We start from the raw sequence: 57,671 nt of genomic DNA, 5'->3' as shown, positions 1-57,671 counted from the left end.
AAGCATCAAATACTTAACATTTATGAGCTGGCTAAACGCCATGTTGCCGGAGTTAGCGGAGTTCAGCTGGGAGTTAGCTAAAAAGGCAACAGCAAAGTAAGGAAAGGGAAACATAGTTCCCTTTCCACCTTACTCAGTGATTAGTTTCGATTGCGTTGTGTTAGCGTAAATCTGCCGGTGTGGGGTAATCCGGGTGTTCAACATTTCGATGCGACCAGACAGCGGGGATGGGTGATTCGCGCTTCTCTTCAATCATAGTGACCAAAGTTGGCAAGTCATGCTCTGGTTCACCATAATACTCCAGCCAGCCTACTGGCACGTCCTGAGGATCTGCAGCCTTGATCACATGGGCCATCCATTGTTTTCTGAGTTCGGCCCATTGCGCTGTTTGCATAGCACTTTCGGCTATACCCTCAACTGGCCGCAGTTCAATGTAAATTGTGCGACGCGGGCCTTCACTTCTTTTTGGCTCAGAGCTGTGCAGTATCATCATATCCTGCACCAAAATATCACCCGCTTTGGCTGGTTGCTGCACAACACCCGGAATATCCCAGCCGTACTGGCTGGACAGCTCATAAATATCTAAAACCTCATGCTGAGTATCAGGCACATACCTTAGGCAGCCGTCATCCAGATCGGCGTCGTCCAGGTACACACCAACATTTAAATAGGGGTAGTTACGCGGGTGTGGCGCACCATGATGCCAGGCAATATGAGGGTGTGGATGCGGATACTTGTAAACCAAATCAAGCTGCATAGGTACGCACCCCAACCCTACCATCTGTTCGCAAATGGCCATCATGGTCGGGCTGGCCAGCAGTGCCAATACCAGCTCAGGGTCGTCAAACAGCAAATCATTGTAGCGAAACAGCTTTGGTTCTTCCGACTCCGTAGACAAAAAATACTGATTACGCAGCGCACCGTTTGCCAGATCCGCCTTTGCCGAGTCTTCTAACCTGACCGATAAGTCTCTCAGGCGCGCTAACAAATCTTGCGACAATGCCTGTTCAAAGCGCACAAACCCATTTTGCTCGTAAAAGCTCAGCTTTTCCTTTCCTATTGATACCATAACCAAACTCTTTCTTCATTAATAACCAATAAGTTAGATTGGCTCAATATGAAGAAAATAGCAATTACGTGTTGTTACGTGACAGAGCTAGCATAGCTACTCTAACGACGCTTCCAGAGCAGATTGTACGTGGATACGAGTCGTATCATAAACCGGTATGTCCGTATCTGAGTCACGAATGAGTAATGCTATTTCGGTGCACCCCAGAATCACTGCCTCGGCCCCAGACTCCTGCAATGAAGCAATGATCCGTAAATAATCTTCACGAGATTTATCCAGTATTTTACCCAGACATAATTCCTGATAAATCACGTCATGCACCTTTTGCTGATCAGACTCGTTGGGTATGCACACTTCAAGACCAAACTTTTCCTCCAGGCGGGTTCGGTAAAAGGCTTCCTGCATCGTAAATCGTGTCCCGAGCAACCCCACTTTTTTAACCTTATCCCGCACCAGCACCTGACCGGTCGCATCTGCAATGTGCAAAAGTGGAATACTGATGGCCTGTTGTACTTCATCTGCCACTTTATGCATGGTGTTAGTGCAGATCAGCGCAAACTCCGCGCCCGCCGCTTCAACAGATTGCGCTGCACTTGCCAGCAAGTCGGCGGCAGCTTGCCATTCGCCTCTGTGCTGCTGCGCCTCAACCTCAGCAAAATCAACACTAACCAAAACGATTTTCGCAGAGTGCAATCCTCCCAGCTGAGCTTTGACTCCTTCATTCAATAAGGAGTAATAGCTAACTGTTGACTCCCAACTCATCCCACCTATCAGGCCGATTGTCTTCATTTTGTCTGTCCTGTTGTTTTCATACTTGTTACCTCAGACTCTCACAAGTAGCGGATAAATTGCAGCTTTTTTATTACCTTAATCAGCATATTCAGACAGACGACAACAACCAACAGACGGTGTCATCATTTCGTTATTGTACCCGTTTAGATTAGTCCTCGCAGTTTTCATGCTTAATCAGCCAGAACCCGCTGCCCTTACTTTGCGTGCTCTGGCCACAATAATTAGAAAGGATCAAACAATGAAATGTGGTACAAAAAGTCTGCTGGCATTATCTGTGATATTCGCTCTGACAGCCTGTGATGGCGATGACGGGAAAGACGGCCAGGCGGGAACCAATGGCACAGATGGTCTAAACGGCAGCGCCGGACAAACAGGTAGCAAAGGATCGGATGGTGCTAATGGGCTGACCAGCCTGGTGAACCAGGCAAGCTTATCTATGGGCAATGAACACTGCTATTTTGGCGGCGTTGCGCTGCAATCAGGTATCGATAAGGACAACAATGGCGCGCTGAACGAGTCTGAGATCAGCCAAACCAACTATGTATGTCAACCGTCTCCTGTGACGAATCAAGGGTCGCCACTGCCCTATACGGCAATGCGCGGCGACCTGCAAAATGGTGATATTGCAGGCAGCACTTTTGAAGTACGCAACGGCGGCTATGGCTCTGACATGGTTGCTCACCCTACCAATAATACGCAATTCTATGCACTCACAGATCGTGGTCCTAATGCCACCTACACAGGCGACTACGGCAAAGGTAAAAAGTTTCCGACTCCGGACTACACGCCCCGTATCGGCTTGTTTGAACTACAAAATAATGGCCAGATAGTTAAACTAAAAGAGATCCTGCTAAAACGTCCTGATGGCACGCCAATCACAGGCCTGCCGAACAGCTCAGATCTGGGCGGTACGGGTGAAACCCCGTACGATGCAGACGGCGCTCCCATTTTGGTTGATAACACAAAACCTTATGATGCACAGAGCAACCCGCTCAAACTCGATGACTATGGCCTGGATGGCGAAGGTCTGGTTGCGTTAAAGGATGGCAGTTTCTGGATCAGTGATGAATATGGCCCACATATCGTCCATTACGATGCTAACGGTGTTGAACTATCCCGTATTAATGCATTCGCAAACGATGACCGCGTAGCGCTGCATCTGCCTGCTGAGTTTGCTAATCGCCGTGCAAACCGGGGGATGGAAGGCCTGGCCATTACACCGGACGAAAAAACTCTGGTCGGTGTGATGCAATCGACTTTATATAACCCGTCAAAAGCCGTGAAAGACCTGGATATTGTTCGTATTGTGACGGTTAATCTGGAAACCAAAGCAGTAGGACAATATTTATATAAACAGGAAAAGAATCAGAACTCAAATTCAGGGATCGTCGCCCTGTCAGCGTCAGAGTTTCTGGTCATTGAACGCGATGGTGCATTTTATAACACGACGCCAGACGCGATGAAGCGCATTTATAAAATCAACCTGAGCGATGCCACTAACCTGGAAGAAATCGCCTCCTCACCACAGATAATGCAGGATGAACAGCTCGGGTTAGTGATGAACGGCAAGACCCTGGAAGAGGTCGTCATGGAACAAGGCTGGGACGCCTTAAACGATGCAGGGATCGTACCTGTAAGCAAATCTCTGGTGCTCGATCTGGTTGAGCAGGTTAGCTATCCGCACGACAAGCTTGAAGGTATGTGGTTAATTGATAACTCCAGACTGGGTGTGCTGAATGATGACGACTTTGCCACCTGGTCCACCAATGGCATGCTTGAGCAAAAATACCTGGATGCTGGTAAGACACAAGTGGATGGAAATCGCCTGTACTTATTTGAAGGCCTCTCGCTCTCAAAATAGGCTTAAACTAGCCTTATAGCAAAGCCAGGATAAAACCTGGCTTTGCTTATTTTCCAAATGTCGAAGTCACCCAGACAGTTAGAAATCGTAAGTCGGACACCCCTTTTGCACGTCGGTTAGCTCTGGCAAGCACTGAATCGCATTCTGCGTATACCACCAGCCGCCGGCAACCTTATGCGTCATAGCTCCTGGTAACGCCTTGGTATCTGCAGTCAGGCCTTTGAGTTTTCTTTTGCTTAATTTCAGTTTCATAACAATGTTCCTTATATAGAAAAAACTCAATTATGAACACAGCAAACCTGATCATGTCAACAAATTGAAACAAATATATGTAATACGTTAATGGTTACTGTGCTTTAAGCGCGTTAATCAGCGTATCGATATCTGAGCGGCTGACCCCCAGGTGAGTGACCAGTCTCATCCCCTGATAGCCAGGTGTGATCTGGATCCCCTGCTCGAGCAAATTCTTAGCCACCAGCTGAATATCAACCTCACTGCCGACATCCACATACACCAGGTTAGTTTGAACCGGGTAAGCAGACGCATCAAATCCGTTCACTTCATTAAGACGCTGCGCCAGATAGCGCGCATTGTCATGATCTTCACGCAAGCGCTCGACATTGTTCTCCAGTGCATACTGGCCAGCAGCCGCCAGTATCCCTGCCTGACGCATGCCGCCACCGAGCATTTTTCTCAGCCGTCTTGCCTTGTTAATCAGTGCCTTGCTGCCCAAAAGCAAAGAACCAATGGGGGCGCCCAAGCCTTTGGATAAGCAAATTGTCATAGAATCAAAATGCGCTGCAATAGCCCGAATGTCGACTTCCAGTGCGACTGCCGCGTTATATACCCGGGCACCATCAAGGTGCAGCTGCAAACTATGCTGATCGCAAAATGCGCGTGCCTGAGCTAAATAGTCCAGACTTAACACTTTGCCACCAATGGTGTTTTCCAGGCTCAACAACCGGGTGCGGGCAAAGTGAAAGTCATCGGGCTTGATATAAGTGGCCAGCTTTTGCAAATCCAGACTGCCGTCGGGCTCATTCTCCACAGGCTGCGGCTGAACCGAGCCCAGCACTGCCGCGCCACCAGCTTCATACCGATAGTTATGCGCATTTTGCCCACATAAGTACTCATCTCCCCGCTCGCAATGCGCCAGTATTGCCAGTAAATTAGCTTGTGTGCCTGAGCTGACAAACACCGCCGCCTCAAACCCATGGCGCTGCGCCGCAAACTGCTCCAAATGGTTCACTGTCGGGTCATCTCCGTAGACATCATCGCCTACTTCTGCCTCAACCATAGCCTGAAGCATGGATTTACACGGTTTGGTAACGGTATCGGATCTGAAATCTATCATTGTTGTTCTTCCTGTTTACGGCGATATTCAACCGCCAGTAAAAAACATTTTTTGCTTTTACACAAGCAAGATACGGCGACTTGTGTTACTCACCCGTATAACGCTTTTCAACTCGCCAGGGCGGGTTAAGGCGATTTTCACCGGCCCAGTATAACTTGATTTTGTTACCGGACGGATCAGCCACTATGGCCTCTCGCCACAGGTAAGGCTCGTCAGTTGGCGCTTGTAATAAACGGATACCGCGCGATTCTATCATCGCAATCCAATCCTCCAGCGCTTCATGCTCAAAATAAATCGTAGTGTTGTGAAGAATATCCTCCTCACACAGAGACAGTGAGAAAGTCGCCTCTCCTTCGGGGCAAACAAATCGCGCATAGTGAGGCGTATCAACAATCTGAGTAAAGCCCAGCTTGAGATAAAACTCGACGGCCTGCTGCATATTATGGACGCTCAACGTTACCTGATTTAAATTCATGTTCTCTCCTTTTTGGTCGTCACAACGCGATATCGCGCTGAAAGAAAGCCAAGGGTAGAACCTCAACATAACTTTAGGTCAATACCTTAATATAAACTTTTGAATGAGGGCATGACCTGACCAGCGCCATGCGCAAAGATGAGCTTCGTTTCACCCAGGCCACAGGTCCCGTATCGAATACTGAAAGGCGGAGGTAGAGAGGTACCTGTATTAAAGGTATGAAATGAAAAGATGGCTGATAGATTCTGTCTATCAGCCATCTAAAGGAGTTCAATTGCCATGCCCCCCAAACCATAGCTTCAGGGTCGTCTGGTTGGTCTAAGCCTTAGCTTGCAACTCATTCAGATGATGTTGTGCCGCCAAACCTCTGTCTTCGAGGATCACATACAGACACGGCAAGATAAACAACACCAGAAAAGACGACGCAGCAATACCAAACAACAAACTCACCACCAGAGGCTGTAAGATCTGTGCCTGTAAGCTGGTTTCAAGCAGCAGTGGCAACATACCCGCAACGGTCGTCGCTGTGGTAATAAACACCGCCCGAAAACGCTCCCGCGCCGCCTGCACCGCAGCCTGGTGCGCATCCAGTCCTCGTTTTTGGTGCTCCTTGATATAAGTCACTAACAAGATAGAATCATTTACTACAATCCCGGCCAGCGAGACAAACCCCATCATACTTGGAATGGTAAAGTCATATCCCAGCAGTACATGTCCCCAAAGTGCCCCGATCAACGCCAGTGGGATCGCCAGCATAACCATCACAGGCTCCATGTAACTTCTGAACTGAAAACTCAGAATAATAAAAACCCCCACCAGCCCCATCAGAAACTTTTTACCAATTGACGACCCCGTGCTGCCACCCTCTTTCACTTCGCCTTCATAACTCACAGATAGCGAAGGGTACTCAATCAGCAAAGGGGCAACCACAGCTTTGTCGACTGCCGCAATGATCTCTCCGGTATTGGCAATCGCAGCATCCACATCACCAATAATGGTGACTGACCGCTGACCATCTACCCGATTAATGCGGGCATAGCCTCGCGCCGGAATAAGCTCCGCGACCGCTGATAATGGCAGTTGTCTGCCATCAGCGAGGGTGATGGGGTAATTCTGTAATTGCCACCAGGATGATTTATCTTCTTTTCTGAGTCTTACGTCCAGTTCTATGGTTTCATCACCGCGCTGAAACTCATCTGCTTTTTGACCAAAAAAAGCAGTTCTTAGCTGATTGGCTATGGTTGCGCCATCGACACCCAGCGACATTGCGCCAGGCAGCAGGCGTACCAGCCATTCCTCTTTACCCGGACGCAGGTCATCCATCAGGTTTTGCACACCGTCATATTCGGCCAGAGCCTGCTGAATAGCGAACGACGCGCTCGATAACATAGCAAGATCGTCACCATATAATCGGATTTCTATCGCGCGCCCGGCTGGGCCCACAGCTGGCTGCTTAAATGCCAGTGCCAACGCGCCGGGGATCTCACCAACCGCATCGCGCCAGCGGTCCTGCAACTCAAGCAGGCTGGTATTTCGGGTTTCGGCCGTAAGCAAATCAGCTCGCACGGTGGCAACATGTGTTCCCTCTTCACCGGCATCCTGGTTGCTGTTGTACTCAACAATGACGTTTTGTACCAGTGCCTGCTGTTGTGGCTGCGCAGGTGTATACTCCTGGTTTAAATCGTTCAGTTCATTCACTGCACGGGCCACCAGTTGTTCAGTTTCATACAATGGAGTACCCTGGGGCATCAGCAGTCGCATTTCAAGAATATCGCCCTCCAACTCTGGAAATGCTTTAAACTTCAAAAAACCACCAGCCATCAAAGAAATACTCAGGAAGAACACTGCCAGCACCGCACCGACTGCGGCATAGCGATAAGTGACGGCACGCTCAACCCACTCGACCAGCACCTCAGTGCGAAAACGTTCAAACCTTTGGTTAAAGCGCATTTTGAAGCCAGAGGCCGTTTCGTCCTGCTTGTTGTGCAGAGAATGTAACAGATGATTAGGTAGAATAAGGAAAGCCTCAACCAGGCTCACAACCAATACAGCCAGTAACATCTGTGGGAACACTTTCATGATCTGGCCAATATCACCCGCAATAAATGCCAGGCCGACGAACACCGAAGCCGTAGTTAAAAAGGAAGACAAAACACCCGGCGCGACCTGCTTAACACCTTTAATAACACCCTCATCAATGTCTTCCCCTCGTTCAACATGACTGGCAATACTCTCAGCAATTACAATCGCATCGTCCATCAGTATCCCGATGGCCATCAACATACCAACCATAGAGATCATATTGATGCTGACACCGAGCACTGTCATCAGCCAAAATGCACCAAGAAAAGAGATTGGCAGCCCCATCGACACCCAGAATGAATAACGCCAGGTAAAGAACAGCCACATTACGGCGAACACCAGCAAAAAGCCCTGCCATGAGTTGGTGCTGAGCATAGCCAAACGGTCAGAAACGATTTTGGCCTGATCTGAGGTCAGTGCCATCTCGATCCCGGCCGGAATTTGCTGCCGTTCCCGCTCAACAAACTGGTAAACCTGCTCCACCAAATCGAGAGCATCCTGCGCTTTGGTTTTCTTGATTTTAAGCAATGCTGCGGGTTTGCCATTGAACTCAACTTTCGCCTCGTCCAGTTCAAAGCGCTCTATGACTTGCCCGAGATCTTTAAGCTTAAGCTGACCGCCTGACTGAGTACTGGCGATCACCAACTCGCCGAGCTCTTTGGCGGTCACGCCTTGCTGATCAAAGCGAATTTGCAGCGTTTTGCCTTTGGTCTCTAAATTACCAGCGGGCAGTTTAATGTTTTGTCTTTCAATATGATTAACCACATCGTTTATCGACAACCCATACTGGCGCAGCAGCGACAAAGACAGTTCAACTCTCAGCTGACGGTCTGAAAAGCCATGGATCTCAACCAAAGAAATATCGGGCAATCGCTGTAGTTTACGTTTTACCGACTCAGCGTAATCTTTTAGCTCCGCTGCCGGCAGGTCTGCACTGATGGCTAAGGTAATGAGCGACTCAGTCCGGCCAAGCTCTTTGATAACCGGGCTCTCAGCCTTGTCCGGAAAGGTATCTATGGCATCGACCTCGGTTTTTACATCCGACATCAGCCGGGTGATATCACCGCCTTCTTGCATCTCGACAACCATTTTGGCCATGCTTTCGCGCGCTTCACAGCTGATCTGTTCTATATCGCTAAGTCCATCCATGGCCTCTTCCAGCGGCACACACAACGCGAGCTCGGACTCTTCCGGGTTAGCACCCGGGTACGGCACGCTGACCTGAATCTGGCTGGGCGCTATTTCGGGAAAGGTTTCTCGCTTTAGTTGAGGGAGTGCACTCAGCCCAAGCACAATGATGGCCAGCATCAGCAGATTGGCCGCGGTCGGATGACGGGCAAAATAAGCAATCATAACGCCGTCTCCTGAGCCGACTGAGCTTGGGTACGCAGCGCACGGCCAGGCACTGCAGGGATCACATCACTCAGCACCACCACATCACCTTCACTGACACCGCTTCTGATCACGGTGCGACCATTGGATTCAAATGCCACTTCAACTTGGCGGATCACTAGTTTGTCGTTTTCCAGCAGATAGAGCCTGCTACCGTGCAGCGCATCAGATGGCACAGATAGTAAAGGTCGTTCAGCACCTTTTACTTTTACTTGTACATACATGTCGCTGATCAAAGGCGGCCGTTTACCCGGCTCAAACGCTTTGTAGTCAAACGCCACATCAACAATCAGAGTGACCGTATTTCCCTGCGGGTCGATACTTTCACCGACGCTGGTGAGCTTGCCCTGCCAGTTAAACTGCTTGCTACCAATATATAAGCTGGCCTCAGCGTTCAGGTCCCAGGTTTGTACATCCGGGAATTCTCCCTCAATTAACTGAGGAGACAGATATTGACCAAAATGACGCATGTCACTCAGTGCAACCTGAACGGGGATCTCCATCAGATCGGTACGATGCGCTGTCACCAGGCTCTCGCGCTCGGCCACCACCTGCTGCATCTCCACTGTTTCTTCGGCGATGCGTGCATCAAAGGGTAAGATAATGGTGGTTTTTGCGAGTTTACGCTCAGCCTCACTCAATCTGGCCTGTGCCAGCTTCACTTTGGCCTCTGCTACCGCCATGTTGTCTGGATGCTGATCAACAGCATTGCGAACATCCAGCACTTTTTGTTCCTGAGCCCAGACATTCGCCTGCTCGGCATCAACCGTAGAAACAGACACTGACCCTGACTTAAGCAGACCTTGTTTACGCTTGAGCTCTTTTTGTAACACGCTCAGGCGCTGCTCCTCCAGGCGCAATGATAAAACGAGCTTTTCGTCATTGAGCTGAGTACGGGACAATTCGGCCCTGGCTGAGTTTAAGTCGGAGCGGGCCTGTGCCAATTTAAGCTCATAGTCTATCGGGTCAATTTTGAGCAATACAGTGCCGGCTTTTAGCGCCTTGCCCTTCTCAAGCTTAGGATGTCGATAAATAACCCGGCCACTGACCTCCGACAGCGCCTGCCAACGCTCTTTAGGACGCACGCGCCCAAACCCCGTCACATAAGGTTCAATCAGAGTACTTTTAACCTCTGCGGTCTCGACCAATAAAGCGTCTGTGCCATTGTTATGTTTTTGAGGTGATTTTTTGCTCGATGCCAGGGCGATTAGAATCAAAATTCCCAGAGCTGGTAATATCAGCAACCAGCGCCTTTGTTGCCAGTTAATCTTCATGTTTTTCTCGCTCTTTAAAACAGCCATACTTGAACATATTGGCGTTATGGGTTGCCATTTTTGCCAGCTGTTCATCGTTAAACTCTATGCCCATGGCTTTGGCCATGCCTTCACGCATATACCAGGGGAAAATCAACAGACCCATGAGGTTTAAAATGAGCAGCCTGTCGTCAAGCTCTTCTTTTATCAGTCCCTGCTGCTTAAACTGAGCCAGCATGCTAAAGAAAAACGGCTTGCGACTGTTTTGCAATGTGTCTATCAGATACTCGCGGCAAATTCCCTGCTCCAGCACGATTTCTTTGAACATCAAAATCGGAAATGAAGGAGACTGTTTAATCACGTCATAAAAGATGTGAAAGACATCTTCCACATCGAATGCTCTGTCCTGGTCAATGGCCTGCTCAATACCGGCAATCACCTCGCCGGTGACCTCCATAAACATCGCCTTGTACAGGCCTTCTTTATTTTCGAAGTAATAGCGGATCAGCGCCGCATCCACACCTGCCTCTTGTGCCAGCATACGCGTGGTTACCTGCGAATAAGGTGCTGTGGTAAAACAGCGCCTGGCAGCCAGCACCAGACGTGCTCTGCCATCTTCATCGTTTTTATCGGGACGACCTCGGGTTTTCATATTGCTCCTGTCTGCGCCTGCTCATATCCTGAAAACGAACATGAAGGAGGCGATTAATTCAACACCTGATGAATAAACCAATTCTAGGGCACTGATAATTTTTGACCACAGAAACAATTCTCCAAATCACACTGCTTTGATGAATAGCAAACGAAGTGAGATACGCGTTTTTTACTCCGGCCTCTTCAACACTGTGGTTTTTACAATCAAACAAGGCTGACCCTCGTAATTCGTTCGTTTTATGTTTCAGCAAAACCAACCGCCCCGCTGTCATCCCGGCCTCCGAGCCGGGAACTACTCAAACACAATTCAGCTGCCTAAGCTGTAGCGCTAAAGACAAACCGTATAAAACGAAACACCGATACCGTAGGTGAGTAGATCCCGTGTCGAACACGGGATGACGGAGAAAATGATAGGAATCGCAGATTACGAAGGAGCATGCATAGCCAGCCACAGAAATGAGAGGTTTGAGTACAAACTAAATACTCCAAAAATGGTCTTTCATGCACCTCGAGGGTAACCTATTTCATCGAAACCACTCGCCCCGCCGTCATCCCGGCCTCCGAGCCGGGAACTACTCAAACACGATTCAGCTGCCTAAGCTGCAGAGCTACAAACAAACCGTATAAAACGAAACACCGATACCGTAGTTGAGTAGATCCCGTGTCGAGCACGGGATGACGGATAAAAGGTCTAGATTAATAAATTAGAACGAGCCCGAGTTATAAACACACAGCTAAAACTGAGCGGGATAAAGCAGATAGAGCCCCATCGGCTTCATACAAAAATGAAAAACCAAAAAGCATACCTCTCATTACAACTAGATAGACGCGTACAAATCTCGCCAGTCCCGGTTGGTTCTTTCTATCAGGTCTACTTTCCAGCTCCTGCGCCAACGTTTGAGCAACTTTTCACGTCTAATTGCAGAGGACATGCTCTCGCAAGTTTCAAAATACACCAAATTGAAGATCTTATACCTGGCCGTGAAACACCCTTGATCAACCCTATTCTTGTGCTGCCAAACTCGTTGTTTCAAATGTGCAGTTACACCAACGTATAAAGTGCCATAAGGCGCTGAAGCCATAATATATACAACAGCTTGCATAAAGAATTCCTTTCCTTCGTCTGTCTGTAAAACTCTAGCATAGTAAAAAACACTGCCGCTTTTATTGAGCGCCCAAATGCCAAGTTAAGACCACAAACGCACTCTTTGATAACGCTGCTCTACTGACCAGAAATCCGCCAAGAGAAAATAAACAATTTGATAACCTGAATGACGCACTTCGCTACCCAGCCCAAATGGGTAGTAATTTTACCGTTAATTAAGTTAAAAATAATGAACACATTAATATTTAACTGCGCTATTATTTAACATGATAACAACAGGTGCATGCACTTACCTGAATGAAGGTAAGGCCAAAGGAAACTGCAGCTTGTAGAGATAACTTATTGAATAATAATACTTGAAGGAGCCAAGGCATGTTTGAACAGTTTAAGTCGTGGGCTACGTCTGCTCATAAATCTGGCACGGATATGTTTACTTCAAACTTAGTCCCACTGAGCGATGTAACAATTAAAACCGTGTTTAATCAGGGTGTTCATGATATTGCCAAGTACTCTCGCAATGGTCGCTCAGTATATATCAAGCATGTTTATCTCAATCGCCTTAACGAAACGGTAAAGCCAAACATCAGCGCCAGTGATATCGACTTTTTTCGCTCATTAGACCAAATATTTCAATATTGCTATGTGCTGGTTTATGTCAAATGCAGTCGTTCCAGTAAATACGATAGTGCCTTTTTTCTGGATGATTACGAGGCCATTAAAGGGATCAGCAAAAGTGAAGCCATGCAGCGCCAGACCGACCTGACCTCCATCGCCCGGATAATTAGAAGTGAATTGCTCTGACCTGCAGCCTGAGTGTGACAAGGTTACAAGCTTCAAGCGCTAACACAGTTCTAAACGCCGTTGTCTTGCTTAAATAACAACTGGTGTGCTTGTTCACATCATTAATCTGGCCCTTACCATGGACTCCAGAGTATCTCTCTAACCTGCCCCTGACTCTCAACATCACGATACGTGATGAAGTGTTTTTGAAACAATAAATATTCAATAGCACAAAATTCCCTCACCACACACTCTTTAAAGCTACGGTATTAAAAGCGATGTGCAGTTAACTTTTGCTGTATTACCTGAGCATAGCTGTTATCAAACTGGCGTTTGCGGGTTTCAAAGATAAACTGGATCTGAGTAAAACTAACCAGATCGCAAGGGTTTTCCTGCTCAAGATGCATATAATGTTTGAGCTGTGAGCGACCGCGCTGTGAACTCATAAGATAATAAACAAACGCCCAGCTGCTTCTGTACATTCTGCTCTGCGCTTTACCTCGCCATGAACCAGCAGCTTCAAACAGGCTATTCGGATGAAGCAGCTCGCCCGCCAAATAATCATTGCGCACCCAGGCTCCATTGGGTTTTAACTGGCTAAGATTCATAGAAGTTTCGATATATTCAAAATATTCAGCGGTGCCTTCGTTAAACCAGCGCGGTGTGTTGCCAAGCACAGCCTGATTAATAGCATGAACCGCTTCATGAATGGCTGTGCGCATGGCTTGTGCTTCACTACGAAATTCAACCACAGCAATGTTATGGGCGGTTTTGTATATTCCCTGATTCCCTGCCGCACTGGAGCCCAGAACATCCAACATTTTTTTATAGGCGCGGCGATTATTGGCAATCACAATACGCAGCTTCACCTTGCGCATTGCTCCCAGGCCAATGATCCCAGTGTAAGTGCGAAAGACAGCATTCAGCCTGGCTTCCAGGCGGTTCCGAAACGCCAGCCCCAGGACACCATAATCCAATTCCAGGTCAAAATAATCCAGTGCATGGTTCGATTTAAACTGGTATTCACTTGCCCCTTGTTGCGCAGGCCTGTCACTAAAGTGCGTAATACCCCTGTCATCCTGCCAGGTATAAATGCCGTCTGCACTTTGTGTTTTCACTGTCCCCAGCGACGCGCTATTGCAACGATACTGTGTTGGCGCACCATGGGTGCTGTGTTCAACTTCAAGGTTAACGGCCTGCTCGGAGGTGGAGCCTGCGCTTTGTAACCTGGCCGTGTCGCGTTGCTCCTGCTCAGTGGCATCCGCTACAATGTATCCTTCGAGCCCCAATCGGTCAGCAATCGTTTCCCGATTCAGATAAAGAGCCAGTAACACAAGCGCGGTAAGTATCAGGTTCGATGTCCAGTCTCTCATTGTCCGTCTCCTTGGCGACTGAAGTATCTAGATAGAGGGTTGATATCATAGCAGTCATGACGGCCAAATCCGTGTTATTTGTTTTTCTGTGTGGTCGCCCAGTGGTCTCTGATTTTCTGATAGCGGCCAGTCTGAACCAGTTGTTTCAGGCTGGTATTGAATTCGTCTCTGAGTTGTTTGTCTGTAAACGCAACATAGAACCAAAGCGGGTTATTCTCGAAGGGTAACAACACTTTACCCCACTGTTTATTGATGTGCACCGAAGATGACTGATTGAGTTCAGACAAATGCCAGCGCAGTAAAGTATCATCAATGAGGATCACGTCACACTTGCCATTCAACCATTCAATCACTTGCTCTCGTTGCTTTGAAAATTCCAGATAGTCTTCTTTACCCGCCACAATCTCGGTGAGCTCAAGGTGTTCTGACGCATTTTGCCACGCGCAGATACTGTGCCTGGCGAGCTCCTGCATTGAGGTCAGAGTGAAACCTGGATCGCGGCTGTGGATAGCATAGTTGCTATAAGAGATGAATGGCACGGAATAATACAAGCCAGGCTGAGCACGAGACATTTCAACCGCGACATCTATGTCACCGCGTTCGAGTAGACGCTGCATTCGTTTAATAGATACAAACAAGGTTTTGTATTGCCAGCCTAAAGGCGCCGCCGCCTGTTTAAATAGCTCAACACTGATACCAGAGCCACTGCGTTCATCCACATAAGGTGGACGACTCAGGCCAAACCCCACTACTAACTCTTTAGAAAATGCAGTATGACTAACCAGTAACAGATATGAAATGATGGCTATACCAGTCAGAGACTTACAGCGCTCCAGCATACAACAATCGAACCTTTTCAATAACTCAACTCAAATTTGAGTCTAGCATAAATTTATACATCTCCCTTTCAACCCAAATATTCTGATTATCGGGTAGAGCGATTAAAGCCCGTTCTGCCGCCAAATTAACGCCACCAATAACACCGCCCACGGTCACCCTCTACCCCGACACGTCGTCATCCCGTGCCTAGACACGGGAACTGTTTACAAACAAAACAGCAGCTGAGTGTATCGAGATTGTTCAGGCACAGATGTTTATCAGAAGGTGATGTGAAATATTATCAATTGGGCAAAGCTGACAAATAAACCGGGTCGCTGAAGTCATGAGTGATTGGGCAGCCAGCGTTCGCACTCAAGCCTGGATTCGGCGCTGTTTGTACATGCCCTATGGTCAGGGTACCCGCTTCATGCAGTGTGAGTATGGTATCGCCTTTTTCTAATGGCCCTTTTACACAGGGAGCGCTAAGTAACTCTGTGTGCACCTCAGGTTCAAAAGGCTGCTCTACCCAACGCTTCGGCTTAAACACATTGACCAGTGAAGTAATCAAAGGAGAGAACATCAGGCCACTTAATATCTATCGACTACTTCTGTCGCAGCCAGAATAAGCTTCCCTCTACACTCAGCCAGGCTTTTTTACCGCCCGCCTCAAGGTAATAATCGACTTCTTCTTCACTACCCGGCGTATAAGTATCAAGGCAAGGTTTTGCCTTTTTCTGCCCCGTAGCTATCTTCTGAAAATGACTGTTACGATCCTTAAGGGCTTTTTTGGCTTCGCGGCTATGGGATGTATCTCCCTCTGTGGCATACAGCATCAGAGCGTGTGCTGCCTGAGTAAATGTTGAGTACTCGCTAAACTGACCCAAACAATCTCTCAGCTGCGCCCAGTCCTGCATAACAATAAAACAATTCAGCAATAAATACCGGTTGCCCTGATTATCATTGGGGTTCAACTTAAGCAGATCCTGCAGCTCTTCAGCAGCTTTATCAGCGTTGCCATAGCACAGGTTTAAATGTGCCCGCTTAGCACGCAGCATCATATAAGGCCGTGTCTCATGCATTTTCCAGAAAACCCCCATGTTTTCAGTTCTAAAATCAGGGGTGATCATGTTCTCTTCGAACCGTTTAACCAGACTGTCGAACTCTGCTATCGCAGCCTCATCATCGCGGTCTAAAACTTCTTCCAGCATGTCGTTAAAAACTTCGTGGGCTTGCTCAAGCATTTCTTCATCGGTAATGCCGTACTCGCCCAGCACTTCAACCATATCATCGGCAAAGCGCATGGCGTAAGCCGTATTGGCGACATACGTTGGGATCATGCGGCGCTGTTTTAACAGCACTTTAGTAAAGTCCCCGCAGTCGTCTTCAAACTCTTTTTTGGCCTGCTCATAACTGGTAAAGCCACGCAGAATTTCTTTCAGCCACTGTAACTGCTGACGCTGCTCTGCATTGATATGCTCTGTATTTATCCAGGTGAGCGCACGCAACATCCCCATACAATACAGAGGTAAAGGTTTGCCAGCGCTCAGACTGTCTTGTGGATCTGTTTTAGATACCACGCATTGCTTAGGTAAGGTATTTTCATCTCTAACCATCCTGCGAAAGCACAAGGTATAGAAATCCATCACTGCTTCTAATTGCTTAGCATGTTCAAGTGTGTAGTGACCAAATAAGTGCTCAAGCCATTCACTTGGCAAAGGGGGCTGCAACGCAACACCCAGCCCCATTAAATATCCTTCAATGTAAAGAATATCTGGCTGGAGCTCACTATTTGCCGAAAAGGCTTTTACAGCTTTTTTAATCAACTGAATAGACATAGAAAATTGTTTTTGCATGAGTTTAGTGTGTTATACCGCCCAGCAGCGCGAAGGTAAAGGCATTAACCATTAAATAACAGCTGTTATACAAAAAAACCGGTTGTTCGCTCATTAAGTATGCACTTATGGAGCGTTAAAGATGGCTAGCCTTGTATAACCACGACAAAGTACGACATAAAAAAAGCAATGCCACACAGGGAGCCTGGCATTGCTATAAAGGCCATCTGAATATCCAGATGGTTCACATGAGACCGGAATCAACAAACACCCGATTTGTCAAAAATACCTATGGCGCAGATCGCATAAGCGGCGAGCATATACGCTCAGCTTTGTGTAACTCACAACCACAAAGACATCGCTATCATTTACATTTAGCCAATTAATGAGTGCGTAGTAATCCAGGTTCGCAAAACCAGACCTGTAATCTGCTTATCACCATTACATTCAATTGGGTACCACGCTATTGGCAGGTACTACAGTCGCACAGCATCTACAGCAAAAGCAATTACAGACGATTACAATGTAACCACATAAAAGGTACAAGCAAAAGCCTGACGGCATTAGATTTTGGTCGTATAGTGAACACTATTCATGTCAGCCAGGCGGCCTGTATTCAAAGTGCTTTGCGATACCAGGCGCACCTATTTGAAGGGAGTCAAAGGAGTACCTGCCGCGACAAGGAAAGTAGGGAAATAGAAAAGTAAAAAAGGCCGCTTACGCAGCCAAAAGCTCAATTAAAATAGTCACTTAAATTCAATCAGCGGACAATACCGCCAATAAGCTGTTATTAATTATCTGTACAAGTAACCGTTTCAATTAGCTCATAACAGCGATTTTTTGAGCCGCTGTCTTTTTGAACCCACTTTGTGCCACCGGCATAGCGAGCAAAAGTTGACTCATCTTCACCACACTTAGTGGTAAAACGAACCGCATCATCAAACCCGTTGATATGGCAATAGCCATACGCATTGTAGGCAGTCGCCCATACATCCAACTTTACTGAGCTGTTGGCATAAACACCCACGTTATGTAACACCACTTCTCTGGCCGCAGAAGAGAACGCACACGTGCTAAGCGCAACAGCAATAATCAGTTTTTTCATTTCTTAGTCCTTTCACTTATTTTTAGAGTTTCATTAACGGGTAATTTGTTACCCAACCTGATGATAAAATGTACTGATTGATTTTTTGCTTCATAATTGTGAATAAAGAGTTACCAGCATTTAGATTGAATTGTATTCAATGCTTTAATGATCTTCACAAAGGATTTAAACTAAAGGCGTTTCAAGCACATAAAAACAATAAGGATATCCCGTGCAGCAGTTTGGCATCTATGAACAACTAATCACACAGGTAGTAGAGCAACAACTTGATCGAGAGCGCTTTTATGTTGGCGAGCGTCAGCTAGAAAGTGATGAAGCAGCCATTTGGCTATCACGTTTTATGTCAAAGCTCATGCAACTCGCTATCGACAGCATACCAGCAGGCGAAAAAAACCGTTTGGAACAACAGATCCTGCTCGCTAACAAGTTTGTTTTTTGGCTTAAAGATCAGCTTAGTGACACGCATAGCATCGAAGAGAACTTAGTCAATACACAGGGTAAAATACTCACAGCCTTGTTCGACAAGCGTAACCCGTTGGCAGCTGACCTGGCACAATATAGTAATACCATCTTTCCTCAAACCGGGCTTACTCAAAGCGAGTTGTTCTCTGGTGCTAATGCGGGTTTATCTTTGGAAAGCGAGCTAAAGCGAGAAATACAGTCCTCAGATACAATATATTGGCTGGTCTCATTTATCCGGTGGACAGGGATCCGCATATTCAAAGAGGTGCTGCAAGAGTTTACCCAAAGCGGCAAAAAACTAAAGGTCATTACTACCTCATACATGGGGGCTACAGATCAACGCGCAATTGACTTTTTGGCAGATTTACCGAACACCGAAGTAAAAATCAGCTACAACACCCGCAGTGAAAGGCTTCATGCTAAGTCTTATTTATTCATGCGTAACAACGGGTTTCATACAGGCTATATTGGCTCTTCCAACCTCTCTTACTCTGCGCTGTCAAACGGGCTGGAGTGGAACTTAAAAATCACCAGCCAAGAAATCCCCCATATTATCAAAAAGTCGCTCAGTACTTTTGAAACCTATTGGGAGTCAGATGAATTTAAGTTATACACTGGTCAGGAAACCTGTAAGCAGAAACTCAAAGCAGCCTTATCAAACGATAAAGATCAGGTCTCAGATGTCAGCCACTATTATTTTGATTTAGCCCCTAAACCTCATCAACGCACCATACTTGATAAACTCAGTGCAGAACGAACACTCCACAATCGCACTAAAAACCTGGTAGTCGCTGCAACCGGTACCGGTAAAACACTTATTTCCGCTTTCGACTTCCAGCAATTTATCAAAGATAAGCCAGAAACCAAATTGCTCTTTGTTGCGCATCGTGAAGAAATATTAAAACAAGCCAGAGGCGCTTTTAGAACCGTTTTAAAAGATAACCAATTTGGGGAACTGTGGGTTGGTAATCATAAGCCAGACCATTATCGTCAGCTTTTTGCATCGGTGCAAACACTCAACAACCAGTTAGACTCACTAAACCTGACAGCCGATTACTTTGACTACATAGTGATAGACGAAGTACATCATATAGCAGCGCGTAGTTATCGAGATATCTTAAAGCTCTTTACTCCTCAAATACTACTGGGCCTAACTGCTACACCTGAAAGGCAAGATGGCGGAAATATCCTAAACGACTTTGATGGGGTCATTGCTGCAGAATTACGATTGCCAGAAGCGATCAACCAAAGGCACTTATGTCCATTCCATTACTTTGCAATTGATGATGAGACCGACTTACGCACGATTCCATGGAAACAAGGACGCTACGAGATAGCTGCGCTTACCCGGCTGTACACGCATAATGACCAAAGAGCGCGAAGAATTATCGCCAGTATGCAGGATATTCTCGTCAACGTGCATCACATCAAAGCGCTAGCGTTTTGTGTAAGTAAAGTTCACGCCGATTTTATGGCGAAGCAATTCAATTTAAATGGCATAAATGCAAATGTTTTAACCAGCGATAACACTCAAGAAAGACACAAAATGCAAACCGCTTTACGAAACGGCGATATCAATATTTTGTGTGTGGTCGATATTTTTAATGAGGGTGTCGATATTCCAGAAGTTGATACGCTTTTGTTCTTACGTCCAACCGAAAGCCTGACGCTGTTCTTACAACAACTAGGTCGGGGACTACGCCTGAGCAATCATGAAAAAGAGTGCTGTACTGTGCTCGATTTTGTCGGCAATGCCAGGCCCGAATACGATTTCGCCACCAAATTCAGAGCCCTGATTGGCAAAACAAATACCGCCATCGACAATGAAATTAAAGACGGTTTTCCACATTTGCCGCTGGGCTGTCGCATTGAGCTGCAAAAACAAAGCAAAGAAGTTATTCTCAATAATATTCGTAAGGCGGAGAATAACTTAAACAGGTTAAGAGCCCTAATTAACCGCTTTGCGCAAGATACCAAGCTGCCATTGACCCTGGCCAACTTTCTACAGGTTAACGCCAGTGTCACGCTTGAAGATGCCTATAAGGCCGCGCAATCTGGAATAAGTCGGTGGCATATTCTAACTCAACCTAAATTGGTTGAGCGCGAACTATTACTCATTAAAGCTTATAACCGTGCAATCAATACCCAACTGCTGGTGTGTAACTCACTTACCTATCTGAGCTTTCTGAATGCTTTGTGCGACAACCAGTTCGATGTATCACAAGTCAAACAGTTTGATAGCAAAACAAAAGATGCTTTGGCTATGATGACGTTTTACAACTTTTGGGAAGCACCACAAAATCAGGCAAACTCGAAATCCGTAGCCACGAGCCTTAGGGCATTGAACCATCCCGTTCTAACTGCTGAGCTAAAAGATGTATTACCTATTTTGATCAATCGTGTCGAACACTTAGAACAACCACTGACATCTTTGCCTAACAAAGCACTACAGCTACATAGCCGATACACTCGAGAACAAATCTTCGCGGCCATGGGAGAGCACACCTTTGCAAAACGCTCATCATCACGCGAAGGCGTCAAGGAGTTCAAGTCTCTGAATATTGAGATTTTGTTTGTCACTCTAAACAAATGCGAAAAAGTTTACTCACCCACAACTCTGTATAATGATTACGCCATCAGCCCTACCCTTTTCCACTGGCAAAGCCAGAACACTGCCCGCCCGGAACGCGGTAAGGGGCTGAGCTATATCCAGCATAAAGAAACAGGAAAACGATTATTTTTGTTTGTTCGCGAACAAAACAAAGACGAAAACGGCAGAACCATGGGGTTTGTCAATTTTGGCGAGGTCAGCTATGTTCAGCACCAAGGCAGTCAACCTATGGATATCACCTGGAAATTGAACCACCCCATGCCTAATGATATTTGGCATGAGGCGGGAAAATTAGCGGTGGGGTAAGTTACAAGCATTTCTGTTAACTATATGGTTCCATATCAAAGAGTTTTGCTTATTTTTTGACATCTGACATGTAATTGAAGTACAAAAAACACTCAGCATATGAATTTTCTAATAAGGATATGATTATGGAATCTCAAATGCCTCTTTTTAAAGAGCTCTCAACTACAGTTAGGGACTCTGCTACTCCCCAAGAGTCTAACCGAAGGTTTTGCAAAGAGCTGGAAACGGCATTAATTGACTTGGGTTTCTCACTTAGCCCAGATGAAAACCTTAAACCCAATTCTTTTTGTACACGACAAACTTACAAAGATATGTATGGTGCTGATCGCCAAAGCTCATTTTTAATAAACTCAGCACAATACGGGCTAGTTAGAGTAGAAGCGCACAGGCAAGAAAAATCAGGCTCAGTAGACCAAAAGTTTCCTTTCTTCTTTCAGTCTATGCTCGGTACGCCAGAAAAGTATCTGGTCATCGTCTTTGACGGGGACGGTTATAAAAAAGAAGCATACACTTGGCTTACAAGCAAAGCAGAATCAGTTGAAGACAAGGTCTTTAAAGTGTTCAGAACACTAGATCTCTTTCTAGAATGGATAACAAGTACCGAAAGAGATTAGATTATAGTAACACCACCTACAACTCATAACTGCTAAGCGGTTGAATCACCTCAGCCGCGCAAACGTCACGAAACTATCGTCCGCGATAATGGTTTTGTAATCCGGGTTGCGGGCGACCAGCAGGTATCTGGCTTCGCCCTGTTCGTTAAATTCTTTTTGCACGTCGCGCAGTAAAAACTGGGTGTCGCCCGATTCGTCAAATCGTTCGATGGCAATAGTGGTACCTGTGATTGAACCGGCGTTGTCGCTGCTGATGCGCTCCAGTACCAATAAATCGCCATCGAGAATGGGATTTTTACCGCCATTCATTGAGTTGCCACTGGCGTGTGCCAGAAAGTGTTTATCCGGGTCTATTCGCCCAGCACCGTCAGGCGCGGGGCGCCATGTCATGTCGCTGTCGTCACCGGTTTTAAAGTGGCCGCAGGCAATTTTCAGATTGGGGAAATACGGCAACTGAACCACATTGGTGCTCTCGGGCTCACTTTGCTGTTCTGTTATGTCTGGCTCTTTTTCGCCATCCGGCTCAGGGGTTGCTGCTTGCGGCTCTGAAATACGCTTGTTTTCGATGCGCTGGGTATATTCAGCCAGTCTGAGTTCGGAAAGCTCTGCAACGCAATCTGCCAGCTTGTCGATATCCTGGTCCGGGAGCTGGCCAATATTCACTTGAGCAACCAGCTGGGCTGTTTTCAAATCTTCGCCGTTTTTTTTGACCTTAAACCAGACTGTGCCTTGTTTGGCTTTTTTAAATCCGGTGAAGGCTTCAATGGGGTTACCCAGCCAGTAGCTGAACCAGGCCTGGCTGCCTGATTCCAGTGCCCGTTTAGATTCAGGCAGGTCATGTGCTTTAAGGTGCGGGTAGCGTTCTAAAATTGCCGCACTGACTTTAGCCAATTCCATCAGGGTTGGTTCGGCCCTGAAGCCGTCGAGCTTTATAAAAGCTTGCAATAAAATGGCCTTGAAGCACTTAGTCATACTGGTTTGCTGTACAGCATTAAACAGAAAATCAACGTAAGGCGCTAACCAGTCAGCGCTGATTTGGTCACCGATATCGGCCAGCATCGCAAACCAGCTACCGTGTTGTTTGTTGACTTTTTTCAGGTCGCCGTAGTGACGGTAAAACTCGCTCGCACTCGGGCTATGACCAAGCAACTGCGCCAGATGCTCATAATCTTCCAGTGCTGTGGTGCGTTGTATTTTGGCCAGTTGCTGCCAAAAGTCAGTGATCTCCAGGTCAAAGTTAATGAAACACCCTTCGGGCAATTTCGGATCTCTCAGTGCTTGCGTGATCCCTTTTGCGCTTTGCGCATCAAGTAGCGCCGCCGGTTTGTTCAAAAAACTATGGTGGTTGCCAATAAAATCCAGCACGGTTAGGTGGGTTTTCCCTTCACAAGTACGCAACCCTCGACCAAGCTGCTGTAAAAAGAGAATTTTGGAATCACTGGGCCGCAGCATCAGTACAGTATCAATGCTGGGTAAGTCAGTGCCTTCGTTAAATAAATCAACTGAGAATAAAATCTCAATCTTCCCTAGCTCAAGCTGCTTTAGCGCATCATTACGGCGTACCTGAGAGTCGCTGTGTACGGCCAGCGCCTTTACACCAGCATGATTAAAGTACCCGGCCATATGCTCGGCATGGCGCTTAGAAATGCAAAATGCCAGCGTGCGTTGCTGCTTGCGCGCTTGCCACTCTTTTAATGCATGTGCCGCCCGTTTACTGGTGGCAAACTGATTTTCCAGCGCGTCCGGATCGAACCGGCCATTGCGCCAGGGAATTGCGGTGTAATCAACGTCCTGATCCCAAATGCCATAATACTGAAATGGTACCAATGTGCCGTTGTCGATCCCCTGAGTGAGGTTGCGTTCAAACACCAGATTATTATCACACAGCCCTAGAATATCGGCCTGATCGGTACGTTCCGGCGTGGCAGTCAGGCCCAATAAAAACTTTGGTGTAAAGTAATTGAGCAATGCACGGTAAACCCGGGCACTGGCATGATGAAATTCATCCACCACGATATAATCAAAATGATCCTGAGCAAACCGCTGTAGATGCCGGTTTTGACCTAACGTCTGGACCGATGCAAAAAGACAATCTGCGTCCGCATCTTTCTTTTTGCCCGTATATAATCCGGTTTTGCATTGTAACAGGCGCGCAAATGTGCGCTGGGCCTGAGTCAGGATCTCCTCGCGATGAGCAACAAACAAAATACGCTTTGCATGCATTTGTTGCGCATCAAACACCGAAAGCCAGGTTTTACCCATACCGGTTGCGAGCACCACCAGACCCCGTTTAAAACCCTGACGCCGCGTTTCTGCAAGCGCATCCAGTGCCAACTGTTGGTCGGCGCGCGGTGTTACGGGCTCTACATCGCTGGCGTCTTCCATTTCACCAGCAACAATAAACTGTGGCGCTTTTCGTCTTTGTATATACGCTTCAATCCAGATATGGCTAAGTGTTTTAACGTTGTTATGAGCAAACAGCTCAGCAAAAGACTGGCGAATATGGTTGAATTCGCAGGCACCTTTGCTGCCTGGTGGATGAGTGTAGTCATGTCGAAAACACCATTCAAGCCCCGTCGTTAACGCACTTTTACTGATATTGTTTGAGCCGACAAAAGCGCAGCCCGCTGCAATTTCTGCGCTGTTTTCCTGCGTTTTGACAAAAATATACGACTTCATATGAAAGCTCTGGTTTTTATCGCTTTCATAGATGCGAATATCAGCGCCGCGCTCAACCAGGGTCATTAGCTCCCGTAATGCCACTGGACTGGTAATGTCCAGATAATCAGAAGTGAGCAGTTTTAATTGCGCGCCACTGCGTAATGCCTCAAGCAGGGGGTCAAACAACAACGCCAGGCCGCTTGGCTGAATAAAAGACACGGTGATTTCTATTTCGTCGGCATGGTTAATGGCATGCAAAAGCTTTGGCAATAAGGGGTCAGGGCCACCCGTTGTCAGCTGACGTGCGCTATTTTGCAATACGGTGCTCTGACTAAAACTATTCACCACTCACCCTTTCTAACAACGCATTAAGCCAGCGTTCGTGTTCGCGGCCGGGGCGTTGGTCGCCGGTCTGCCAGGTTTTGCAGGCTTTAAGGCCGGTGTTTTGTGCAAGCAAAGTGTTCAGGCTTTGCTCTGTGAGATCGGTGAATGCGCGGCCATCTGTAGTGCGTTCGCCTTCGCCGTATTTAAATGAGATATAGATGACGCCTTGTGGTTTGAGTGCTTTATGCAGGCGTTGAAAAACCGCCGGGAGCTCTGCCATTGGGACATGTAACAGGCTAGCGCAGCACCAGATGGCGTCATAAGTATTGATGTCTCTGAGCTCGTCGAAACTGAAGCAGCCTACGGGTTGTTCCAGATGAAAGCTGGCGATGTTGGCAAGTTCGGCGCAGGCATCGAAGGCTTCCACCCGGTAGCCGAGGTTTTTAAACGCCAGTGCATCTCGGCCTGAGCCGCAACCGGCATCGAGGATTTTTCCGCCTTTGGATATGGCAGGTAAAAACACGTCGTACAGTGGCTGCATATCTACCGCGAAGGTTGCCTCGGCAAAACTGACTGCGTTGCGGCTGTAGTATTCTAATGTGAAGTCAGACATCACTCACCCGTTTACTCTGTGGTGTAGCTGGTAAGGAGATGATGCAGTGGGACAGGTAATGGCACTCGGGGAACTTCCCGGCTTATTACCTGTTGTTCGGCGGTTACAACTTCCTTTGCGCGACACTTTAAAACTATTCTTGTTAACTGTTCTTGTTGGCTACTCTTGTTGACTGTCTGGTGCAACTTTGATAACGGATCGGGAATCCGATATTTGGTGCAGACACAAGAATAATCTACAACACTTTTGTCTGATTGAGTAGCTTTTTATCCGCCGTTATTAGCGATTTTAATACAAGTGTTCAAATTTTGGTTACAAATTGGATAATGAGTCCAGTTTGTTTTTCTCAAGGCCGCCCCACCCTAATTTTAGAAAACTTTATAAAATAACTCATGGTGTAAATTTAACGCTATTACAGGGTATTACACATATAGGAACTGTGTTTTCTTCAATGTGAAGAGTACAAGCTATTGGTGTCGCCGGAGGGTGGTTCCCGGCTCGTTGGCCGGGATGACGCTATGGGCTCGTTGGCCGGGATCACGCTGCGGGTGCTATGACTTGAATGGCACGGTGGGCTACTTGGCTGGGTAACGATGCGAGCTCTATGGCCGGGATGACGAACTAGCGCTGTTGGCTGTGCGGATAATGCAGGCTTTTGAAGTGGCTATGGGTGGTCCTCAACTCATCGGCAATGATGACAAGTTTCGGGTTATGTCCGACTCTGGCAGGTGCGCCAGAGTCGGTGTTGAAATACTTATTTTAAGTATGTCATCAGTTTGTACAACGGTTGAAAACATAGGCCGTTGGGCAGGCCATTTTCTTGCTTGTACCAAAGTTGCCTGTCAACTGTACTTGCTGGCCTTTACGTCCGGACAATACAAGATCAACGCGTGAATTAGTTTCACTTTGCGCCCAGAAGTAAACAGGCTCTTGACCCGTTACAGATTTAGCATCGTGTACCTTACGGATATAGTTTACATCGTTCGGATCACGGTAGTGTTGTGCGCCCATGTAGCTCCACACTTTCACGTCACCCGCTGTTTTCAGATTGCTGTTATACAAGTGCACTTTACCACCGGCCAGCTTGTCACCGCTGGACATTGGGAAAGCAAGTTCACTGTAACCGCTTTGGTCATGAGAGATCACCGTACCCGATGAATAAGCGTGATCAGCCCAGCAATCCGCAGAGTTGTAACAGCCAACATAATCTTTGTTGCCATTCTGATCGATTACCAATGCGCGGATCATACGACGAGAGTCAGCAGATGTTTTTGGTACAAATCCATGGATACCATCAGCCTCTGTTACCAGCACTTTCAAAGAAGTCAGGTAACCACCATACCCATTAGTGGTAATGTCCAGGTCTTTAACGTAAATACGCTTTTTAATGGTAGTTCTGTAAGGGTTGTAGCCACTGACAATATCAACACTGCTATCTGGCTGATACAATAAGGCTTCGTTGAGCTTACTCAGCGTATTAATGTATTGGCCGCGACTTGTGTCAATCAGTGTTCTGTGTTTGGCGTTCTTCCAGGTTTTACCGCCATCTCTGGAATACATAAAGTACAGGTTAGTGCGGTTGTCGTTAGGAACATGCCGATTTTCTTTTTTGCCATTTTTACCCAATGCCTGGCATTCACTTCGTGCACCAGTTTTCAATGTGCAGCTATCTGGAATATGCACATTAAAGGCCATAGCCAATACACCATTTCGTTCAGTACTTACCGAATAGTGACCAAAGCTCAGTTTATCATCCAGTGCAACCAGCTTTTTGCTTGTCAGCGCCGTCAGGCCACCCGATTGTGGCAGATATTCCGTCATATAAAGCTGGCGACGCGCGGTTTGTTTGTACTCATTTGTCATCTCAGTAGGTGCCTGGATATAACGGGTATTCAGCAGTACAAACTTATTATTAACCCACCATGCCTGCGGATAGGTAAAGCCCAGGTTGTAGCAGCTCTTGCTGCTGTCAGTACAATTATGGTCTCTGTCCAGTGTCAGACCGCGTTCGTTTTTCGCATCAACCAGTTTAAACGCCCCTAAATGTGCGAAGAAGTTATCGTGCTTATTCGATGAACGGTAAATCAGGCCACCCCGGGTTGAATTACGTCCAGAGATAAACACATAAACATAGCCCTGGCTGTCAACATTAATGACGGCCGTATCATGAAAATCACTGGTATCTTTAACATGCACAATTACCGGCTCTTTGATCATGCCCGTTTTGTGGTTGTATGCACCCACTGCATACACCAAACGCTCATACTTTTTGTTCGGCTCCGGCGCATCCAAGGCGCAGTCTGAATGTGCCCCATTGATGATGTAATAAGTCCAGTCACCACGCTGAACGGCCATCGGTGCCGCTTTGGCTGAGCCTGTCGATGCCGGGCCTGAATACTTAGGTACGTTTTGTCCACCCACGTAAAAGAGCTGGTTATCCAGACTATAATAGCTACCGCGCAGCAAACGCTCGTTAAGGGTTCTGTTCAGATAGTCATAGGGCGATACTTTGTTACGAAAATAAGCGTTGTAATAGCTATCTGAGTCATTTGAATAATTCAGACCTTTTTGCTCATAACTGCATTTGCTATGTGAGTTAAAGTTATACGGATCAGAATATCCTTTTGTCGGGTCGAGCGCAGCGTGTGCACTAAGCACAGGTGAAAGTAATAACCCTGCAATCAGGGCTTTTGTTGCTTTTGTCTTCATTGTTATTCCTTTTTTATGTGATTTGTACCTAAACAGCACAAATTCACGGCCATTAGACTAGAGTAAAGACGTAAGAACAAGGCTATGATCAAATAAAAACTAATAATCAATCATTAAATAACACCAAAAAGAGAAGTGAGTCGCTCAATTAATAACCTTAATTTACTGTCGGTATGTAAGGACTGCCTGAATCGCCCTTTACAGTATGCCTCAGGGAGCCAAACTACACTCAAATCGCCTCATTCTTAAGCTCGTTTTTGAGATAAAACACACTCCCCAGATGGGGGGAGTAATATGTACTTATTTTGGTAACTTGGCCATTTACATGCGGCTTCGAAAGTGTAACAGTGATCTCCGGTGACATAACAACATGGAGACAATTATGAAACTCACTCTAAAAACAAAAAAGATGAAGAAACTTTCAGGCAATCAAGCAATGAATGCACAATTAACACCGCTGGTACAGGGAGGAGCGGCAGACAACCTAAATGGCAAACCACATGCAACAGGGTCTAATATTACAACATGTCAGGAAGATTGGTGGTAAACAAAGAGCCAGGTTAGAACGATAAGTTAGTCAGATAAAAAAGGCACACATTGTGCCTTTTTTACGTTTGGTCGTCTCAAGTCTGAGACTCTTTTTCATACTGCTTTGAGTAATGCTGCGGAGACATATTAAACTCAGCCTTAAAGCAACTACTGAAATAAGCAGGAGATGAAAACCCGACCTGGTAGGCAACCTCTGCGACTAAAGCGCCTGCTTGTAACTGCGTACGAGCTTGCTCTAAACGATATTGCCTGAGCAGAGCATTTGGCGATAGCCCAGTCAGATTTCGGGTTTTGCGCTGTAGCTGTCGCACACTCAAAAACACGTGACTGGCCATACTCTCAGTATCAAAATTGGGGTCCTGGTAATTTTGTGCAATCACTTGTTGAATTTTATCAATAAAGGGGAGTCGCTTTGTATCGCTAAGCGCACTTGCCTGAGACGGGCTGCGTAGGATCTGATCTGCAAACAACCGCGCCAGCTTTTTGCGCCCTTTAATCAAGTTTTCCACTCTATGCCTCAGTACATCAAGATCACAGGGTTTACCCATGTAATCATCTGCTTCTGCTTCGAACCCCAGAATACGGCTATCGTCATCCTCTTTTGCTGTTAGCAATATCACGGGAATATGACTCGTTGTGTCATCCTGCTTAATCTCTCGCAGCATCTCCAGCCCGGACATTTTTGGCATCATCACATCACTGATAATAAGATCAGGTAGGTCGGATTTTGCTTGCGACAAGCCTTGCTCTCCATCGCAGGCGACAGTGCAATCAAACCACACAGATAAAGACTCTTTAAGCATCATTCTCAGCTGTGGGTTATCTTCTACAATCAACACGCGGGCATTAGACTCAGGTTGGTCAGTCACCTGAAGCTGAGCTTTTGCTTCTGTTTGAATTCTGCTGTCTGAAGCTTGCGCCGAAGCTTCACTATAAACAGGGATCGTGAGGGTAAACTGACACCCTTTTCCGGGCTCGCTGCTCAGTACTATCTCTCCTCCACAGTCGCTTACTAGCTGATGAACCACAGACAGACCAATGCCCTGCCCGACTATTTCACTGTGCTCTCCCCGCACATATCGTTTAAACACATCGGCCTGTAAGGATTTACGAATACCGGGCCCGGAGTTAGTAAACACGAGTTGCAGGAACCCGCCGCACTGATGCGCTTGCACATTAATCTCGCCTTTTACAGGGGTATATTTTACAGCGTTAGACAGTAAGTTTGTCACTATCTGTTCAAAGTCCGCTTCGTTCAGCAATACTTCCTGTGCATCCAAAGTGTGTGTTACTTCATAACGGATCTGTTTCTCATTAGCGAGCAGCTCAAACGCATGAGCCTGCTTTAGCAGCACGTCTTTGGCAGTAAATTGATGATTTTCAAACGGGGAGGCATCATCTTTTCTGGCATAGCGGATCAGGTTGTCGATGAGCTTTTCCAGTCTCAAAGCTTGTGAATAGGCAGCATGCCATTTTCTACTGCCGTCATTATTTTCCTGCTTCAACATACTTTTAATTGGCAACATGATCACAGCCAGCGGCGTTCGCAGTTCGTGGGATACGTTGCCAAAAAACACATTTTTACTTTCCATCAAACTGGCAATTTGTGCACGCTTTTGATCTATCTCTTTGGTGCGGGACAGTACCAGCTCTTCCAGGTGCAGGTTACGTCGCCTCAGTTGGTATGTTCTGGCAAACAGGAGAAGACCGGTCAACAACACAAAGCCAAAAGCATAGAGTGTGAAAGCCCAGCCAGTTAAATACCAGGGCGTTGCGATTTCAAATTCAAAGTGCGACTCAGTCCAGTCACTCGAAATCGCCCTGCTTCTAATCACAAACTTGTATATACCCGGCGGCAAGTTAGTGTAAGTAGCACTGCGTTGCGTTTGCTCTGCTTCCGTCCAGTTCTTATCAAAGCCCAGCAAACGATATTGATAATACACATCAACGTTCCGGTCCCGTTTGATATTAACGAACTCAAACTTAAAATTTCTCTGGGCACTGTTGAACCATCTGCCTGGCAGAATTGTATTTTCTGAATGCTGTTCATCCTGATACACTGCATAGGGCTCGCCCTGAACATTTACTCTGCTTATATGCACGCCATAAGGCACCATGGCTTGTGTGTTGGATAATGCGGCAATCCCATTTATACCACCCAGATATAAGGTTCCAGCCCCGGATTCAGACGCGCTGTCATATGTTTTTGCCCCTATACTCAGGCGCTTAAATGGAGTTGAATACAGCACCTGCAGTGTATCTGACGAAACTTTGTACAAATTAGCCATATCGGCCAGCCAGACGTGCTCTGCGCGATCTCGATAAATAAATGCAAACACTACATTGGGATATACACCGTTCAGATCAAGCTGTTGTGTGCGCTTGGCTTGCAAGTCGTGGAGGAATAACCCATAAGAGGTGGCTGCCCATAATCGCCCTTTAGGGTCAATATCGACGTCATAAACAACAAGCTTCTTATTACTTTTCGGTATCTGTAATTTAATCTTAGCCGGTGCGCCTTGACCTAATAAGTATATTTCAAAGCCGCAAGCCAAAACTTCGTCATTACTACCTTTTTTCAGGTTTTTAAAATGCCCAGGTAAAAAGGACACCCGCCGCTCAGTGTGTGGGTCGTACTCTACGACCCCTTGAAAGGTCAGCAACCATAAATGACCATTTTCCGATTGTTCTATATCTCTTATCTCAAAATCGTTACCCGCATTGACGGGTGGCACACTGACCCTGGTTGCAGAGGAAGCGCCCTTTTCGAGCCGATATAAGGCAGATGATGCACCAAACCACAGTGTTCCGCTTCGCCCGGCATAAACAGTGTGTACATCGAGTTCCGGCTGAACTGGATCCAGATATACACGTTCGGATTCTGCATGGCCTTTGTACTTTACGTATACACGGCTCAGGCTTACAAACCACAGATTATCGTCTTCATCAAACTGCAGGCCATCGATATTAGGCTTCTGGATTACGGCAGAAATTTCATCGGCTGAGTCACTGGCGTGTTTGAGTTCCACTTCAAATATAGCGCGACTGGTTGCAAGCCAGACTGTACCTTGATCATCAAATACATTACTTATCAGGAATATTTGCTGCATTTGCGCATCAGAGTGATACTTGCTAACCCGGCTCACTCTGTCATTAGAGTCTAATACGATAAGCTCAGAGCCAGTTCCCAAATAAACCGCATGTCTTCCTGAACGCACAGAAGTAACCGCATGGTGATCAATATCACTAAAACGGATCAGAGAAGGCTGTCTGGAGTCAGGCTGTTCGAGCCTGAAAAAACCTTGTTCAGATACAGCATATAAAGCGTTATCAGGTCCGGTAGTGACGATTCGAGTATCGGCAAGTACACTGTTTTGCCACAGTTTAATAAAAGTGCCAGTGGATTTTTCAAACCTGAACACTTCGCCAAGCTTAGAGATAAACAAAGGGGCATCTTTATACAGGGTGACACTAAAGCGGAGGTTGTGTTTAACCCCTGAACTGTGAAGGTCATATAACTGATAGGCATCTTCATCAACAGAAAAATGGACTAACTGACCATCATCGCCCACAAGCCAAAACCTATCCAGGCTATCCTGATATAAAGCAGCCGGCCTGAAAGCATCATTATCCATGGTACGGACAGAAAGAAAGCTATCCTTGAACAGACGTGTGCCTTTAGGAGCCTGTTGACGCAGCGTATCCATATAAGGCATGAAACTGTCCTGCTGGTCATTATGTAGATACAAACCATGGCCTGTCAGCAACCACCTGCGCCCCTGAGCGTCTTCAACCACTTTTCTTGCAAGCGGGTGCGGGTAGAATATGGACTGATACCCATCAAACCTCAATACACCAGACGTACCACTGATCCACAAATAGCCCTGACTGTCTTGTGAAACAGAGTTTATAATGGTGACCATATCGAGTTTGTCGATGGATTGAAGATGCAGCCTGGGCTGGGACACCTCGCGCGCCTGTACATGGCACTGAATGATAAAGAATAAGATAATTGCCAAGGTCCTTTTTAGCATTATTGCCCTTACGTCCTTACTGTAAAATGCGTAATTACTTTCTATAACCTTTAACAGGTACAGTCAACCAAATTGTTAAAAATTTGCCAACAGAATTTGTCAAAAAATGTGCGAGCTTTTTAGTTTGCACAATAATCAAACACAAAAATCGTTTCCATACCCGTCACAAACCCCCTTCAAATTATTGTTTTATATACTAATAATTATATATGTCGCTTTTACAGTGCTCAGTGTCGCTTTTCTCATAACGGATAGATCTAAAAACTCACTAGCTTAAAGGTGCAGAACAAGAAAACAGAACCTGCGACATAACAAAAAAGCACACAGGAGTTTATATGGATTACTCAGGTAACAAAATCAGCCACTCAGATACGTTTGCATTGTATCCGGAGACAGCCATCACGACCGCTTTAAGCCGATTTTCAGAACCCCTAGGCATGGACCAGTTTCTCATTGTTGGGGTGAATGGCACAGAACCAGTTTTCAGGTATCTTTCTACTTGTTCCAAACAATTTCTTCGCGCTTACTTTACGGATGGGCATTGTTTTTCGGATGACCTGATCCACTACTGCCAGCAAACACTGGCGCCGCGTCTTTGGAGCACTCACGACTACTACAACGAAACGCTTGCGCCAAAAACGTTAGGCAGCCTGTTAGCTGAGGAGAAAATCAATGGCGGCATAGCAATACCGGTTCATTATGGCGGCGCTATTGTGTTGGTAAATTTCTTCTCCAGCCAATCAAACGATGAAATAAAATCTGCATATCATCAACATAGTGCGATTTTGAGTGATATCACACTTACTCTGATCCCCAGAATAATCAAAGAGTGCCCGGACTACTTATTTATGCGACCCTCCTTAACGCCAAAAAGCAGCGAGTGTTTGCTGTATATGGCTAAAGGGATGACTAACCCGGAAATATCCGAACTGATGCAAGTATCTAAAGACAGAGTTAAAGAGCTGGTTAGCCAGATCCTTAGTCAACTAGGTGCAGCGAACAGAACTGAGGCAGTACTTAAAGCAAAGCAAAGTTTGCTCATCCCATAAAAAAGAGGCCAACCCAGTGTATATCACCTGTGGTTGGCCTGCTTCTTGACGCTCAATTTACTTAGCCGGATTATCAATACTAAGTCCTGTAATAAAACCCCAGACTGACTATCTGCAAGGTTGCTGGTTCGCAATAACCAGCACCCAGTTTAGCTTGGCATCAGACTGCGCTAATCTCTCACTTCAGTACTTTTCCAATGTAAGCTTTCGACTCTCGCAAAAACCCGAAGTTCCATGCACGTGCAATAAGTACGTCTAAAACTGTATGGAGTTCACTAAGCTAACTATTCTGGCAGTAATACCAGAATGACTCTCTCATTGCGGCCATCCCCTATATAGCGTAGACAACTCAAGATAACTACCATGTATTCAGCACTCGTTACTAAAGGCGAATTAGCGCGGTTACTAAAGGCCCTTTTTGCTCCATGTTTAATAACTTTATTTTTCAGCGGCCTTCATTCATACCTGCTCTTACCTAGAAACAGCATTGCTGCGCTGGTGTTCAAACTGTCACTTCTATGGCGATATTGCCAGTGATTTGCAGTCAAAAGCGCTTAATTACCCAATATTAACCTTACTTTGTTATTAAGTAGTCTAAAGGTGTTTCGGGTTGTCCGTTTAAGCTCATAGAAATATACGCCTGAAACCCGATATTTATAACTCCCCAACAAGGGAGTGCAGGAAACGATGGAGGTCAAAAAATCATAACATGAGGGCATTGCTTAAATTTAGCACGCCAATAATCGATAGTACGATGAAAAAAGATGGGCTTGTTAATAATAGCTCAGGAGCCAGAGAATAAAAAAGGCACATCCTGTGTGCCTTGATACAAGTACTCTCAATTACAGTCTTTTATACTGACCACCTTTTCAGGCTACCCTGGCCAGTGACTAGACTTATTTATTCTATTTACCCTAAAAATCCAGGCTAAATAAACCATCAAACTAGGACTGTCAGACGCATAAAAATGCAAAGTATCCCCACCCGGAATATTTACTACTGCGCAAAATAACTCTGCGCTGGTAATTACCGCCAGTAACAGCTCGATTCATAAGCAGACAATGCTCCCTCAGACCGTCCCGAAAGATTAACCAAGAAATAAGAACAAAATATGGATATGGCAAAAACCTCTTTATTAGGCCAACTCTGTGTAAAGACAGCGCGTTAAAATCATACAGAGAACGGCACATTATGAGATGCCACGCTGAAACTCAACTCACTGAATGAAACCTTATTTCAAATTTACAAAATTCATACATTAAATTCTTTCAATTTACACTTGGTGTACTTTGTGCGAACAATATTGCTGAACATTTTATAAACAGAAGAAGGAGTTCCCCATGAAGTTACAACTAAGTAAAAAGAACCTAAAAAACCTCGGCAATAAAAACGCGCTGAATTCAGATCAAACACCAATGATCGCTGGTGGCGCAACGGCTATTCCGCCAACCAGAGTCCAGAAAGGTTGCCCATACTTTTCTTACTACCCAGTGAATACCTGTAACCCAAGATAAACCGGTTACGTACAGGGCACACTGAGTGCCCTGATTTTAGAGGCAAAGTGTTCCTCTCATGTCATCAACCATTTCTGCCACCCTCCATAACACGCTTGTGCTTTCCTTGCTGCTGTTGCCCTCAACTCGCCGCTCTACACACCTGACCTGAAAAAATGTAAAGCCCCTTTACGAGAGCGACAGGCAACGAAACCTCTATGGGTATCTGGCATATCAAGTCGTTTGTAGGTAGTTCCCGGCTCTAAGGCCGGGATGACGGAGAGGCGAATAGCTTAGCCAGAGGTGATTGCACGATTATTTAACTATCCCGGTGTCGGCTGGCGGATATTTTTACGTGCAATCCAGTTTCAAAGACCAGGACAACCATACAGCACAGGCTTTACATTAATGTCATCACATCTATTGCGACTCTGCCCAGCTTTACATCATCTGGTACTCAATACGGGCTCCATTGATATGCCATACCGACGCAAAGATGAGGCAGATACTATCACTTGTGCAATGGTTCCCCAGATTTTGCTGAGCTCATATGATGTATACTCATAGGCTCACCTGGTTTAATCACACTGTTTACGTAGTCAGGCACAGGCTTTGTCGCTTCCTCGGCTTTAACCACTTTGGCTGCTTCCTGAACTAGGTTGGCTGCTGAGCCATTCAAGCTGCTTTCCGTGTTCAGGATCAACGGCAATCCATCTTTACCACTACCAATCACAACCACTTTGGCATTGTTTGATTTTGCCAGCTCAATGGTCGCTTCAATACCGCGCCATCTCAGATAAGTTTCCGAAATACCACCCGACACAGTTTCCTGAAAATCGGCAATCCCCTGTGCTTCTGTCTTCTTACGCTGCGCTTCTTTCTTTGCTACTTCCAGCCGCATCGCGTATTCCTCATTCAGATAGCTTTGGTTCACCTTAGAAATAATCGCCTCATGCACTTTATCTGGAACATCGACTCGCTTAATGAGCATATCGTCCAGATTAACTAAGGCATGACCATCTTTCATGTGTGTACTTTGCTCCAAAATCGTTTCTTCTTGTATGTGTAACTCATCAAGTACATCATCAAGAAGCTGTTTTTGGATTTCTAAACGTTGATGACTATATACCTCTTCGGCACGGAATCGTGACACTATCATTCGCACCGCAGATGCAACCTCTGGCAGGACCATTTCTTCCAAATACTTTGGCCCAACCAGCTGATGCAAATAAGGAACATGCTCAATGACCGGGCGATACCTGACCGTGACATTGAGTGTGATCCTGAGTCCCTCTTTGGTGATCGCATCTATGCTTTCATGTGCGGTCTGGAAGCGTCCATTGTAAATTATCAGCTTATCCCAGGGCATCACCAATACAGTACCTTCGCTAAAATGCTGTTCCAGATAGGTACCTCCACCGAAACGTTTCCACAATACAGCGACCTCACCGGAGTCAACCCGGATAAAGATAAACGGAACCAATGCCACGATTAAGAACAAACAGATTAATAGGGTTAAGCCAGCTCTGAAGCGCCAGGATAATATGCGTTTACGCCATGCTGGCTTGTAGCGCCTGAGTGCCCGCATTACCAGGTTGGCAATAAGGATCAACAGGCAGGCAGCCGCCAGTCCTATGAGCGCCAGATCAGGAGGCAGGATTATATTCATGACGGTACTCCATCTGTTTCTACTTCATGATGTTCCATTAGTTGTCCTTCTACCATCTTCAAATGCACGTCCGCCAGATGGAAATAGGCGTCGTCATGTGTAATTGCGATCACCGTGTTGCCACGAGCCTTGAGTCTGGGCAATACCTGTTCATAGAATTTCCGTCTGAATATTGGGTCCTGATCGGCGGCCCATTCATCAAAGATATAAATCGGCCGATTTTCCAGTATGGTGCTGAGTAGCGCCAGGCGTTTTCTTTGCCCGGAAGAAAGGTCTATGGTACTGAATTCTCCATCAATCACACTGACCTTTGCGTTCATTTCTAAAAAGGTCAGCCATTCATCGATATCTTCCTGAGACGTTGTCTTGATCCCATAGAGCTGTTTAAACAAATGGAAATCCGCAAAGACCGAGGTAAAAATACTGCGGAAGCTCTCTCGTTCAGCGTCGTGAACCGCCCGCCCATCCAGGAAGATTTGTCCGGCCTGAAGCTCATATAAACCGGTTAACATACGAATAAACGTGGTTTTACCGCTGCCGTTACCACCCGTAATAAAGGTAATTTGTCCTCTTTTAACCGTTAAGTCGACCGGCCCGACAAAGAAGGGTCTGTCGCCAGGCTTACGATTATGCTGATAATACGCGCCCTCAAGCCTTAACTCCTCAAAGCTATCAATGGATTGTACCTGGGTATTGCGCCGTACTGTATTTTCAGCTTGCTCCCGTTTAAGGTCTGCCTCAAGCGTCAATACATTTTGCGCCGCTTCCGTCGCTGTGGTGAACACTGGAATACCACCCACAATACTGGTGATCGGACCGATTAAAAACAACGAGGCCGTCGTCACCTTGATGACCACTTCCGGATAAACGTCTGATAACACAGGAACAAAAAACACCATTGCACCGGTCGCGGCGAAAAAGGTTATCTGAGAAAGGACAAAGTCGGTCGCAAACAACGTTTTGGTCACTGTTTGTGCGCGCCGCGCCTTGCCAGAAGATAGAGAAAACTCGTGTTCCAGGTCGTCTGCTCTCGGTGCGCTCAGTTTTACTTCTTTAAAACCGTCGAGCAAGTCCGACAAACGCTGGATAAGCTGGTTTTCGCTCTGAAATGCCTGCGCCATATTGCGCTGAATTTCATTGGCCCGTAAGCGGTGGATACTGCCGCCCAACATGATCAGTACACTCAGAACCACAAACGCCATCACCGAGTGATAAGCAATATACAATGAGGTGAAAAACACCAGACTGATAGACTGACCAATGATCACAAAGAGCTGAGCAGACTGAGAAATGGTTTGCAGCTCTTTACTGAGCGTATTAAAAATTCGCTCCTTACCAATTTTTTCAAGCGTCGAGAGTTCGGTATGCCGAACCGATTCGAATAACTCAACCCGCATATGATCAATGGACTTTTCGACCATTTTAGCAGCTTTAGTCATTAACCTCTGCTGGGTTAATCCGTAGATCAACACCGTCAGGGTAAAGAGCACCAGGTAGTAAAATACATGGTTTTCTTTGTGGATATCAGAAATGTTTTCTGCCACGTTGTTGATAAGAGCAAGCACCAGTGCATTGGCAAGGCCAGAGATACAACCGAGTAATACAAAGGTCCTTTTTTTAATTTTAATGTTTCGACTTATTAAATCGTATAATACCATTTTTATTGTCTTTTCATTGTGTTACCAGTGGCCTGAAAGTCCGCCACTGGTCATAATACTGAGCGCTACGACGCAGTCAGAACTGCAATCCTTGTTATCTTATCTTGAGGATCTACATCCTCTGGTTTTTAGCTTGCCTGTTTTTTGGTCACAATCAAATAGTGAATTTAGGCAATGCCGGATTTTCTGTTATTCCTCCGCTTCTCTTGGCTCTGCCAGACGTGTTTTGGCAAGCAATAGTACCAGTAAGCTCACCAGTGGCGTGAATACCAGGCCAATAAAGAAAAACCCAACTGGACCGGCAAAGGTATTGCGTCCCCAGTAACCAGAAAGTACACATAGCACCAGATACAAAGTAACTAACATAATTTGCTCCTCTTAACTGACAAGCAGTTCCAATTAACCGATGAGCAAATAAACCAACAGACACGCCGTTGGTTTATTTGTGTTTTAGCCTCTCAACTTACGCTGTAGCTTGGTTGTCTTGAGTGCTGTTGCCTTTATCTTTTCGATACTTAGCAGCAATTTCAGAGATGTCTCCCTTAATGCTTGCCAGATTAAGATCTAGCAAAGTGCCGCCGTTTTCGAAGTGTCGGATAAACGTAGAACCTACTGCATTTGTAGATGCAGCTGATACCACTGGCATAAATGCGAGTGCGCTAAGCGTGCCAATGATTGGTACCGACTTTAAGAAACTGCTAAGTCCTGCACCGCCCAAAGACTGTGGGAATGAGCCGCCAATCACCGCACTTACCGTACCGCGGATCTTATTGTCGCTATAAGATTGGCCATATACCTGAGCAATCTCACTGATCATCTTGATTTGTACACCAGTCAAGGCCACCAAATCGATGGCTGGTACTGGGATCAAACCCGTACCGAAAGACCATTTGGTGTACTTGTCGACAATAATGCGCGCTACGGCTTCGCGATTCTCAACCTCAACATTTGCTGATTCCTGCTGTGGAGCAGCGCCAGCAGCCGTTGTGGCCTTGTCATCCTTCGCTGTTTTTGTCGCTGTCATGTTTTTTCCTCTATGATTGGAATTGTACCAACGTCGTTAAAAATTCAGTTGGCATAAACAGTTGTTAAACCCACCAAGTCAGGTAAAGCCTAGACCCTAACTTGCCCTTTTTCACTTTCCATGTCCTAAAACACAGCAAGTAAATTCGTTTAAAATGCAATGGATACGATACAAAACTGCCGTTACTCACTGCTTTATCTTTGTTTGCACTGGAACCATCGTTCCGCTCCAATTGCTTCCTGAATGTGTCGCCTGTTCGCAGATCCCGCATCAGGTGCAGGTGTCAGAATGCAGAACGGCCCCATTCACTTTTACGCTTCATCCAACACCGTTTGACACGCTTCGGTACGGTGCTTATCGCTATAAAAGATGATGTTGCGAATTTCCTGCGCAATACAATCCGACTCGGTGCCCGTTTTAACGTAATTACTGAATACCATTACGTTCTGATCGCGCTCCAACAGGCGGTTGAAACTGGTCACCCACGAGTACGGATAGCTGCCTGAATACTGTAAGAATTTTTCGTATTTTCTGAGGTTTGTTTCACTTGGGTCATCCGGACAATCCGCGACTTTGCCGTACTGGTTTGGGTCTATATAGGTCACAAACCAGCCATAACCATAGTATTCACACGATGAGGAGCTACCGGTGTTGGAATAAGGTGCAAATGCAGCCAGCTTCTGGGCTTCATTGAGTATTTTGTTGGTATATAAACCCTGATCCCATTTGTGCATATCTTCCACGGTTGAATACATATCACCGGCTGAGTAAAGCACGAGCGGATTGCTGTAAGGGTTCACCAGAATGTCTTCATACGGCGCAGGACCCCCAGTTGCTGGCGGGCGGCCATTGGCCAGTGGTAAATACTGGTTATCTTTGTAGATGTACCCTGTTGTCATATCCGAGTAGATACCTATGGCACTAAACGAGCCACTTTCGCTCATGTCCAGTGGATCGAGGATCTGTTCTTTGAGGATATTGCTGAACCAAAAACTGCGGTCGATGTCACCCTGGGTACCCGCTGCAAGCTGCTCAATGATGTTGCCAACCAGGTAATAGTTACAGTTACTGTATTCGTACTTGCTACCCTGACTAAAAGACGGCTGCCCGCCTTGCTCTTCACAGGTACAAAAACGATTGCCAAACCCTTCCGGGCCATTCAGGTTAAGGGTTTCGTCGTACAGATAAGGACGCCAGCCCCAGTCGTTATAAACTTCTTCGTTATCACTGTAATTCGGGATCCCTGACGACATGGCCAACAGGTTGTGCAAAGTCACGTCTGCACACTGGTTTTTAGGATACCAGGGCAGATGATCGCCAACGGTTTCAACTCTGAGGTCCTTCCCTTCGAGCATCCGCATCAGGATCGCAGCAGCAAACGCTTTGGTATTTGAGCCAATCCGGTACTTAGATTTAACCGTGTTATCCACGTTATACTGCATGTTTTGCGGACCACAGTGGTATTCATAAACCACTTTGTCTACAGAAGTGATATAAATAGTCCCGAAAAACACCATGGCATCACAATATTGCCTGACAGACGTATCTATCATTTCAATTTGTGATGCGGTGATCGTAGTATCTTTCGCAGTACTTTTGTTTTGCAGACACGATGCCAGGGCTAAGCTGATCAGGCACATCACCATGATATTCAGCCTTGAAGGGTTTAACCATTTCATTGTTTGGATTCCTCAAATTTGACTACTCTGTTTGTCAACCGCCGCACCACTAACAAACCCCATTTTGCGCGCCTTAACGCGCAGCTTTTGCCATTCCCACCAGTACCTTACGAGTACCTGTATAGGCCTGACGGCCGTGGGTATACAGCATGTTGTCCAGCAGCAAAATATCGTTGCGCTGCCAGGGGTAAGAAAACGTCAGATCGCGATAGACCTGGTTGATGACATCAATATCTTGTTTCGCAATCTCACCGCCATCGCCGTAATAAGCGTTACGCGGTAAATAATCAGCACCAATGCTGTCGGGCATTTCAGTGTCAACAGCAGAGCAATGAAACAAGTGTGCCTGGTTAAACCAAACCTTTTCACCCGTTTGCGGATGCGTCATCACCGCAGGCCTGAACTGACGAGTCTGTAACCTGCCATCGTTAAACCATTCGCACTGGATGTCATTTTTCCAACAGTAGGCTTCCACATCGTCACGGCTTTGAGTCTGGAACACCTCTTGCCAGGGCAAATCTATGTCCCCATAGTTGCGCACATACATAATGCCGCGCTCTTCAAAGCGATTTCTTAACGCTTCTGGCAGCTGTTTATAAACTTCACGGCTGTCAGCAAGTGGCGTGTCTCCCCCGGTTTTAGCCGGTACAACACAGAAAAAGCCCATTCGCATTGGCCAGCAATTTGAATAAGCATTTTCGTTGTGTTGCAGGATCACCTGATCGGCGTGATATTCAGTGGTGGTGTAGATGTTGTTGCGCAGTGCAGTGCGAGGGGAAGAGCGATAGATATACTGGCTTAACTGCTCACCAAAAATCGTTTCCAATATTGTGCTGAACTGATTGGTGCTGACGATGTTGAGACCGCGAAGCAACGCGAACCCGTCGCGGTCAACCCAGTCATTAATTTCCTTCACATTCGCCTTGACCCAGGCAAGACCACTTTGCTTTTGTCCTGAGAGATCATGGATCCGTTGATCTGTTTCGGCGGAACTGAGATCCATGTCTGTTGATAGTAACTGATCCATTTTATTCCCATCCTTCTCGTTAGGTATCAAATAAAATTTACATCGCAATTTTGACATTTATTGTTTGTTTTTTACGCACAACCAACATCAAATTAAAACAATTTAAAAACACTTTGCTAAACAATAGACTACAAAATGTAGTAACTCTCTATTATTTCTATAATCCTATCGACTTGCTGATACTGCAAAATCGACAAGTGAGTGCCCTCAACTTCGTGGACATTCACATTGACATACAAGGTTTGCCAGCCCATATCAGTTGAGAGCCTTCGGCCTTCAAACTCCCGGGTTTGACTGGCTTTGATCACGGTCAATGGACAACTCAGCTGTGACTCCAGGTGCATTTCAGCCAGTAGCTGACCGCGAAACACGGCCTGAAGGCGCGATAACTGCTCAGCTGTAAAGTGGTAGCCTGATTGGGCCATGGCTTCTACCAGGCTTGTGGTTTGCTCTGCAAGCGTCTCAGCTCTGAGCGCCTTGAGCTGCTGGGCATTCAAACCCAGTGCAAAGAAGTCGTTGAGATTCTCCAGCATCAATTGATCTGCCTCAGCGGCAGAAATCGACACTGAGCTATGCGTTGGTTTAGGCGTATCAAGTATGGTTATTGACGACACAGATACACGCTGCGTCTCTCCTTCAGGCAGGGAGGTCTTTTGCAACTGCTGCGCCATTGCCAGAGCAATGAAGCTGCCAAATGAGTGACCAATGAGATGCACAGAGCCTACCTGTGCTTGTCTGAGTGCAGACAAGTAATGCTGCGCCGTTGCATCAACCGACCCAACGACATCCGGATCATGTGCAATCAGATCCGGCTGCAGACCATAAACAGGGATCTGTTTATCTAGCCCCTGTACCAATGCCTGAAAGGCCATGAGCAGACCACCAGCACCGGCTATCAACACCACAGGCGTAACACCCGGACTGCCAGTTTGCAGGCATAACAGGCTCTGAAGCTCCACAGGGTGTTGCTGACTGGCTTGCTGGAAATCACTTAAAGCCTGAGCCAGCGAATCAACACGGGTATGTTGCAGCAACAAAGCGATGGGCACCTGGGCTTTGAGTACATCACACAACTCAGTATGCAATCGCATGAGCAATAACGAATGGCCACCCAGTGCAAAAAAGTCATCACTGAGCCCCACCTGCGGACACTGCAACAATTTGCCAAGATAGTCACACAAGTGACGCTCCAGGGGCGTGGTTGGAGCAACATACTGTTCAGGCTCGGCCAACATTAGCGTGTCAGCTTCACTGGCAAGTACTTTCCTGTCGAGCTTGCCGCTGTGGTTATGGGGTAGCTGTGCGCGGACGATTACCCACTGTGGCACCATATAAGCGGGCAAGTGCTCAGCCAGTGCCGCTTTAAGTTCGGAAACATCAGGCTCAAACGCTGACTCCACAAAGGCAACCAGCTGCTCGCCATTGTTCTGATCTCGTTTCACAACCACAACGCTAGCAGACACCGCCTGCTGTGCTAACAAGGCCCGTTCAATCTCGCCCAGCTCAATGCGATAACCGCGGATTTTCACCTGCTCGTCCAAACGTCCTAAAAAGTGTAACGCCCCGTCAATCACGCGCACCTTATCACCGGTTTTATAACAGCGCGTTTGAGTGTGGGGGTTGAGCACAAAGGCTTTATCCGTTTTCACTTTATCGCCCAAGTAGCCAAGTGCCAGCGCCTCGCCACTGACATACAGCTCTCCGGCAACGTAATCTGGCAAGGCTCTGAGCTCACTGTCCAGCACATGTGCCTCGAGGCCAGCCAGTGGTTGGCCAATTGGCACGGATTCGCCCTGATAACACGTCACGTCCTGAAGCGTGGCAGAAATGGTGGTTTCGGTCGGCCCGTAGGCATTGATAACTCGGATAGCCGAGCCATAATGGGCCTGCCAGGCGCGCAGTGCCGTACTTTGCATTTGCTCACCGCCAACTGTGATGATCCGCATGCGAGAACCAAAATCGACGGGACTGACCGCCAGTTGCTGCCAGTAAGCCGTTGGCAAGCTCATCAGGCTTAACTCGGCGTTCCGCGCAAGCGTAGCCAGCGCCTGACTATCAAGCAACTGTTCCTGCTCAGCCATGACAAGAGTTGCGCCACTGAGTAAAGTACAAAACACTTCTTCTGCAAAAACATCGAAACTACAGCTGGCAAATTGCAGATAGTTGTCGCCCGGTGTAATGGCATAATTGCTTTGCAGACACGCCACATAATTAAGCACACTGCGATGTGAAACTTGCACCCCTTTTGGCTCACCCGTAGTGCCTGAGGTGTAAATCACGTAACAAGGAGAAGTGCTGTCGCACGTGCGCTGCACACAATCACCCGATTCAGCTGAGATATCAGCCTCACAGGCTGCCAAATCAACGAGCGGACAAGTAGGCATATCTCCGAGCCAGTCTTGTTCTGTGCTGATCAACACGGCGGCTTCTGCATTGGAAAGCATATATTGACGCCTTTGTTCAGGCAGTGCTGGTGCAACCGGCAAATAGGATGCACCCAGTTTAAGCGCTGCCAAAATCGTAATGATCAACTGTGGCCCCGGCTGCAAACAAACCGCAATCACGGCCTGCTCGGCGGGCAGCAAATACCGAGACATCAGGTAATTTGCCAGTCGCCCGGCGGCCTCATCCAGCTCACCGTAGGTCAGTGTCCGAACAGGAAGCGCTGTGCCCTGCTGATAGAAGCGAATAGCGGTGCTTTGCTTGTGGCTGGCCGCAACCTGCCCAAACGCTTGCTGTACGGTCTGATGATGAACGGCCTGCCTGCTCGCACCGGGTAGCTCAAAATGCGACAGCTGGGCAGTTTGATCTGGCCTCACCAGCGGCAACTGCGCCAGCGTACTATCCGGTGCCTCCATAAAGGCAGTCAGTAAATCCGCTATCAGACAAAGACTCTGGCGCGCCTGTTGCGCGGTTAACATCGCGTCGCGATAACACAGCGTTAGCGACAGTTGATTCGCAACACCAACCGCAAGCGTAATTGGATAATGCGTCTGATCCCGCTCAGAGCATATCGTCACTTTAAACGGCGCGGCGTTTTCAGCCAGCGGATCGCTGGGGTAATTTTCAAACACATAGAGCGCATCAAACAAATCACTGCTGTTATCAATCTGGCTCCATTGCTGGATCTGTGACAGTGGCGTATGTGCATGTTGCGCCAGTGATGCCTGCAACTCTCTGATCTGCGCTAGATAGTCATTGACCGACAGTTGCCCTGGGGTATTAATCAACACTGGCTGAGTATTGATGTACAAGCCGACCCGCTCCCCAACTCGAGGCAGGGACTCGGGACGTCCGGAAACAGTCTGACCGAACAGCACGTAGTCACTCTGGCAACAAGTACGCAACCAATAGGCCCAGGCTCCCTGAACCACCTGATTAAGCGTCAGTCCACGTTGCTTTGCAAACGCGCTGAGCTGAGCGGTAAAGTCCGTACTCAATGTTTCTGTCAGCTCACTGACGCGGTGATTTTTTCCATCTCTGATGGCCAGATGCTCTGTCACCAGCGTTGGCGTATCGATCTGTGCAAGTTGCTGTTGCCAGAACGCTTGCTCTACATGCACATCCCGGTTTTCAAGATATTCAACATAGTCGCGGAACGGATCCATGACGGATTTCACCATCCGGGTTTGCACCCTCGCACGATAGTGCTCAACCAGCTCAGCAAACAGCACGGGCAAGGACCAGCCATCCATGATCATATGATGATAGGTCCAGACAAATCCGTGACACTGCTCGCCAAACGGCACCAGCCTCAGGCGCATGCAAGGTGCGCCTTGTAAATCGATGGGATCTCGATATTCCTGCGCAGCCACCTGCGTAAGGCAGGATTCCACTGTGTTATCATAAGGCTGCGGCTCATCAATTTGCAAAGGCACTGAGCACTGCTCAAATACCACCTGAACAGGCTGATGAGGGGTGACAAAAAAGGCCGTACGCAGAATTGAATGACTGGCTACCAGCTGCGCCCAGGCATAGGCGAAGGCCTCAGTATCTAAAGCCCCCTCCAGTAACATCACTGACTGTTCGAGATAGGCGCTGTTGTCAGCACCTTGTGCATGAAACCACATGCCTTGCTGCAAAGGCGTCATTGGATAGATATCGGCAACACTTTGCCCTGCTTTGTCCAGCAATTGATCCAGTTGCAGTCTGTCAAGCTGCGGCAACAGAGGAAAGTCACTGGGCGTGAAACAGTGCTCTGTCTGCGCGACACAATGCGCAAGTACTTCTTCAATGGCCTGCTCAAAACGCGTGCTCAGCTGCCTGGCATCTTGTTCAGAATAATAATCAGATGCGCACTCCAGCGTCACTGACAAGCAGCCGCCCGTCACCGCCGCGGTAATTTGTAATGCCCCAAACACGTTATCCTGCTCGTTGCGAAGCAAGCCTGTGTGCTCAGTAGCGTCACCAAGCAAGCCATTGTGCTGTAAGACCGTATCAAGCTGCCCCAGATAGTTAAAAAAGACCTGTTCACGGGTAGTTATATTCAATGTTCCCCTGATCTGAGGATCCGGGTGGGCATGGCACAAAGCGCCAAACTCGCTGCCATTGCGGGCAGTCCAGGCTAGTTGCTCTTTGACTGCACAGATAACCCCAGTCAGTGTCGACTCCGATGTGGCACTACCACAGGTTAAACGCAGCGGGAATAAAGCGGTTAGCCAGCCAATGGTACGACTGGCATCCAGCGCACCTTGCAGCTGTGCGCGGCCATGGCTTTCGAGCATCACTACCTGCTCTGTACGCTGATAGTGACGTAACGCAAGCCACTGCCATGCACTGAGCAATAAGGTTTGGATATTACTTCTGTACGGCCGGTTTGCCTCATTCAGCAGCTGCTGCGTTTGAGACTGGCTGAACTGTATTTTATTGATGATGGCCGTTGTCAGCTGGCTGCCTGAAAAACTTGCGCCCAGCGGCCGTTGACGCCGGGAGACCGCTGCTGCGTCCTGCCATCTGGCAAGATATTGGGTTTCCTGTGCGCGGTCTTGAAGATAAAACGCAATGGCATCCAGCGAAGCACTTGCTGGCAGTAACTGCACAGCCTGCCCACTTTGAACCTGAGTGCAGGCCTGTTCAAGATCGGCCAGCAAAATACGCCAGGACACGCCATCAATGAGTAAGTGATGAGCAATCACCAGTAACCGATCAGCTTGCTCAGTGTCTGGTGTCGCGATATGGCACACGTGCAACAAAGGTGAACCGTCAAAGGTAAACCCCGACTGTGCCGGCGCACAGATCTCCGCCAGAGCATCCCGCCAGCAACTGTCTTTGGCGCTAAGGTCGTGAGCATGACACACAGCTGCGCTGTCGAGCTGCTCCAAGATGTGTAATTGTTCCCCCCCTCTGACAGACAGTCTGAGCGCATCATGGCACTGTATCAGGCCCTGCACGGCATCGCACAAATGTGCATAAGAAACGGACTTATCAATGCTCAGCATGACCGCCTGGTTCCAGTGCTCGGGCACTGCAAAAGCCTGCTCGAAAAACCAGTGCTGGATTGGATGAGGGGTTAATTTTCCGACAAAATGCTGCTGTTCACATTCACACCCGGCTATACTAGTCTGCACTGTATTGGTGATAAAGTTTGCAGCCAGCGCTTGTGCTGTACTGTGCGTAAAAATATCAGCCACAGAAATGGCAATATCTGCTGCTCTGGCCCGGCTGGCAAGCTGAATGGCCAAAATGGAATCACCGCCACTGGCGAAAAAGTCATCCTGAGCTTGCAGGTCCGCTTTATTCAGCAATGACCGCATCAGCGTTAAAATCGGATTGTGTTCAACGTTTGCTGCGCTACTCGTCTCAACCGGTGTGATTTGTTCACCGCCAGTCTGCACAGCCAACTGCGCCAGTGCACGCTGATCAAGCTTGCCATGTGCAGTCAAAGGCAACGCGTGCAAAACCATAAAAGCACTTGGCACCATGTAATCTGGCAAACGAGCACACAGTGCAGCACGCCAAACTTCACCGGCGTCCTGCTCCGATTGCGCAGCCTCAGGCACCACAAATGCCGTCAACTGTTTATTACCAGGGTGCGTTTGCGTTATCAATACTGCGCACTCCGCAACACCAGCCTGCTCACGCAACTGGTGTTCAATTTCAGCCAGCTCAATGCGATAACCACGCAATTTAACCTGCGCATCATTACGCCCTATGTAGGCAATACGGCCATTATTGAGCCGCCGAACCAGGTCGCCACTGCGATAAACGCGCACATGTTCACCATTATCCAGTGTCAGTTCAGTGAACTTTTCATCGCTCAGTTCAGGCTTATTCAGATAGCCCTGGGCCAGCCCAGCGCCTGCAATATAGAGCTCTCCGACCATGCCGTCGGGCACGCTGCGACCGTGCTCATCAATAATGAAAATCGCACAATTGTCCACCGGCAGGCCAATATCCGGCTGCTGCTCACTGTTCCAGACAACTTCACCTGAGGTTGCCACTACAGAAGCCTCTGTTGGTCCATAGTTATTGATTAATTTAAAATTATGCTGACCACGGACCGGGCTCAGCCTGTCACCCCCGACTAACAAATACTTTAGCTTTGCCGGTGCAAAGACTGAGTCTGCCAGCATGACTTCTGCAATGGGCGTTGCCAGAAAACAATGGCTTACTCCCTCTTTGGTCAACAATGTTGACAATAAATGCGGGTCATTCAGTTGCGCGCTGCCGACAAACACCAGTTGTGCGCAGGCGTTAAGATAAGGCCAAATTTCCCAGGTAGCCGCATCAAAGGCGATATTGGCGGTCTGGCAGCCGACACTGTGTTGGTCCAGAGCAAAGGCGCGCTGATGCCAGTGACACAAGTTTGTTAGTCCACTATGCGGGATCATGACCCCCTTGGGCTGCCCTGTGGTACCTGAGGTATAAATCACATAGGCAAGCTGGCCAGCATCGATTGCTGGTAACGTCATTTGTGCATAAGTGGCACACTGCGCGTTCAGTTCAGGACTATCCAGCCATACCTGCTGGCAGTCCTGATAGGCCGCGAACTGACTGGTGAAGCGCTTTTGTGTCAACAACCATCGACTGCCACTATCGCTGACAATGTGCCTGATGCGTGCTTCGGGGTAATCCGGCGACACAGGCACATAGGCCCCACCGGCTTTGAGGGTCGCCAGCATCGCCACCACTAAATCGATACCGGCATCGCAACTGATCATTACCCTTTGTTGTGGCTTCAGACCCTGCCCAACCAGATACCTGGCCAAAGCGCTGGCCCGCGTATCAAGCTCACTGTAAGTGAGCATGCTATCCGCTGCGGGGTCCTTAATTGCGACTTTATCGGGTGTTTGATGGGCAAACTGGGCAAGTTGCTCAACCAGTGTAGTGTGTTCGGACACACTGTGCGACTGCCCGTTAATTGCCTGAAAGCGCTGAAGCGTCAAAGGCACATCGGCGATGGGAAGCTCAGCGTTATAGGCAAGTGCGTTAAGCATCACGTTAAACGCTTCGCTCATACCCGCAATACTGGCGGCATCAAACAAACCTGTGTTGTAACACCAGGTGAAACGCAGTCCGTCTTCGGTTTGTGTTGCACTCAGTTCGATATCAAATTTAGCTGCCACGGATACCGCTTGCTCCGGGCACACTTCTATATCAGCCAGGTGCAGCTGTGTGTCCAGCCGGGGATTAAGTGAAAAGCTCAGCTGAAAAACGCCCTGATGACTGAGGTCGCGTGCCACATTAAGCGCATCGAGGATCTGCTCGAAAGGCATTGCCTGATGGGCCTGAATGTCTATCATCAGCGCTTTTTGCTGGTTCAGCAGCTCACCGAAAGTCATGTGTGACGTAAAGTGCGTACGAATGGGCAAGGTGTTGATGAAAAACCCTACCAAAGGCTTTAACTGGCTGTGCTCCCGACCTGAAAATGGCGTACCAATTACCACATCGTCGCAACGACTGTATTTGCCCACAAATAATGCAAACGCAGTCTGCAACCAGGTAAACAGGGTGATATCACTGTTGCGGCACTGGGCTTCGATAGATTCCAACTGCGACTGTTCAAGATGTGCGATGTGCAACGCGCCATGCGTATCCGATGCATTGGTTCTGGCCCGATCCAGTGGTAACTGATGCAACGGCGGTGCATCTGCCAGGTGCGCTCGCCAAAAGTCTCTGTGTGCCTGCAAAGCTTCACCTTGCAGAGTCTCGCGCTGCCACTGTGCATACTCTGCGTATTGCAATGGCAAAGGTTGCGACAGCAGCTCAGGGAGCGACAATCCCTTGGCATAGTGTTGATAGAATGCCGCCAACTCGGAAGTTAAAATCTCCAAAGAGTGCGCATCAGCTGAGATATGATGTAAATTAACACGCAATTGATGCAAGCTATCACTGCATGACATCAGGGTCAGTCGCACCATCAGGTCCTGACTCAGGTCAAAGGTTTGCATGGCATCGTCGCGCTGCGCGCTAAGCCAACGTCGCTGCTGCGCCTCTGGTGCCAGAGCGCGTGCATCTATGTAGTGCAAAGGCAGTTCGAAGTCGGGATTAAGTACCTGCTGTGGTCTGCCCGCCTCATCGAGCAGTATTTTACTGCGCAGCACCTGATGGCGCTCAATGATAGCCAGCCAGGCTTGTTTAAATGCCGCCAGATTTAATGGGCCCTGGAGGGAGAAAGCCGCGGGCATATGATACTGCGCTGAGTCAGGAGTCATGTGTTCGACTGTCCACAGTCGCGACTGTGCAAAAGACAAGGGCAAAGGCTGAGTGGTCTGTGTACGTGGAATATCAAACGCAGATACACTCTGTGCTCCGGCTTGAGTGACCACTTTTGCCAACTCAGCAACACCCGGGTTCTGAAATACGTCTTTTAATGTGACAGGCAGACTATGGCGCTCCCTGAGCTGACTTACCAGCTGCGTGGCTAACAAAGAGTGTCCACCAAGACGAAAAAAGTGGTCATTCAGGCCGACCTGCTCCACCCCCAGTAAACTCGAAAAGCACGCGGCGATCGCATGTTCAGTATCTGTAGTTGGTGCAAGATACACTGCTTCTTGCTGCAAAACGTCCAGCGCCAGCAGCGCTTTTTTGTCAATTTTGCCATTGCTGGTCAGGGGTAAAGTGTCAACAACAACCACATTGGTGGGCAGCATAAAATCGGGTAAAGAGCTGCGCAAATACGCTTGCAGCTGAGTCAGCGGTTCCGTCAGCTCAACACCGGAGCACAGAACCACAAACGCGCTGATCCGTGCACCTTGCTGGTCATTGCGGTTAAGCAATACGCTAACAGCTTGCAGTTGCGGATGCTGGCGCAGCTGATTTTCAATCTCTCCCAGCTCAATGCGATAACCCCGCACTTTGACCTGATCGTCGGCCCGGCTGATGTATGTCAGCTCGCCATCTGGCAGAAAACGCACCAGATCGCCGGTTTTATACAGCTTTTTATCACTTGATGCGGCGAACGGATCAGGAATAAAGCGCTCGGCATTGAGCGTCTCTCTTTGCCAGTAACCCCTGCACACGCCTTCACCACCCACATACAACTCACCTACTGCGCCCATTGGCAGCAGCTGTTGATGATTGTCCAGGACATAACACGACGTGGTTGGAATAGCATGGCCGATATTACTCACCCCCAGCGCTAAATCCGCTTGGGTTAGTCGCTTAAAGGTCACATGCACTGTGGTTTCGGTGATCCCATACATGTTTATCAACTGGCAGGTGTCGAATCGGTTAGCCCAGGGCCTGAGCTTGCCCGGCTGCAAGGCTTCTCCCCCGAAAATCACATAGCGCACCTGACAGCGCGCTTGCTCAGCTTCTGGCAATGCACACATAGCTGATTGCAGAACATAAAACGCACCGGGGGTCTGATTGAGGATTGTCACTTTCTCGTTCAGTAAACACAGGGCAAAGGCCTGAGTATCTTGGCTCACAGCCTTGCTAACCACCACCAACTTTGCGCCAAACAGTAGGGCGCCATACATTTCCCAAACCGAAAAGTCGAAGCAAAATGAATGGAACAAGGTCCAGACATCCTGCTCATTAAAATCAAATAAAGCCGGCTCTGCGTGTAATAAGCGCACAACGTGGCGGTGTTCTATCTGCACCCCTTTAGGGCGACCAGTGGTACCTGAGGTATAGATCATATAAGCCAGGTGATGTGGCTCGATTTCCAGCGCTAAATTATCACTAATGGCAACGCCATCGTAGAGGGTTTCATCGTCAATATTGATGAGCTGCTCTGCGCAGGTCGCAAAACGTGCCTGAGTATAGTTGTCACAAATCAACCAACGACTACCAACATCATCTATGATGTACTCAATGCGGTCCCTGGGGTAATCCGGGTCGATGGGCACATAAGCCGCCCCGGCTTTTAAAATCGCCAGTAAAGTCACCACTATATTCACAGAGCGCGTGACACTGACGGGCAACATGGCTTGAGGTGTGACACCACGCTTCACCAGCACTCTGGCAAGCCGATTTGCCCGAATGTTCAGCGCCTGATAGCTCAAACGCTCCAGCTCATCAACCACGGCGATCCGTTGACCAAAACGCTCAACTTGCGCTTCGAACAGGCTTACCAACGTCTGGCTGTTATCCCAATGCGTGTCTGAGTATTGAGCATGTGCCAGAATTGCCTGAGTTTGCAGCTCGCTGAGTAACGCAACATGGCCAACCTGCGTGTGCGGCGCGTCAACCAGCTGCTGCAGCATAACCGCGAAACTCTCAGCCCAGTGAGCTATGGTGTCGCTGCGATACAGGTCGCTGTCGTACTTCCAGCTAAGCGTCAGAGAATGGGTTTCAATGTCCAAAGTGGCACTGAGCTCCAGATCGCATTTAATGTCGATTTCGTCACTGCTGGCTGTTTGCTCTGCCACCCTTAAACCAGGCAGATCCAGGGTATGTGCCGATGTGTTTTGTTCAAGCGTAAACAAAATCTGTACCAGCGGATGGTGACTCATGTCACGCTCGCACTTTAGCGCCTCAACGACTTTATCGAACGGCACCTCCCGATGTTCAAATACCGCCAGGATTTGTTCTTTTTGTTGCTGCAACCAGTCGTTAAAGCGCATTGTCTCGGTGACTTTGGCCGGGATCACCAGCGTATTGACAAACAGGCCAATCAAAGGCGCTAGTTCAGGGTGGTCACGCCCCAGCACGGGCGTACCAACAACCACCTGCTCATTTTGCGTTATCCGCCCAACAAACAGCATAAAACTACTGAGCAGCCACATAAATGGCGTAACCGATTGACTGGCACACTGAGCCTGAATCCCCTCAATCAAGGATGGGCTCAGGGTCTGGCGATAAACCCGGCCACAGTGTGTTTGTACCGCCGGGCGAACGAAGTCACCGGGCAGAGATTGGATCGGATCCAACTCTGCCAGCGCTTGTTGCCAAAACGAGAGCTTATCTGCCAGATACTCGGGTGTCAGGGTATGTTGCTGCCAGCTTGCATAATCCCCATACTGTATCTTCAGAGGTGCTAGCTGTGGCGCTATATCCTCGTGTAACGCTGCACGATAAAGCGCTTCTAATTCTGTAACCAACACCTGCATCGACGCGCCGTCGGATACAATATGGTGCATATTGAACGCAAGATAGTGAGTTTGCTGATCAGATATCACTAAGGCTCGTAATAGTACATCGTGCTTTAAATCAAATGGCTGAGCCAGAAACTCAGTCAGCTGGGTGTGGATTGTCTGCACCCGCTCTGCCTCCGGCCAGGCACTGGCGTCGCGCCACTCAAACGGCGTTTCAAATGCCTCAGCCACGTGCACAACAACGCCCTGCTCACCTTGACTGTCGGCGATAAAATGACTGCGTAAAGCATCATGACGAATGATAAGGGCGTTGATGCTGTCCTTCAGCGCGTTGATGTCCAGGTGGCCGGTAAGAACAAATTCAGCGGGCATGTAGTACTGACTGCTGCCCTGTAACTGCTCGATAAACCACAGCCCCTGCTGCGCATAACTGGCAGGTAAAGGCCGTGAGCGATCGGCTTTTGCTATCGTGGAGTGCCCACTAGATACCCGCACCTCATCTTGCTGCTGTTGAAAATAGGCAATGATCTCAGCTTTATTCGCCACTATGCGCTGTTTGAGCTCGTCCGGAAACGCGCCTTGTTGCTTAAACGCCAGTGCACCGTTTTTTTCATACAAAGTGATGCCTGCACGCAGTGCATCTGCGATTAACTGCTCAATTACTATCAACTGTTCCGTCATTACAAAAACATCTCTTCTGAAGTGTCGTTTTCGTTATCATCCTGTGCCTGCTGTGCCATGGCCTGTTGGATTTCAACCCATTGAGCCAGTGCAGCCACGGTTGGCCGCTCAAACAGCGTTCTGACTGACATGCCGACACCCAGTCGCTCTTCAATCAGTCCGATGCATTGCGTCGCCAGCAGTGAATGACCGCCCAGGCTAAAGAAGTTGTCTTCAACACTGATTGAAGTACGCTTCAGCACTGATGCCAGAATATCCGCCAAAGCTTCCTCTACCTCATTACGCGGTGCGATGAGTTGGGCCACCGAGTCACATTGTGCTCCCAGCGCATGAAGTGCCCGCGCGTCTACCTTGCCGTTGGCTGTAAGCGGGATTGCATCGATCAGTACATAACGGTAGGGCACCATATAAGCGGGTAGCGATTCACTCAGTCGCGCTGACAGTTCGGTGGCAATACCGGCACTCACCCGCTCAGCCGGTTCAGGTCGTCCCAGCTCCTCATCTGGCTTTGCAATCAGGTAGGCCTCCAGGTTATCTGCGGATTCATTCAACACCACCACCGCCTGCTCAATGCGCGGGTCTTGCTGCAATTGCTGAGCAATTTCCTGGGGCTCGATGCGATAACCTCGGAGTTTCAGTTGCGCATCAAGGCGATGACAAAACAGCAGTGCGCCCGGCGTGCCATCATCATTAACAGACCAACGCACCAGATCGCCACTGCGATAGAAGCGCTGCTCACTTTGCTGCACGCCAACGGGTAGCCAGACAAACTTTTCATCACTCAGGTCACGACGATTCAGATAGCCCTGAGCCAGGTTATTCCCCCCAATATACAGCTCCCCCATGACCCCAGCCGGGACCGGTTGCATCTGTTCATCCAACACCAGCAAATGCGTATTGGCGATGGGCTGACCGATAGGAACCTGGGCCATCGATTGTGCCGCCAGACGGTCAATTTCCTGTTTATCGCACAGGTAAGTGCTGGTGCCCACGGTGGCTTCAGTTGGACCGTATTCGTTAATCCAGCAGACATTTGGCAAGCGTTCACTGAGTTCGGCCAACAGCGCAACGGGTAACGCCTCACCACCCACAACCACCTTATGTGTAGCGTTAAAGCAGCGTTCCTCTGACAAACCACACTGTTTTAGTACTGCAACAACCCCTTGCAAATGTGCCGGTGTTACTTTAAAGACCCCGGCAATATTGCCGCACAGGCGATTCGCCAGCTCTTTTAGCATTCGCTCGTCATCAGCCAGCATATCTATGCTTATTCCCCTCAATAACGCAGGCCAGATAGCGGTTACAGTGGCATCAAACGCCAAGGGTGTACTAACGACGCTAAAACTGGGCTGCTCGTCGAAGTACGCACAACAAGCATGGTCAAGGTAAAGCGCCAGATTGCCATGCGTTATCGCTACGCCTTTGGGCTGGCCTGTGGTGCCCGAGGTATAAATCACATAGGCCAGATCTGAGGGGTCACTGCTGACAAAACGCTCAAGCAGCTGCCTCGGTTGCCAGCTCTCTGGATTATCCATAACCAGCACTGAGAGCGGCGGTTGCTGCACAGCATCAATAACAGGCTCTAACTGTGACAGGAGTTTGTTGTTGGTCAACAACCAGCTTGCACCACTGTCTCGCACAATAAACTGACAGCGCGACGCAGGCAGTGTCGGATCAATCGGTACATAGGCGGCTCGCACTTTAAAGGCAGCTAGCATAGCAACCAGTTGGTCACACCCAGCTCCGAGACACAGGGCAATGCGTGCTCCCGGCTTAACGCCCTGCTCCAGCAAGTAACTGGCCAGGGTGTTGGCTTTTTGCTCTAACGCCAGATAACTGAGCATGCATGCATCCGCATCACGCACGGCCAGCTGGTTTGCGGCACTTTGTACCCGGGCAGTAACCTGACTGTGAATACACTGTGTTGATATGGCCGTCTCTGCGCCTTTGATGCTCACCAGTTGCTGCTGACGAGACGGACTCAACAAGGCTAAGCCTTCTACCTTGTGCTCGGGAGATTTAAGAATGGCACTGATCAACACCTCAAAAGAGTCAGCCAGTGTTGCGATTGTCGCCCCTTTAAACAACGCTGAGCTAAAGTTCCATTCCAGCTCAATGCCATCGCCCTTTTCAATTGCGTTGACCTCCAGGTCAAACTTCATCATGGGTTTACTCGGCGCTTCGACTTCAATGTGCAACTGTGGCAGCACCAAATCAGTGGTTTCGTTGTTTTGCAGTGCAAATAAAATCTGGAAAATGGGCTGATGCCCCAGGTTACGTTCAGGCTTCAGTGCTTCCACCAACTGCTCAAAAGGCAACGCCTGATGCTTAAACGCATCCAGGATCACCTGTTTTTGCTGCTCCAGTAACTGATTAAAGCTTTGCCCCGACTGGGTGCGCGTGCGGATCACCAGCGTATTGACGAAAAAGCCGATCAAATTAGCCACTTCATTGTGTTCACGACCCGCAACGGGTGAGCCAATCACCACATCGTCTGTCTGGCTGTAACGCTGTACCAACAATGAAAATACAGTATGTAGCCACATGAACAAGGTCACACCTTGTGCTTTACAATGTTCATGAATGGCTCGGGTGAGTGCGGCACTCAGACGTTGTGTGTGTCGCAAACCACTCAGCTGAGCCATGGCAGGACGCGGATAATCAAGTGGCAATTGGTGCAGCGGAGGATGGCCTTCTAAGGTTGTCTGCCAGTGCTGTAAATCTGCCTGATTGGCCTCTTTCGCCCAAATGTTGCGCTGCCAGTGTGCAAAGTCGCCATATTGCACAGCCAATGGCTGAGTCAGCTCAGCCGGTAACTGATAGCCGGACTCTTGGGCAAAATGGCGATAGAATGCGATGAACTCTCGCACCAGAATAGCCATCGACCAGCCGTCGCTGGCAATATGATGCATATTGAAGTGCACCCGATAATCGTCTTTGGCAAACTCAACCAACAGTACCCGCACCAGCAGATCCTGAGTCAGGTCAAATCGCGCAGTCGCGTTGTCATGTGCTCCCTGCTGCCAGCGCTGTTGCCGGGCACGTTCACTCATTTTCGTCAGATCTAGCTGAGTTAATG

General features: G+C 47.9%; 34 protein-coding genes (2 of these 34 only partly in view). 8 read left to right on the top strand and 26 right to left on the bottom strand.

Annotated elements, in window-relative coordinates:
- Nucleotides 1-100, top strand: the 3' portion of a protein-coding gene (locus tag QNM19_RS00855) for a hypothetical protein (RefSeq protein WP_156202260.1). Its footprint begins 59 nt before the window's first position; only the last 100 of its 159 coding nucleotides appear in the window; its start codon lies off the left edge, out of view; its stop codon occupies nt 98-100.
- Between the two features lie 60 nt (nt 101-160).
- Here QNM19_RS00855 and QNM19_RS00850 read toward each other — a convergent pair whose 3' ends face one another.
- Both QNM19_RS00850 and QNM19_RS00845 read right to left on the bottom strand, forming a co-directional pair.
- Nucleotides 161-1,069, bottom strand: coding sequence for a phytanoyl-CoA dioxygenase family protein (locus tag QNM19_RS00850; RefSeq protein ID WP_049864318.1), 909 nt, complete (start codon nt 1,067-1,069; stop codon nt 161-163).
- Between the two features lie 96 nt (nt 1,070-1,165).
- Nucleotides 1,166-1,858, bottom strand: coding sequence for an aspartate/glutamate racemase family protein (locus QNM19_RS00845; RefSeq protein ID WP_049864317.1), 693 nt, complete (start codon nt 1,856-1,858; stop codon nt 1,166-1,168).
- A 241-nt stretch (nt 1,859-2,099) separates the two neighbouring features.
- Here QNM19_RS00845 and QNM19_RS00840 point away from each other — a divergent pair, with 241 nt between their 5' ends.
- On the top strand, nt 2,100-3,722 hold the full coding sequence (locus QNM19_RS00840; protein WP_284026180.1) for an esterase-like activity of phytase family protein: 1,623 nt from the start codon (nt 2,100-2,102) through the stop codon (nt 3,720-3,722).
- Between the two features lie 78 nt (nt 3,723-3,800).
- On the opposite strand, the gene QNM19_RS00835 is transcribed toward QNM19_RS00840, so the two are convergent.
- From QNM19_RS00835 to QNM19_RS00805, 7 genes are all read right to left on the bottom strand, one after another.
- Complete coding sequence (locus tag QNM19_RS00835; protein ID WP_156202259.1) at nt 3,801-3,974, bottom strand: hypothetical protein; 174 nt, start codon at nt 3,972-3,974, stop codon at nt 3,801-3,803.
- A gap of 94 nt (nt 3,975-4,068) precedes the next feature.
- On the bottom strand, nt 4,069-5,076 hold the full coding sequence (gene ltaE, locus QNM19_RS00830; protein WP_284026179.1) for a low-specificity L-threonine aldolase: 1,008 nt from the start codon (nt 5,074-5,076) through the stop codon (nt 4,069-4,071).
- Nucleotides 5,077-5,161: 85 nt separating this feature from the next.
- Nucleotides 5,162-5,551: a VOC family protein gene (locus QNM19_RS00825; RefSeq protein ID WP_049864316.1), complete on the bottom strand. Its 390-nt coding sequence runs from the start codon at nt 5,549-5,551 to the stop codon at nt 5,162-5,164.
- A 318-nt stretch (nt 5,552-5,869) separates the two neighbouring features.
- Nucleotides 5,870-8,986, bottom strand: a complete 3,117-nt coding sequence (locus tag QNM19_RS00820) for an efflux RND transporter permease subunit (RefSeq protein ID WP_284026178.1) — start codon at nt 8,984-8,986, stop codon at nt 5,870-5,872.
- Nucleotides 8,983-10,299, bottom strand: coding sequence for an efflux RND transporter periplasmic adaptor subunit (locus QNM19_RS00815; RefSeq protein WP_049864315.1), 1,317 nt, complete (start codon nt 10,297-10,299; stop codon nt 8,983-8,985). Before QNM19_RS00815 ends, QNM19_RS00820 begins: the two co-directional genes overlap by 4 nt.
- On the bottom strand, nt 10,289-10,930 hold the full coding sequence (locus tag QNM19_RS00810) for a TetR/AcrR family transcriptional regulator (RefSeq protein ID WP_049864314.1): 642 nt from the start codon (nt 10,928-10,930) through the stop codon (nt 10,289-10,291). The genes QNM19_RS00815 and QNM19_RS00810 overlap by 11 nt, the downstream gene beginning before the upstream one ends.
- Before the next feature lie 820 nt (nt 10,931-11,750).
- The gene (locus tag QNM19_RS00805) at nt 11,751-12,035 is read right to left on the bottom strand and encodes a GIY-YIG nuclease family protein (protein WP_049864313.1); all 285 of its coding nucleotides are present in this window, start codon (nt 12,033-12,035) and stop codon (nt 11,751-11,753) included.
- Nucleotides 12,036-12,409: 374 nt separating this feature from the next.
- On the opposite strand from QNM19_RS00805, the gene QNM19_RS00800 reads away from it, so the two are divergent.
- Complete coding sequence (locus QNM19_RS00800; protein WP_010380912.1) at nt 12,410-12,838, top strand: hypothetical protein; 429 nt, start codon at nt 12,410-12,412, stop codon at nt 12,836-12,838.
- 248 nt (nt 12,839-13,086) lie between these two features.
- On the opposite strand, the gene QNM19_RS00795 is transcribed toward QNM19_RS00800, so the two are convergent.
- From QNM19_RS00795 to QNM19_RS00775, 5 genes are all read right to left on the bottom strand, one after another.
- Nucleotides 13,087-14,190 (bottom strand): DUF4124 domain-containing protein, encoded by a 1,104-nt coding sequence (locus tag QNM19_RS00795; protein WP_049864312.1) that lies wholly within the window; start codon nt 14,188-14,190, stop codon nt 13,087-13,089.
- A gap of 74 nt (nt 14,191-14,264) precedes the next feature.
- Complete coding sequence (locus QNM19_RS00790; RefSeq protein ID WP_049864311.1) at nt 14,265-15,029, bottom strand: substrate-binding periplasmic protein; 765 nt, start codon at nt 15,027-15,029, stop codon at nt 14,265-14,267.
- A 281-nt stretch (nt 15,030-15,310) separates the two neighbouring features.
- Entirely contained in the window at nt 15,311-15,589 is a 279-nt protein-coding gene (locus QNM19_RS00785; RefSeq protein ID WP_049864310.1) for a hypothetical protein, read from the bottom strand.
- Between the two features lie 22 nt (nt 15,590-15,611).
- On the bottom strand, nt 15,612-16,844 hold the full coding sequence (locus QNM19_RS00780) for a UPF0149 family protein (protein WP_049864309.1): 1,233 nt from the start codon (nt 16,842-16,844) through the stop codon (nt 15,612-15,614).
- 787 nt (nt 16,845-17,631) lie between these two features.
- Entirely contained in the window at nt 17,632-17,946 is a 315-nt protein-coding gene (locus QNM19_RS00775; RefSeq protein ID WP_010380901.1) for a hypothetical protein, read from the bottom strand.
- Nucleotides 17,947-18,157: 211 nt separating this feature from the next.
- Between QNM19_RS00775 and QNM19_RS00770 the strand changes: the two genes are divergently transcribed.
- Nucleotides 18,158-21,325, top strand: a complete 3,168-nt coding sequence (locus QNM19_RS00770; RefSeq protein WP_049864308.1) for a DEAD/DEAH box helicase — start codon at nt 18,158-18,160, stop codon at nt 21,323-21,325.
- Nucleotides 21,326-21,450: 125 nt separating this feature from the next.
- Nucleotides 21,451-21,939 carry a PD-(D/E)XK nuclease superfamily protein gene (locus tag QNM19_RS00765; protein ID WP_049864307.1) on the top strand — a complete coding sequence of 163 codons (489 nt, stop codon included), beginning with the start codon at nt 21,451-21,453 and terminating at the stop codon, nt 21,937-21,939.
- 45 nt (nt 21,940-21,984) lie between these two features.
- Here the strand turns inward: QNM19_RS00765 and QNM19_RS00760 are convergent, their stop codons facing one another.
- From QNM19_RS00760 to QNM19_RS00750, 3 genes are all read right to left on the bottom strand, one after another.
- On the bottom strand, nt 21,985-24,945 hold the full coding sequence (locus QNM19_RS00760) for a DEAD/DEAH box helicase family protein (RefSeq protein WP_049864306.1): 2,961 nt from the start codon (nt 24,943-24,945) through the stop codon (nt 21,985-21,987).
- Nucleotides 24,938-25,537, bottom strand: coding sequence for a class I SAM-dependent methyltransferase (locus tag QNM19_RS00755; RefSeq protein ID WP_049864305.1), 600 nt, complete (start codon nt 25,535-25,537; stop codon nt 24,938-24,940). Before QNM19_RS00755 ends, QNM19_RS00760 begins: the two co-directional genes overlap by 8 nt.
- Nucleotides 25,538-26,308: 771 nt before the next feature.
- Nucleotides 26,309-28,246 carry a BNR-4 repeat-containing protein gene (locus tag QNM19_RS00750; RefSeq protein ID WP_284026177.1) on the bottom strand — a complete coding sequence of 646 codons (1,938 nt, stop codon included), beginning with the start codon at nt 28,244-28,246 and terminating at the stop codon, nt 26,309-26,311.
- A 382-nt stretch (nt 28,247-28,628) separates the two neighbouring features.
- Here QNM19_RS00750 and QNM19_RS00745 point away from each other — a divergent pair, with 382 nt between their 5' ends.
- Nucleotides 28,629-28,793: a hypothetical protein gene (locus tag QNM19_RS00745; RefSeq protein WP_156202405.1), complete on the top strand. Its 165-nt coding sequence runs from the start codon at nt 28,629-28,631 to the stop codon at nt 28,791-28,793.
- A 76-nt stretch (nt 28,794-28,869) separates the two neighbouring features.
- Here the strand turns inward: QNM19_RS00745 and QNM19_RS00740 are convergent, their stop codons facing one another.
- On the bottom strand, nt 28,870-32,829 hold the full coding sequence (locus QNM19_RS00740; RefSeq protein WP_284026176.1) for a hybrid sensor histidine kinase/response regulator transcription factor: 3,960 nt from the start codon (nt 32,827-32,829) through the stop codon (nt 28,870-28,872).
- Nucleotides 32,830-33,164: 335 nt separating this feature from the next.
- Between QNM19_RS00740 and QNM19_RS00735 the strand changes: the two genes are divergently transcribed.
- Both QNM19_RS00735 and QNM19_RS00730 read left to right on the top strand, forming a co-directional pair.
- Nucleotides 33,165-33,878 carry a helix-turn-helix transcriptional regulator gene (locus QNM19_RS00735; RefSeq protein ID WP_284026175.1) on the top strand — a complete coding sequence of 238 codons (714 nt, stop codon included), beginning with the start codon at nt 33,165-33,167 and terminating at the stop codon, nt 33,876-33,878.
- A gap of 1,340 nt (nt 33,879-35,218) precedes the next feature.
- Nucleotides 35,219-35,392, top strand: a complete 174-nt coding sequence (locus tag QNM19_RS00730) for a hypothetical protein (RefSeq protein WP_155946409.1) — start codon at nt 35,219-35,221, stop codon at nt 35,390-35,392.
- A gap of 490 nt (nt 35,393-35,882) precedes the next feature.
- On the opposite strand, the gene QNM19_RS00725 is transcribed toward QNM19_RS00730, so the two are convergent.
- From QNM19_RS00725 to QNM19_RS00690, 8 genes are all read right to left on the bottom strand, one after another.
- Nucleotides 35,883-37,040, bottom strand: a complete 1,158-nt coding sequence (locus QNM19_RS00725; protein WP_049865769.1) for a prohibitin family protein — start codon at nt 37,038-37,040, stop codon at nt 35,883-35,885.
- Complete coding sequence (locus QNM19_RS00720) at nt 37,037-38,698, bottom strand: cyclic peptide export ABC transporter (RefSeq protein ID WP_284026174.1); 1,662 nt, start codon at nt 38,696-38,698, stop codon at nt 37,037-37,039. Before QNM19_RS00720 ends, QNM19_RS00725 begins: the two co-directional genes overlap by 4 nt.
- Nucleotides 38,699-38,887: 189 nt before the next feature.
- Nucleotides 38,888-39,064 (bottom strand): hypothetical protein, encoded by a 177-nt coding sequence (locus QNM19_RS00715; RefSeq protein ID WP_164487838.1) that lies wholly within the window; start codon nt 39,062-39,064, stop codon nt 38,888-38,890.
- A gap of 97 nt (nt 39,065-39,161) precedes the next feature.
- Nucleotides 39,162-39,722, bottom strand: a complete 561-nt coding sequence (locus QNM19_RS00710) for a YcjF family protein (RefSeq protein WP_010380848.1) — start codon at nt 39,720-39,722, stop codon at nt 39,162-39,164.
- 311 nt (nt 39,723-40,033) lie between these two features.
- The gene (locus tag QNM19_RS00705; RefSeq protein ID WP_284026173.1) at nt 40,034-41,401 is read right to left on the bottom strand and encodes a serine hydrolase domain-containing protein; all 1,368 of its coding nucleotides are present in this window, start codon (nt 41,399-41,401) and stop codon (nt 40,034-40,036) included.
- A gap of 73 nt (nt 41,402-41,474) precedes the next feature.
- The gene (locus QNM19_RS00700) at nt 41,475-42,428 is read right to left on the bottom strand and encodes a TauD/TfdA family dioxygenase (RefSeq protein ID WP_049864684.1); all 954 of its coding nucleotides are present in this window, start codon (nt 42,426-42,428) and stop codon (nt 41,475-41,477) included.
- Nucleotides 42,429-42,556: 128 nt separating this feature from the next.
- The gene (locus tag QNM19_RS00695) at nt 42,557-54,592 is read right to left on the bottom strand and encodes a non-ribosomal peptide synthetase (protein ID WP_049864683.1); all 12,036 of its coding nucleotides are present in this window, start codon (nt 54,590-54,592) and stop codon (nt 42,557-42,559) included.
- Nucleotides 54,592-57,671, bottom strand: the final stretch of a protein-coding gene (locus QNM19_RS00690) for a non-ribosomal peptide synthetase (RefSeq protein ID WP_284026172.1). Its footprint extends 6,832 nt past the window's final position; only the last 3,080 of its 9,912 coding nucleotides appear in the window; its start codon lies off the right edge, out of view; it ends in the stop codon at nt 54,592-54,594. The genes QNM19_RS00695 and QNM19_RS00690 overlap by 1 nt, the downstream gene beginning before the upstream one ends.

The sequence above is a fragment of the Pseudoalteromonas ardens genome (assembly GCF_030125445.1).
GTDB classification, from domain to species: Bacteria; Pseudomonadota; Gammaproteobacteria; order Enterobacterales; family Alteromonadaceae; genus Pseudoalteromonas; species Pseudoalteromonas ardens.
The sequence above is the reverse complement of the archived record's forward strand: the minus strand, read 5'-3'. Positions and strand labels throughout refer to the sequence as shown.

What these genes read in the sequence shown, in the direction of transcription:
- QNM19_RS00850 (WP_049864318.1), bottom strand. Translation starts at nt 1,069, where the DNA reads ATGGTATCAATAGGAAAGGAAAAGCTGAGCTTTTACGAGCAAAATGGG.
- QNM19_RS00845 (WP_049864317.1), bottom strand. Translation starts at nt 1,858, where the DNA reads ATGAAGACAATCGGCCTGATAGGTGGGATGAGTTGGGAGTCAACAGTT.
- QNM19_RS00840 (WP_284026180.1), top strand. Translation starts at nt 2,100, where the DNA reads ATGAAATGTGGTACAAAAAGTCTGCTGGCATTATCTGTGATATTCGCT.
- QNM19_RS00835 (WP_156202259.1), bottom strand. Translation starts at nt 3,974, where the DNA reads ATGAAACTGAAATTAAGCAAAAGAAAACTCAAAGGCCTGACTGCAGAT.
- ltaE (WP_284026179.1), bottom strand. Translation starts at nt 5,076, where the DNA reads ATGATAGATTTCAGATCCGATACCGTTACCAAACCGTGTAAATCCATG.
- QNM19_RS00825 (WP_049864316.1), bottom strand. Translation starts at nt 5,551, where the DNA reads ATGAATTTAAATCAGGTAACGTTGAGCGTCCATAATATGCAGCAGGCC.
- QNM19_RS00820 (WP_284026178.1), bottom strand. Translation starts at nt 8,986, where the DNA reads ATGATTGCTTATTTTGCCCGTCATCCGACCGCGGCCAATCTGCTGATG.
- QNM19_RS00815 (WP_049864315.1), bottom strand. Translation starts at nt 10,299, where the DNA reads ATGAAGATTAACTGGCAACAAAGGCGCTGGTTGCTGATATTACCAGCT.
- QNM19_RS00810 (WP_049864314.1), bottom strand. Translation starts at nt 10,930, where the DNA reads ATGAAAACCCGAGGTCGTCCCGATAAAAACGATGAAGATGGCAGAGCA.
- QNM19_RS00805 (WP_049864313.1), bottom strand. Translation starts at nt 12,035, where the DNA reads ATGCAAGCTGTTGTATATATTATGGCTTCAGCGCCTTATGGCACTTTA.
- QNM19_RS00800 (WP_010380912.1), top strand. Translation starts at nt 12,410, where the DNA reads ATGTTTGAACAGTTTAAGTCGTGGGCTACGTCTGCTCATAAATCTGGC.
- QNM19_RS00795 (WP_049864312.1), bottom strand. Translation starts at nt 14,190, where the DNA reads ATGAGAGACTGGACATCGAACCTGATACTTACCGCGCTTGTGTTACTG.
- QNM19_RS00790 (WP_049864311.1), bottom strand. Translation starts at nt 15,029, where the DNA reads ATGCTGGAGCGCTGTAAGTCTCTGACTGGTATAGCCATCATTTCATAT.
- QNM19_RS00785 (WP_049864310.1), bottom strand. Translation starts at nt 15,589, where the DNA reads ATGTTCTCTCCTTTGATTACTTCACTGGTCAATGTGTTTAAGCCGAAG.
- QNM19_RS00780 (WP_049864309.1), bottom strand. Translation starts at nt 16,844, where the DNA reads ATGTCTATTCAGTTGATTAAAAAAGCTGTAAAAGCCTTTTCGGCAAAT.
- QNM19_RS00775 (WP_010380901.1), bottom strand. Translation starts at nt 17,946, where the DNA reads ATGAAAAAACTGATTATTGCTGTTGCGCTTAGCACGTGTGCGTTCTCT.
- QNM19_RS00765 (WP_049864307.1), top strand. Translation starts at nt 21,451, where the DNA reads ATGGAATCTCAAATGCCTCTTTTTAAAGAGCTCTCAACTACAGTTAGG.
- QNM19_RS00755 (WP_049864305.1), bottom strand. Translation starts at nt 25,537, where the DNA reads ATGTCTGACTTCACATTAGAATACTACAGCCGCAACGCAGTCAGTTTT.
- QNM19_RS00750 (WP_284026177.1), bottom strand. Translation starts at nt 28,246, where the DNA reads ATGAAGACAAAAGCAACAAAAGCCCTGATTGCAGGGTTATTACTTTCA.
- QNM19_RS00745 (WP_156202405.1), top strand. Translation starts at nt 28,629, where the DNA reads ATGAAACTCACTCTAAAAACAAAAAAGATGAAGAAACTTTCAGGCAAT.
- QNM19_RS00740 (WP_284026176.1), bottom strand. Translation starts at nt 32,829, where the DNA reads ATGCTAAAAAGGACCTTGGCAATTATCTTATTCTTTATCATTCAGTGC.
- QNM19_RS00735 (WP_284026175.1), top strand. Translation starts at nt 33,165, where the DNA reads ATGGATTACTCAGGTAACAAAATCAGCCACTCAGATACGTTTGCATTG.
- QNM19_RS00730 (WP_155946409.1), top strand. Translation starts at nt 35,219, where the DNA reads ATGAAGTTACAACTAAGTAAAAAGAACCTAAAAAACCTCGGCAATAAA.
- QNM19_RS00725 (WP_049865769.1), bottom strand. Translation starts at nt 37,040, where the DNA reads ATGAATATAATCCTGCCTCCTGATCTGGCGCTCATAGGACTGGCGGCT.
- QNM19_RS00720 (WP_284026174.1), bottom strand. Translation starts at nt 38,698, where the DNA reads ATGGTATTATACGATTTAATAAGTCGAAACATTAAAATTAAAAAAAGG.
- QNM19_RS00715 (WP_164487838.1), bottom strand. Translation starts at nt 39,064, where the DNA reads ATGTTAGTTACTTTGTATCTGGTGCTATGTGTACTTTCTGGTTACTGG.
- QNM19_RS00710 (WP_010380848.1), bottom strand. Translation starts at nt 39,722, where the DNA reads ATGACAGCGACAAAAACAGCGAAGGATGACAAGGCCACAACGGCTGCT.
- QNM19_RS00705 (WP_284026173.1), bottom strand. Translation starts at nt 41,401, where the DNA reads ATGAAATGGTTAAACCCTTCAAGGCTGAATATCATGGTGATGTGCCTG.
- QNM19_RS00700 (WP_049864684.1), bottom strand. Translation starts at nt 42,428, where the DNA reads ATGGATCAGTTACTATCAACAGACATGGATCTCAGTTCCGCCGAAACA.
- QNM19_RS00695 (WP_049864683.1), bottom strand. Translation starts at nt 54,592, where the DNA reads ATGACGGAACAGTTGATAGTAATTGAGCAGTTAATCGCAGATGCACTG.